Raw genomic sequence first — 57671 nt, forward strand, 5'->3', positions numbered from 1 at the left:
AACTTCTTGCGCACTTGGCTACAGGCCTCACACCGCCTGGGCTGCAGAGGATTTACCCCCTAAAATATTACGACCAACTGTGCAACTTCTTGCGCAGTATGGCAATAGGCCACGCCAAGCGATTTGTGATTTTATGACGGTTGAAATGGGAAGTAGAAATGGCTGCTGTCTGTCACCGACAGCTCTGGGCGACAGCGGCCTCCTATGAGCCACTGTCATTGGCCGAAGGCGGTCATCGGTGAATGGCAGCTGTCGGCCAGAAGCGGACGCATCCGGCCATCTACGGGCAAAATGGTTCGGGGAAAAGCGGTTTTGCTCGTCCGCTCAAACAGCTTTGTGGATCTCGTTCACGGGACGAATGCCTACATTTAATCGTTGCACCACCAACTGAATCAATGTGACTCGATTTGTGGCGGAGGAGTTGATTTTCAGCGCAAGGCTCCCAGTTGATTCGGTATATGCTATTTCAGTTGTCGCGACGGCCGTAGAGCGCCGTCGAGACATGAGTGATCAATTGCGAATGAACGCCAATATGTCAGCGTTGATCTGGTCCGCGTTGGTCGTCGGCATTCCGTGAGGAAAACCCGGGTACGTCTTGAGCGTAGAATGTTTCAGCAGTTTGGCGGATAGCGGTGCAGAATCGGCGATGGGCACAATCTGGTCATCTTCTCCATGTAAGACCAGCGTAGGTATCTGAATGGCCTTGAGGTCTTCGGTGAAGTCGGTTTCAGAAAATGCCTTGATGCAATCGTAATGCGCTTTTGCACCGCCCATCATGCCTTGACGCCACCAGTTATCGATTACACCCTGTGAGACCTTAGCCCCGGACCGATTGAATCCAAAAAATGGCCCTGCGGGCACGTCCATGTAAAACTGTGCACGGTTGGCAGCTAGCGCCGTTCGGAACCCGTCGAACATTTCCAGCGGCAACCCACCGGGATTCTTCTCAGACTTGACCATAATGGGTGGAACTGCACTGACCAGCACAGCCTTGGCCACACGTCCTGGTTTGGCCCGAGCGGTATAGCGTGCCACCTCACCACCGCCGGTCGAGTGCCTGATAGTTCAGTAACGATGAATGCCATTGTCCCATGAGCCGCCCAATCTGTTGAGACAGAAGGTTGCCTTCCTGCTTAGCCCACGGCCCGCGCGGTTTGTTCAATGGAGATAAATGGCAGCATTTGGCCCAAAGAAACTAAACATCAGTGTTTTTATATTAGGAGTTTTGGGATAACTCTGCGGTTATAAAATCTAATGATCGCGTTTTAATTTCTAATGGCCACCGAAGGAGAGCTTTCAGATTACCGAGTATGGCTGGATCGTATTATTATCGAATGGGCGGGCTCATTAAACAAAGACCGGATTAGACCATGCCCTCAATTACACAAGCATGAAGGGGGCTTCCGCCGACAAAAACTTTCATCGCTTGGTGCACTTTTTTAACCACCAGACTCACCACCGTGGACAAGTGACTACCTTACTTGCACAAGCGGGTGTCGATGTAGGTGATACGGATCTGGTCGCTCTCATACCATCTGGATCCGGTAAATAGTAAAAAAGCCAAGAATGAACCTAGGCTTTCACTTTGCCTGAATTCTAGGAGAGTGGCATGCACTTGCCCTCCATTTGCATTCGACCTCAACAGCTACTTGCATGGAAACGACCGCACTCGACGGTCACGACCAGCAGAGAACGACCCAAGGGGGAAGCTCGATCCAGAAGACTGAATGCTTAATGACTGCTACGCAGCGATAGTCGACGTGCAGAAAGCTAGACTTGGCCCGTATAGCGCCCAGTCACGGACATTCAAAGCTTACTGTGGCAAACTTGTTACACTAATGCGCAAAGGCCATCACGAATTGAAGCGCGTGTCCCACTGCGCCGCAGAGATTGTGTTGTACGCCATCAACCATGGAGAGGAGACAGTGTGGCAATACACATCGTAGACGTCGAAGAGGTGCTACGTCAGCAGCCGCATCCTCTGTCGCTTATGAGCCTGGAAGCTCTGAATCCAGCACGCGAACCCTACAGGGCAATCTTGCTTCAGCCTACGGGCATCGTCGAAGCAAACGATGTCCGGGTGGGCCACGCAGACGCCGAAGTGGGTCACGCCTTATGCAGCGGATTTCTTTCATTCGCCGCACAAAGCCATTCTGACCTGGCTGTAGCACCGGAATATTGCGTCCCTTGGTCGGTCGTAAAAGAAATCGTGGCAGGGCACTATCGCCCCCCACAAGGCGCTATCTGGGTGCTTGGGTGTGAAAGCATTTCTCCGGCTGATTTCCAGGCGTTGGCACAACAGTACAACGCGGGTGGTGATTGCGTGTTTCACCACGAACCACTCGACGCGCGGCAAGCTGCGCAACGGCGATACGTCGATCCACTGCTCTACGTTTTCTGGGCCCGGAACCAGGACGGGCAGCCTGTGTTATTCCTTCTCGCGCAACTCAAGACCGTGGCCTGCCGAGATTACCGGGACGTAGAGCAAACCTCACTGTGCCTCGGCAAGACGGTGTACGCCTTCAATCGTGGCGTCAACTCCATGAGCCTCGTCTCAATTATTTGCTCCGATGCCTTTGACTTCTCTGAGCACATCACCGCAATCCATACCAACTGCCTGCTCATTCATATTCAACTTAACCCGAAGCCGGCGCATGCAGACTATGCGGCCTACCGTACCAGGCTCTGTTCAGTGGGTACCAACAGCCACGTCGAACTTCTGTGTCTGAACTGGGCCAAGAACATCAAAGAGCTCAAGGGCCCAGGCAAGTATGCGGACTGGAACAATGTCGCCGGTTCGGCATGGTATGCACCGCCCGCAAAATTCAGTGCTGACGATGGCCTAATCGATTTACTCCATCGCAGCGGTCTTTACTACTGCTTGCTGGCCCAAAGATGGCATTCGTTCTTCCTGAACTATGAAGGCCAGATTATTCAGTTGCAAAAGCAGAAGCTGCTTTTCCCCGGCGAACAAGCGCTGGCCCCAAAGAATTTCGTTGCGGTGGAGGAGCGCTGGTCCTGGAAAGAAGAGAGCAACAGTTGGGAATCTGGTGCGATTGCTAATGACGGGTTTTCCGACGCGCTTGCGGGTTACCAGGCGATTGCCGATCACCTTCAGTTGGCTTCGCAGGTAAGCCCGCTCGCAGTCGAACGCGCGATCGAGATTCTTATGGGGCCCCACGGAAGTCCGGCATCTTGGTAGACGGTCAAAGAGCTCGACGCGCTCCATCTGGACAAGGATGAGGAGTCGATTCGCCGTGTGACGGTCAACCAAGACACTGAGCTTGCTCGACCAGGGTCGTCCTACCGCCTGCAAAGATTGCAGCGCGCACACGATGCGATCGGACTTGCCCAAAGCGATGTACCGTGGCCGCCGTCGGTGCAGGACTTGGCGAACGGCTTCAAGTTCTCATGGAAACGGAATTCCCCGCACCACAATATTGAGCCAAACGCTGGCAATCGCGGACCTGCAGCACTCGTTTACCTCTCGGACCAAGCGAACAACTCTGCGGTAGAAAGCATGTACCAGAAGCTCAGCAAGGCCATCGCGAGCCATGCGCTCAACGAGGCTTTTGAAGCAGGTATGAGCGGTGAGGAACTGAGTGACGCCATCGTGCGCGCTCAAGACCGGATTTGCGTTGTGTTCCGACGCGACAACCGTTTTGGTGCACGCGGCCCAACAGGCACCAATCTCATCGACGTTCCGGCCAGTGCGTCACCAGTGGATCTCTCAGAGGACAGATCATGATCAATGCGCAACGCGTTGAAGCGATGCTCAAGGACAGATACCCCGATCTTGAAAGCGTTGGGCGAGGTGTATTTCGAGGCATTGACCGCTTTGGCCCTCGTGACTATGCGATTCGCTACTTCGACCTGAACGATCAGCTTGCATCGACTGCTGATTCGTTGAAAAGCTACCAGGAAGAAGTTCTCTCACCGATGTACTTCTCGAACGACGTCGCGACCGATTTGCGCTGGAACCATTACTTGTATTTCGTCACCAGCGATGAAGAAGCTCAAAGCGGCGAGTTCGGTCGCCTCAAAGCCAAGGTGGAGGCGGATAGGGAGTACGCCCGTAAGCAGGTTGTACGAGAACGGGACATCGCCGGCTTGCTTGCCAATGCGCAGCCCCCCGAGCCTCCCAAAGCCCTGCCGGTCGACCTTGCGACTACATGGTCAAACACCCTCGAAAAGCACGGGCTCGCCTTCATTCTGGATAGCGACATCACCGTTCCTGACGCCGTTCGGCGAATTGTTGCGGGAACGAAGGATGGAGTGTCGCGCCCAATTGCGCATGTGTCTCTGCTCGCTGCCGAACAGGCAGCTGCAAGTGGCTTCATCGAGCGTTTGACCATCAAGGGCTTTCGTACACACCCCGAGGAAAAGGAACACCCGCTAGGTCGAGTGAATTTGATTGTCGGCAGCAACGGGGTCGGTAAGACCTCACTGCTTGAGGCAATTGAATTCGCCTACTGCGGAAGAAATCGCAGATCCTCCCCAGTGCTAAACGGCACATCAATTACTGTGGACCTTCTCGGAGTTGGGCACAAACTGTCTTCCACCACTGATGCCACTCGACTTCGTGCTCGTCACTCGAACTGGTATGCCAAAGCCGAACTGAGGACGGTAACCATACAAGACAGTTTCGGGAAATTTAACTTTCTCGATACCGATGCTGCGGTGGATCTCAGCGTATCAGCAAGCTCAGATCAAATTGGAACGGATGTCACCCGTTTGGTGTTAGGCGCGACGGCGGAGAATCTCGGAGATAGGCTGCGCCGCGTTCTCAAGCAGTTGCAGGATGAGTTGAAGGACCTACGGCGCGACAGGCTAGTCAGCCAACAAATGAAGTTGGCAGCCCAGACTCGTCTCGATGCCATCAAAGCGTCCCCTAAGTTATCCGACAGCTTGTTCCTCGAGCTTCTTGCGGCTCTAAGGGGGCAGGGATGGTGTCAAATCCCAGACGATAAGGTTCAGCTCGAGGTATTGCGAGAGCGCCTCCAAGAAGCCACTTCTGCCATCGCACTGGTCCGGCATGCGTCGAAAAACATGCTTCACGTTGAACCCGATTCCGCGGCTCGGCTACTGGCGAGCCTGAACGACGAAGCCAGCAAGGCGGAAGCCTTGGATCAGCGAGCCAAAGGCGCCCGGTTGGCACAGGCCAATGCACGCCGCGAGGCGCAGTCAGCAGCAGCACTGAGCGCTGCTGCGGAGGCACTTCATCCCTACGCACGCACCAACTTCCTGAAAACTATAAAACAAGCATCGGACTGCCGGGAACGGGTTCGCGGGCGCAGTGCTAGGCTGAACCTTGTCGCGGATGTCGGCAACTCAATTACGATCCGACAGTTCATGGAAAACGCTATCGCAGACGCCATCGACTCAGTCGACACAGAGATCGGCTCGTATCAGCGGCGGCTCGAAACGGCGCAAGGTTCTCTCCAGGCTCTGGAAAAGACACAGAGCACGATGACGGTTCTTAGGCAGCGCCTACTGGGTACCGCCCAGGACATATTGCAGCGGTCGGCCAATCCTGACCACTGCCCTTTGTGCAGAACTGAGTTTGACGAAGGTCAACTCGTTGCGCGGATGATGGCCGATGTCGACGCCGGTACGTCCGAGCATGCCAGCCTGCTGCAGGCAGATATCTCGGCTGCCCGCGAAGCGATATCGAACGCCCGGGCCAGGTTGGCCCTGCTGCATCCCTTGCGTGCGTTTACCGGCGATAGTGATCTGGCCGTCACGGTCTCCCAAGCGATCAAACAGATCGACCAGGAACGAACTGCGCTCGAGCGTGATCAACAGGAGCTGGACACGATTCAATCGCAGGCTCAGCAACTGCATTCCGATGGGCTATCTTCCGAAGACCTTTCCAGCAAGTTGCTGGCAGCGGGGATGGTCGAGCTGCCCTCGCTTGAGGAACTGCAACAAATTCAGTCGAATCACAAAGAGACGCTGGAAACATTGCGAAGCGCTGAAAAGAACGCCCTTCGGGAAGCGGAAGTTGTGAGGAAGGAATGCGATGCGATAGCCGAGCGCCTTTCGATAGAGGTACTCGGAGACACAGACAACCTCGCAAAATCGGTCAAAGAACTGATATCAGATGTGGAAGCAGCATTTGGGGCTCGTCAGATTCTCGCGTCAATTTTGAAGATCAGCACTGAGACGACCGCGGAAGAAGTTGTACTGAACTTCGCCACTACGCAGCAATTGCTTGCCCAAGTCGCCACGGCCGTGGCGCAGGAAGGTGCCAATGATAAGGCGCTCAACGACGAGGCCAAGAATGTTGAAGGTCTCGTCAAGAAAATCGAAGGCAGCGACACGAAAATCAAGCGCGCAATCGAGGCGGAGGGGGTGCTAGATACGCTAGCCGAACAAAGTTCAGGCGGCGAGTTGGCCAGCGAGATTCTGACCGAGAACGCAGCAGAGATTGCTCGCACCTTTGCCAAGCGGCAGACGATGCCAGGCTCATGCCACCGGCTAAAGCAATTGCGGCCAGGCCGAGACTGGTTTTGTTCGACATTGGTTTACGGTACATAGTGCTTCTCCAGATGCTTTGCGCGGCGAGGCCGCGGTTCATGCCACAGGGCGGATAGACCCTCAAGGAAGCTCAAGGCAAAGGGCGCAAGCGTCTTCCACTTCGACAGAGCGACCTTATTCGGGCAGGCCTATTTAGCGGGAGTCATGTATCGGCGATGTATCGGCGAGAGGAGCATATGTAAGCCACCCGGGAGGGTGACTTTCAGCTTGCTCGCCGCAATCCCCATCGCGCCGATAAAACAGGCCGACCAACCTGCGGCGAACAACTGCTCTGGGTTGGTAGAGCGCATTGACCAGTTGGTAGAGTCCGCTGGATTGAAACTCAAGCGGATGAAGTGCGTAGCCATGGAGGGTTTGGTTGAGGAGAGCAAAGAGCTGATAGATGAAATCGAGAAGGGGGCGGTGCTCGATGCGGCGCTCATCGGGGCATGCCAGAAGGTTGAGCATTATGAGATCGCCAGCTACGGCACCCTAATTGCGATGGCCAAGCACCTCGGTATGGAAGAGGCGGCCTCGCTGTTGGCCGACACGCTTGCAGAAGAAAAAGCTGCAGACGAGAAACTGTCAGCGATTGCCGAAGAAGGCGGCAACCAGGCCGCCACCCTCGAGAAGTAACGGGTCGGGCCCAGCCAAGGACGTGCTGGGCCTTCTAGGAATTTGTCATTTCCGCGATTTCTTTCTCGCAACGCGCGTCTTCTTATACAAAAAAAAATTCTTGTGGAGCATTTTGACCCGCCGGTCCGGTATCTCATCGGCGCGGTGGAAATCGGTCGCTATTCGGAGGTGATGCGCCCATGGTGGATAAATCCTTCAGCATAGACCTAGCGTCGTAAGAGAACGACATGCGCATTCGCGGTAAGGCTTTTTTGGGCATGGGCTGACCCCACGCTCCACCACCAGATCCATGATGAATCCCTCGCCGATGGTACAACCATTGACGTGCAAAGCAGGCTCTCTCGAGCTGGAGGAACTCAACTGTTCATCGGCGTGTACGCGCCAAGCGGCCTGGTTCTTGATGAACAATGTTTCGATTCACGACCGGGCCAGTCGATGACAACGGCTCTTTCCTGGGGCGTAGATATGGCCCTCCAGAGGGCGCGCGAGGCTTCATCTTCACTTTCTCAAACGGCTGACGTGTCGGATCGGTCTAAGGAGAGAGTGGAAGACTATGTCCGTATCCAGTGAGTCAGAAATTCAAGTTCAGCAAGCGCTGCTGCCAGTGTTTTCCGCAGCCGAGCAACTGAGGCTAGACCCTGAGGTCCTACGGCTCATGGCGATTGGTGGATTGACGCAGGACTCCCCTCCGGAATGGGTAACTCCGATTCTTTAACCAGAGGTCATTGAGTGGTTCCGCCGGCAAGCGAGATTTGCTGATCGGGACTGGCTCGAAGCTGCGCCTCGATGCCCTTGAGTTTTTGCATTTGCTGTTTCAGCTTTTCGACTTTAGTGCTGAGTAGCCACGACGCGGCATTACGACAGGCACTCATCGCGCCTGTTCCTCGATGGAGGACCGCCTGTTACTGCATACTGGTTTTCAGGATGCCGGAGTTGCTCCATGCAGAAGCAGTGTAAGACCGATAAAGAGCGGCGACTCAAGCGCTGCGAGCATGAAGCAGTAGGCGAGAGGGGCAAATCCGATTGGAGCAAGATCCGGAGATGATGAAGGTTCGCCTGGTGGAGCACACCTTTGGAACGAACAGATTCTGGAAGGGAAGCAACCAGTTCGTGACCAAAACCCTGCCGAGGTTAAGCACCGAAATGAGCCTTCACGTGCTCGCCTCCACAAACGCATGGTGAGCATTTTCGGCATCGCAGAGCTACTTGAGGCGATCAGGGCGTAACCCCGCCGTTTGCTGGCCCGTAAACAGCTACATGGGCCGCTGACGCGGCCCGTGTAGCACTAAAAATGTCTATTTTTCTGGGTGAGTGTATTTACGCTCTCGCCTGATGATTCCGCAGGTAATCTGCTCGGTTCTCAGTTATCGATGCGATTCCTGCGTTTTTCCACAGCCTGGATCGATAGCGGTCAGTCGTTAAGGGCTGCCAGCAGCCAGAAATGATCACACTGAGTCCTCTACCGAGCTTCCCGTACTCAGTTAACCCTCGTAATCGCTCTTCTGTCAGTTCTCCTGCGGCAACCGCTTCGGCTTCAAGCTGCACTCCATCGGTATCAGTGGCTTTGAAGCGAGAGGGGTTAACCACGGGAGTCAGCTGGATACAAGCCCTGACCACCGGTCACCAAACAGGGCGATTGCCAAGCCTCCGAGCATCACGATTACCCCGGCCAACTTGAAACCAGATACCGGCCTCTCGACTGCCCCGAGCAGTCCCAAGTGATCGATAACTAGGGACGAAATGATCTGCCCGGCGATGGCGAGGCCAAGCAGCGCTGAAAGGCCTATTTTTGGCGCGAGTACGACGTAGCTGAGCAACGCGCCGGCACCTAGCAGACCACCTAGAAGGCTCCACAAAGGCTGGGCAGGGATAGCCGCGATTGAAGCCACTATCCCGCCACGCATCAACGAAAAGATGCCCAGGCATAGCGCACCGGCAGTAAAAGAAAACAGTGCCGCCGCTACGGAATCTCCACCCACACCTTTAGCGAGTTGGCCATTCAGCGTGGTCTGCAGGGTGATACCAAGCCCCGCGCAGATAGCCAGTAGGTAGTAGGCTGCATTCATTTAACGCCTTCTTACTTGGCTGACTCAAGCGGCAACAATGCCTCGGCAAACATATCCGGCTGATAGCCAGCAGCAGCAAACAGATGCTCACGGGACTCGTCGATCGCCGCGCGCAGCTTTTCGCTATTCACACCCAGAACCTTGCCGCCCTGCTTGACGATACGCCCGCCGATCATGACAGTGTCGACATTGCTGCGCTCTGCCGCATGTACCACGGTGCCGAAGGCATTACCTGACGGATAAAGGTTGATGTCCTGCGCGTTGATAAGGATCATGTCAGCCTGTTTGCCGGGAACCAGGCTGCCGATTTTGTCATGCAAGCCAGCGCAGGTGGCGCCGTCGACAGTCGCGGCTTTGAGCAGAACATGGGCGGGCAGGGTCACCACCGGATGATGGTCTTCGCTGCAGCAGCGCTGCTGATGCATGCCCAGGACGCGCTGCAGATAAAACGCTACCCGCATCTCCATGAACATGTCGCCGCTGTAGGACGTTTCGTTATCAACGCTCAGCCCAGGGCTGATGCCATGACGCTGAGCCGCCTGCATGGCGAACATTCCATCTTCAATGCCGTAGTGGGCATCTGAACGCGGGCATACGTTGACCCGCACGCCAGCCTCGCGAAGGATCTTCCACCCGGCGTCCGGCAGCGCGGTGCAGTGGTTGAAGATGTTGTCAGAGCGCAGCAGCCCCTCGCGATGCAAGCCTTCCAATTCAGCTGCCATGTCCCCACCAAAAAACTCGGTGATGATCGGTAATCCCAGGCGCCTGGCCTCAGCCCACAGCTCAGGTTCCAGCTGCGCCATCACTGCCAGTGAGAGCAGCGGGTTGTCACCGTTCTTGATGTATTTGTCCTGCAGACGCTCGAGGTTGCCCGGCCAGTGGGCTTTGTCCCACTCACCCGCCACCGGCGCTCCCGAAGCATGTACGGCGCGTATGCCTGCATCGAGCAGCGCCTCTACTGCGGCATCGGAGTGCGCACCGGTGCGGCTGTTATGCGAGTTGTCGACAAGGGTCGTGATACCAGCATCGATACAGCCCAATGCACTCAGCAGGTTGCCGATATACATGTCCGCCGGACGATAATATTTGGCGAACGAAAAGTGGGTGGCGTTGCAGTAATCCTCCAGGGTTGCGGCGTTCGGATTAATTCGCCGTAGTTGCCCCTCCCAGGAGTGACGGTGGGTATCGACCATGCCCGGCATGGCGATCATGCCGGATGCCTCAATCACAACAGCGTCGCCGGCTTCGAGATTTTCATCGATGGCCGAGATGGTGCTGCCTTCTATGAGGATATCGCCACGCGCCAGATTGCCGATGTCGCCGTCCATGCTCAGCACAGTTGCGCCGCGGATAAGTGTGCGTCCGGCCGGAGCGGCTGGAGCCTGCACTATGCTGCGGTTGTATTCACCCATTTCAGTACCCCTCTTCGAATTTCGTTGGAAGCAATGTACGCAATGCGATACTGCGGGAAAAAGATGGTAGAACTGTTTTTATTATTCAATTTATGCGAATAATAATGCCTCCTTTCATTGCTCCAAGGCTGTTACCCGTCATGGACCGTATTCAAGCAATGCAGGTTTTCGTCCGTGTGGCTGAGGCAGGAAGCTTTAGCCAGGCGGCGCAGACGCTCTCTCTACCGGCCTCAACGGTGACCAGCAGCGTTAAAAACCTTGAGAAGTACCTGCAGGTGCGCCTGCTGAACAGAACAACGCGGCGGGTTAGCCTGACGCCTGAAGGCGCCCAATATCTGGGGCAATGCAGGGAAATATTGGGACTGATCGAACGCACGGAGACCAGCCTGACGGATTCCGTGAAACGGCCGCAGGGACGTTTGCGCGTCGATATGCCGGGCGGCATTGCCCACTTCATCGTCATTCCAAACCTGCAAGACTTTTACCGGCGCTACCCGGATATTTACCTGATGATAGGCGTCAACGATCGGCAGGTTGACCTGCTTCAGGAGGGGGTCGACTGCGTCATTCGTACAGGCGAGCTTGATGACTCAACGCTCGTTGCGCGACCACTAGGCCGTTTTCGCTGGGTGACCTGTGCATCTGCTGCCTATCTCGAAGAGAACGGTACTCCGCAGACTCCGCGAGATTTGTCTCGTCACCGGGCCATCCATTACTTCTCGGGCCGTGCAAGGCAAGCAGGTGAGATGCGCTTCGCCCGGGGCGACGAGAAAATCTCAGTACCGGTCAAGGGCACAGCAGCCGTCAACGAGACTGGGCTCTACATCAAAATGTGCCTTGAAGGCTTTGGGCTCGTGCAACTCGCCGAGAATGTTGTTTCCGAACATCTACGATGGGGGCGGCTGGTCGAAGTGCTTGCTGACTGGCAGCCTGACCGGGTTCCTGTACACTTGTTATATCCACATCAGCGCTTTCTATCACCAGCTGTGCAGGCGTTCGCTGACTGGATCGCTGGGCTAGTTCACGACGGCGGTTCGCCTGCTGGCTGATCAGGAGATGAAAGCTTCTCCGGACTAAAATGCCAATCACTATTGGCGTTTATGGGATGGTTGAATGGTGCGCCTGGCTTGGCCCAGCAGTAGTGGACCATGGCTGCAATTAAAAAAACGACGCATTCCGCTGCTCCTGAAAATGAGCCGTGTCGTCAGCTTCATTTGCACGCAAACCGATGAACGTCAGGCCGAGCATTAAGCTGGCGCCCGAGCCGAAGCGCAGGGAGGAGGCCCTCAACATGGCGTAGCCTGGCGCGTAAATGATCCTAATGAGGAGTTAGGTAATTTTGCCCGTCCATTTCGGCTCGGAAGCGGCTCATTCTATGACCGGGCCATGCGGGCGCGTATACCCTTGCCGTGCTGCGCAGACTGCGCGTAGCGCAGCCCGGCCAGCAATACCCGCCGACGTATGCTGCTAGCCCCTTTATGACTTGGCCTCCGTGACTACCCCTGATCTGCAATAGCCTTATCTGCGCAAGGTTTCAAATAGAAATGCCCTGAACCATTGATTGCCGGCATCAGCGTCGTAGGCACCATGCCAATGAACGGTAGACTCGACCCCCGGCATCTCCACTGGCAGCGGGTAAATCACGAAATCATTCGAATGATTCAGCGCATGTGCGACGCCTTCAGGTAGGGTGACCATCCACCCTGTATGCCTGAGTATCTGCGGCACAACTGTAAAGTGGGGTACCCTCAAAGCGATGTGTCGATTCAGGCCACGTGAGGCCAGAGTGTCCTCGATGGCTAAGTGGCTGCTGTCAGTGGAGGTGACACTGACATGGGAGAGGGCAAGAAAATCCTCCACGCTGATTTTCCCGGCCGGAAGTCCGTCACGCTTGCGAGTCATGCAGGCGTATTGCTCTCGGAACAGGGATTGGTACCGGGTGGTTGTTTTCAGTGTGGGCAGGTTACCAATTGCGAAGTCCAGTTGCCCCATACGCATCCGCTCGACCACCATGGCGACGGGTACCAGCTCTGATGAGAGCTTAATGGCCGGCGCAAGCGTTTGAAGCCGTTCACAAAGCGACGGCAGGAACACCTGTTCGCCGATGTCTGACATACACAAACGGAACTCCCGGTCGCTAGTACCAGGATCGAAGGGTTCGGTTTCATTCAGAGCATCGCGTATTGCCGTGAGTGCCCGTCCGATCGGTAGGGCGATCCGCTCGGCGGTCTGGGTCGGCATCATGCCTACCGGCGTGCGTACGAATAGCGCATCATCAAAAAGCTTGCGAAGTCGACCCAAGGCGTAACTTACAGCAGGTTGTGTAATCGCCAGGCGTCCAGCCGCGAGTGTCAAGCTGCGTTCCTCCATTATGGCTTGAAAAACCCTAAGCAGATTTAGATCGACATCATTCAAGTTGCGCATTCGTATAAATACCGTTTATCAATTGTATAATTGCCATGAATTTGACTTATAGGGTACAGGTTCATAGACTTCGGAACAACAGCGAGGCGATACAACAATCTGAGGCTTTGAGTGATGGACACAGGTTTTTGCAAACAACAAGCAGTTGGCGGGGCATTAACACTTCCGGTGCTGCTGTTGAAACGTATTGAACGCAGCCCTGAAACGGCGCTTTTTTCCGACCGAAGCTGCACTTGGACTGCTGCGCAACTTGTCGACGTGATAGGACGGCGTGCCACAACACTCGCGGAATATGGGATAAAGCGTGGAGATCGGGTTGGATTGATGTGCGCCAACCGCGCCGAGTTCCTTGAAGTGCTGTTGGCATGTGGTTGGCTGGGCGCGGTTGCGGTGCCTATTAATACCGCCTGTCGGGGCATGCAGTTGAATCATGTGCTGGCTAATAGTGGGGCGCGCTTGTTGGTCAGTGAAGAGGTCAATCTGGATGTGCTCGCGGCACTTGATTACTCTGCGCTTGCTGTCGAAGCCCTGTGGGTCCTTTCGCCGCAAGGCGATGTCAACGCGGTTTGGCAGGAGCGGTTGAGGGTGCGGTCGATGCCCCCTCGCAGTGCGTCCATGGCCCCACCTGCAGTGCTCGAGGATGGCGACCCGCTGGTTATCCTTTACACCTCCGGGACTTCCGGGTTGTCCAAGGGCGTGATCTGCCCGCACGCCCAATTCTTTTGGTGGGGGCTGAATACCGGTGGCGACCTACAGGTGCGCCCCGGGGATGTGCTGTATACATGCCTGCCGTTGTTCCATACCAATGCATTGAACGCCTTTTTCCAGGCCTTGCTGCACGACGCACAGCTGGTGGTAGACAAACGTTTTTCCGCTAGCGGCTTCTACCAGGCGCTTGCGGAAACCGGGGCCACAGTGACGTATCTGCTGGGAGCCATGGTGCCTATCCTTCTCAGCCGTCCGCACAATGAGCTCGAGCGCGCGCATAACGTGCGTGTCGCGCTAGCCCCAGGCGTCCCTGAACAGTTCCACGCCCCGTTTATTCAACGCACAGGCATAGGCCTCATCGATGGTTATGGGGCTACCGAAACCAATGCCGTGATTGGAGGGACTCTGGAGAATCAGCGGCCTGGTTTTATGGGCCGATTGGCCAAAGGCTTCAGTGCCCGGGTGGTAGACAGCCAGGATCAGCCGGTAGCGGATGGCGAACCAGGAGAGCTTGTATTGCGCGCTGAGCAGCCCTTCGCTTTCGCCTTCGGCTACTTTGGTATGCCGGAAAAGACTGTCGAAGCCTGGCGCAACCTGTGGTATCACACCGGCGACCGGGTTGTGCGCGATAGCGACGGCTATTTCCGCTTTGTTGACCGCTTGAAGGACACAATCCGTCGCCGTGGAGAGAACATCTCGTCTTTTGAGGTGGAGCAGGTTCTGTCGAGCCACCCCGCGGTGGAGCTCGTGGCGGTATATGCGGTGAAATCCGAACTGGCGGAAGATGAAGTCATGGCATCTATCGTCATCAAGGAGGGGACTAAGCTCGATCCATTGGAGCTGACGCAATATTGTGAGTCACGGTTGGCGTATTTCGCCGTGCCGCGTTACTTAGATTTTGTTATCGAGTTGCCGAAAACCGAAAACGGCAAAGTTCAGAAATATAAATTGAGAGAACTCGGCGTTACCGCCAGTACATGGGACCTAGAGTGCTCCGGCTACAGGCTTAAACGCGCCTAATCATTTAGCTTTGACTGCCGTGCAATAACAAAAGATGCAACAACAATAAAAATAGCGTTCATAAATATTCAGTCATTGACGGAGACGGCCATGACGGGCACGCATTCGCTTGAACTATCAGATAACCAGTCGGAGCACAGTCATGTTTCCGCTGCAGTTGATAACCGAGTACCGATCGACAGTAAGACCTTTCGCAAGATCGTCTTGGCTTCTGTCACTGGCACGGCGTTGGAGTGGTACGACTTCTTTCTCTACAGCACAGCGGCGGCGCTCATATTCGGGGAATTGTTTTTCCCCAAGGGCACCGATCCACTGGTGGGTACGATCGCGGCACTGGCCGGGTTTGCATTGGGTTTTCTCGCGCGGCCTTTCGGTGGGGTGATATTCGGCCATATCGGGGACAAGTACGGTCGCAAAAAAGCCTTGGTATGGACGCTCTCTATCATGGGCGGGGCAACTTTCTTGATCGGATTGTTGCCCACCTACGCTCAAGCGGGCATGTGGGCGCCCGCGTTGCTACTGCTGTTACGTATCTTGCAGGGCATCGCAGCAGGAGGCGAGTGGGGCGGTGGCGTGCTGATGATCAGCGAGTCGGCGCCACCTGAGCGCCGCGGCTTCTACGCTTCGATTAGTCAGATCGGAGTGGGCGGTGGGTTCGTCTTGTCCGCAGCGGTGTTCTATCTAGTCCAGTTGTTGCCGGAGCGGGATTTCCACAGCTGGGGTTGGCGCATTCCGTTCCTTATCTCGATCGTCATATTCGTCCTGGGCGTCTACATTCGCCGGACATTGCCAGAGAGTCAGGATTTCCAGCGAGCTGAGGCAACGGGCAAGACGGCGCATATGCCCGTGCTGGATGTGTTGCGCAGATATCCGCGGGAAGTGCTGATGGCCATGGGGTTGCGAGTGGCTGAAAACGGCGGCTCCTACATCATGCTGGCGTTCGCTCTTGTCTACGGCAAGTTTCTTGGCGTGCCCAATAGTGTGATGCTGGCGGGAGTCACGTTCTCCACGTGCGTGGAGTTGGTGGCCATGCTGTTCTGGGGGCGTTTGTCGGACCGCATAGGTCGCAAGCCGGTATATATGGTGGGTGCCTTAGGGATGGTGCTAATGGCATTCCCATTCTTCTGGTTACTCGAGACCCGAGAGCCTGCCTGGATCTGGCTCGCCTTCCTCATTGGCAATGCCATCTGCCACGGGGCCATGATCGGTACGCAGCCTAGTCTTATGGGCGAACTGTTCAGCACTGAGGTCCGCTATTCCGGAATGGCTCTCGGGCACGAAGTCGCCTCGGTATTCTCCGGTGGCCTGACGCCGATGATCGCTACCGCCTTGCTGGCGCATTACCAGGCTAGTTGGCCAGTTTCTCTGATGATGATGGCGCTGGGGCTGATCACAGTCATCTCTCTTTGTTTCACCAAGGAGACCCGCGTGCGGGCCAAAGGAGGGCGGTCATGAACCGGTCAGCAAGCAATGACGCCGTGGCGCTGATCGCCGGGGCCCTGGAAGTACCTTACAACCGGCGCGGCACGGGTGAGTCGACGTCGCAACTGCTCGGCAGGGCGGTGCAGCAATTGCTGCGCCAGGCAGGCGTGGCAGCGCATGAGGTCGACGGCCTGGGCGTGGCATCCTTCACCCACCGGCCGGACAACGCCATCGATCTGGCGTGGCGCCTCGGGCTGACCCTGACCTGGTGCATGGATGACCGCAATGGCGGGGCTAGCGCGATCAATATGCTGCAGCATGCCGTGCGTGCCATCCAGCACGGTGATGCCAACGTGATCGTACTGGTGGCCGGTGATACGTTCACCCCGGAGGATTTCAAGACTCTGGTCGACCATTACAACCGGACCACCGAGGAGTACCTCAAGCCGCTTCAGCACGGCGGGCCCAATGGGGTGTTCGCGATGCTCACCCAGCGTCATGCGCAACGCACCGGCCTTGGCCGCGAAGACTATGCAGAGCTGTGCATTGCCCAGCGAGCCTGGGCGCAGCGCAACCCGCTGGCGGTCTACCGCGAGCCGCTGACCATCGAGCAGTACCTTGAGGCGCCCATGGTGGCCGACCCGCTGTGCCGGTTTGACTGCGTACCGGTAGTCAATGGCGCCAACGCCATCCTGCTGACCCGCGCCGACCTCGCCCGCAACACGGTCAACGTGGCGGTGCGTGCAGTAAAGGCGCTGCACAACGATGACCACCAGGCTGGCGATGGCCTGCAGACGCCGCTGGCAAAGATTGCCGACACGCTGTGGGACCGCGCCAATACCGGGCCTGATGCCATGGACCTGGCGTGCGTGTATGACGACTATCCGGTCATGGCCCTGATCCAGCTCGCCGACCTGGGCTTCGTCCCCGACGACGATTACCGGCGAGCGCTGCGGCGGATAGGCCGTTTCGAACTGCCGGTGAATACCTCGGGCGGGCAGCTCTCGGCCGGCCAGGCGGGCGCGGCGGGGGGGATGCATGGGTTGGTCGAAGCTATTACCCAGCTGCTTGGCGATGCCGGTCAACGCCAGGTCAGCAATGCGCGCCTGGCGGTGGTGACCGGCTATGGCATGGTCCAGTATCGCTACGGCATGTGCGCCAACGCGGTGGTGCTCGAACGGTGGCAAGGGGGTGTGGCATGGCGTTCATGATCCAGCAATGTGTCGGTTGCGGCCAGGCCAGTTTCCCGCCGCGTTACAGCTGCCCGCGCTGCGGTGAGGCGCAGTGGCAGGAAGTCTCTGCCGGGGCCGCCCGGATTGCTCAGGCTACCGTGGTGCGCGCGCGGATCGGGATCGCTACCGCAGAGCTCCTGCACCTGGCTAGTGTCGAGCTGAGCGATGGGCCAGTGGTAATTGCCCAGACTGCAGAGCCTTTGCCTCCAGGCACCTTGGTAGAGCTCGCCATAGATGAATATCGGCGAATCGTAGCCCACCCGGCCGACCGCGACTTGTAATCAACAACTGTTCGAGCCGACCTCGATCGCCGAAGCGTGCGTCGTCGGCCGACCCCCAGCTAGTCATTCCCTGACCATGCATGGCCTCAAGGCCTTGCGCGTGGTGCACGTGAGTACCCAGGAGTGTGGTTATGCCTGCAGTGATCGATTACCGACTAGTGTCTGGCTTAGGGCTGGCGCTGGCTTGCCAACAGGCCTTGGCAGATGAACTATGGGCCGATGCTTCAACATATTTTCAGCAGGGAAGCTTGTCCGGTTTAACCCGGAACTTTTATCTCAACCGCGACTTCCGCAACGGTGGTGCCAACCGCCGATCAGGCACCGTTAACGGTTATCGCGCGGAGTGGGACCAAGGCTTAACTCTGGACTACATCTCCCCGTTCACGACTGGTGTTGTCGGCTTGGGATTCGACGCGCATCTGTATGCGGGATTGAAGCTTGACAGCGGTCGTGGCAAGACCGGCACCAACCTGCTTCACGTCAACAACGACGGTGATGTGGCGAATGAGTACAGCGTGGGCGGCGGTGCGCTCAAGCTCAAGTACCGTGAAACGGTGCTCAAATACGGCTCCATGGAATTGCGCACCTCTCCGGTGTTCCTCACCGATGGTGGCTCCGGGCGCCTGTTGCCGCAAACGGTGACAGCATGGCAGCTCATCAGTCGCGATCTGCAGCCGCTAACCTTCGATGCCGCCCACATCACCGCCGGCAAGGCGCCTTCGGAGAACCGCAACGACAGCACGCTACGTTCCCTGTATGGCGCTACGGAGACGGATACGGTCGATTATCTCAGCCTGAATTATGAGCAGGGCGCAGTCAAAGGCTACCTCAGCACTCAACGTGCCGAAGATCTTTGGCGCCAGGATTACCTGGGGTTTCGCTACTTGCCTGCCCTCGTCGAGGGGCTGACCCCAACCTTGAATTTCAGCATGTACCGAACGGTCGACATCGGTGCCGCCCATGGCGGGCCCATCGACAACTTAACCTGGTCCTTTGCTCCGGGCGTCAAGTTCGGTGCCCATTCCCTCATGCTTGCATACCAGAAGGTGCAGGGCGACACGCCCTTCGATTATATGGCGTTCCGAGACGGGCAAACCACCGTGGCACAGCTGGCTAACAATGTGCAGCTCAGTGACTTCAACGCGCCCAACGATCGGTCCTGGCAGGTTCGTTACGACTATGACTTCAGTGCGCGTGGCGTGCCTGGCCTGAGGTTCATGATTCGCTACATGCAGGGACAGGGTGGCAAAGGCTCCGATATCGAACCGTACAGTTCCTACTATCCCCTCGGATTTCGAGATGGGGGGCGCCACTGGGAACGCAATATCGAGATGCAATATGTCGTGCAAGACGGGCCGGCGAAAAACCTCAGCTTGAGAGCGCGGTACGGCGTGCACCGCGGTAATTCGGCTGAGCCACGCGGTGACATGGATGAGATTCGCCTGATCACCGAATTCCCTTTCAAGCTGCTGATGGCGCCGTTGGCAATGCTTCATCAAAGCTGCTTCGCCAAGAATTCATGTAGAGCAATGTCTGTCCGCTTACCGTAGAAGGAGTAATGAGATGAGCAAATACATCGATATTCAGGCACGAGACCAGGCTGGAAGTTTCAAGGGATATCTGGCGCTGCCGCCTGAAGGCAAGGGGCCAGGCATCGTGTTGGGCCAAGAAATATTTGGCGTGAACGCCAACATGCGCGAGGTGGCGCAGATGTATGCCGAGGAAGGTTATGTGGTTCTGGTGCCCGACTTGTTCTGGCGTCTACAGCCGGGTATCGACCTGGGCTATACCCCCGCAGATTTCGATAAGGCTTTGAGCCTCTACACCGCACTGGACCTGGACAAGGCCGTAGACGACATCGCCGCCGCCTTCGACACGCTGCGGGATCTGGCCGAGGTCACCGAGCCCGCCCTGGGCTTCGTGGGCTATTGCCTGGGAGGCAAACTGGCCTACCTCACCGCCACCCGTACTGATGTCGCGGTTGCGGTGGGCTACTACGGCATGGGTATTGAGCAATACCTGGATGAAGCCGATGGCCTGAGCGGTGGGCTGGTGCTGCATCACGGCGAACTGGACGGGCTGTGTGACACCACGACCCGTGCGCGTATCGCCGAGGTGCTGCGTGGCCGCCCAGGCGTAGAGCTGTATACCTACGAGGGTGCTGACCATGCCTTTGCCCGCCTGGGCAGCGATCACTTTCACAAACCCTCGGCCCTCATGGCTCATGGGCGCACCATTGGCGCATTGAAGAAGTACATCGGGCCGGCCTACAACCTTTCAGACCTGTGGGACGAGCACATCCACCATGAGTTCGTTACCCGAGACGTGCCGGCCACCCTGAAGACCATGGTCGCCGAGCCTTACGTGAACCACATTCCGACGCTGACCGGCGGGGTGGGCAGCAAGCAACTCGGACGCTTCTATCAGCATCACTTTGTCCACGCCAACCCCGAGGACACCAAGATGATTCCGGTTTCTCGCACGGTCGGCGCCTACCAGGTCGTCGATGAATTCATCATGTCTTTCACCCACACCTGCGAAATGGACTACATGCTGCCTGGGATAGCACCTACCGGCAAATACGTGGAAGTACCCATGGTGGCGGTGGTCAACTTCCGCGGCAACAAGCTATACCACGAGCATATCTACTGGGACCAGGCCTCTGTGCTGGTACAGATCGGCCTGCTCGATCCAGAAGGGCTACCGGTGGCGGGCATCGAAACGGCCAAGAAATTGCTCGATGAATCGCTGCCTTCGAACACGCTGATGGCCCGCTGGGCCAAAAGTGAGCACCTGTGAGCGCCATCACGACTGTGGGCAAGGAGGTCCTGATCACCGGCGCCAACGGAGGGTTGGGCCTTGCCTTGATCGAAGCGTTTTTGGCTGCGGGGGCAAGTCGTGTCTACGCCGCTTGCCGTAACCCTGAGCGTCTGCTGTTCGATCATCCGCTGGTGGAGGCGGTGGATCTGGACGTCACCGACCAGCAGCAAGTCGCGCAGGTGGCGAGCAGGGTACGGGTCGATATCCTGGTGAACAATGCTGGCCTCAATAGGCAGCAGCGGTTGCTGGGCACCGAGGACTCCGAAGCCGCTGCCCAGGAAATGGCCGTCAACTACTTCGCCACGCTCGCGATGATGCGTGCCTTTGCGCCGACGCTTGTCGAGCGCACTGGCGCTATCGTCAACGTGCTGTCGATTCTGGCGCGGGTGGCGTTGCCAGCCATGGGGTCGTTGTGTGCGTCCAAGGCGGCCGCGTTGCGCCTGACCGAGGCCGCTCGGGCCGAGCTGGCCGGCCAGGTGCAGGTGATGGCGGTGCTCCCCGGTGCGATCGATACCGCGATGAGCCGTGACGTTGCGGGTGCCAAGGCCAGTCCTCGGGACGTGGCCGATGCGATCGTAGCGGGGTTGGCCAGCGGTGCCACGGAGGTCTATCCCGACCCCATGGCACTGGACGTTGCGCACAAGCTCGCCGCCAACCGGGCAAGTACGCAGGCCTACTTCGCCCGGCACCTTTAAAAGGGCCGCATCGGGAGTGCTGCTCAAGTGTGCAGCACCACCGCAAGCGATGCTGCACGCTCGGGCTGACTGCAACGCGCTGGCCTACTGGCTGAGATGAAAAGTCGCGGCGGCTTGAGCATTACCTGCAGGCTTACAAGCAAAACCCGAAGTTGTTTGGGTGGCGCAATTAAGTTGCGGGCATCGTTAACATGAAAGTTGCAGTGAATTACTAAAGCGCACTCACATCCATAGCTTTGCCTGAAATTCATGTATTCCGAGTTCTGATACCCGAAGACGATATTTCTATTATTAATTTATATATGACGTCCCTAAACTCATTGTAAACATCCTGCTCAGGAGGGCGCTGTGTCCAAACATTTGCTACGTCACTATATCGCTGGGACTTTCGTCGAGAGCAGCCGCAGGTTCGACAACATCTCTCCTGTCAATGGGAGCCTATTGGGCCAGGTATGTGAGGCTGGTGAAGATGAAGTGAATGCTGCCGTCGAAGCGGCGGCAGGCGCTCAATTGGGGCCGTGGGCTGGATTCAGTACTGCCCAGCGGGCTGATCTGCTAGAGCGGATCGCCGATGGCATCGAGCGTCGATTTGAAGACTTCGTGGATGCCGAAGTCGCTGATACTGGTCGGCCCGTGCATCAGGCGCGCAGCCTGGATGTTGCACGGGGCGTGCAGAACTTCCGTACCTTCGCTGATTTAGTGCGACACGGCGGTAGCGAGCTTTTTGAAATGCGCACCGGCGATGGTACGGATGTGTTCAGTTATACCGTGCGTAAGCCGCATGGCGTGGTGGCCATCATCTCGCCGTGGAACCTACCGCTGTTGCTGCTTACCTGGAAAGTCGCGCCAGCGTTGGCCTGTGGTAATTCTGTGGTTGTCAAACCGTCGGAAGATACGCCTTCCAGTGCCACCCTGTTGGCCGAGGTCATGCACGAGGCCGGTGTGCCCGCCGGTGTATTCAATCTTGTGCATGGCTTTGGCCCTGATTCTGCCGGTGAGTTTCTCACTCGCCACCCTGGCGTCAATGCCATCACCTTTACCGGTGAGTCGCGCACCGGCTCGACCATCATGCGCGCTGCTGCCGAGGGCGTACGTGAGGTGTCTTTCGAACTGGGTGGCAAGAATGCCGCAGTCGTTTTTGCCGATTGCGATTTTGATGCGGCAGTTGCCGGTGTGCTGCGTTCCAGTTTCACCAATTCTGGCCAGGTCTGCCTATGCACGGAGCGGGTCTACGTCGAGCGGTCGATCTACGAGCGCTTTGTCGCGGCGCTCAAAGCAGGCGCCGAGAAGCTGAAGATCGGCTATCCCGACGAAGACGGCGTGAACATGGGGTCGCTGATTTCCCATAAACACCGCGACAAGGTGTTGGGCTACTTCCAGTTGGCTGTGACAGAGGGCGCGACAGTGGTCAGTGGCGGCGGTGTGCCGACATTTGGCGACGAGCGCGACCAGGGCGCTTTTATCCAGCCGACTATCTGGACCGGCCTTACCGATGACGCTCGCTGCATTCGCGAAGAAGTGTTCGGTCCGGTCTGTCATATCGCGCCCTTCGATAGCGACGAGGAAGTGCTGCAACGCGTTAATGATTCGGCCTACGGCCTGGCTGCTTCTCTGTGGACTCGCGATCTGAAGCGGGCCCACCGTCTCTCTCGACGTATCCATGTCGGCATGGTGTGGGTCAATACCTGGTTCCTGCGCGATCTGCGTACGCCTTTTGGTGGCGCACGCTTGTCTGGGCTTGGCCGCGAAGGAGGGCGCCACTCGCTGGATTTCTATTCCGAGCTCACCACCATTTGTGTCAATCCGTAAGGACAGGAGAACTCCATGCATCCAGCAATCGCTGAAGCAGCAGCGTGTTTGCGCCAGGCTCGTGAACAGGGCAGGCCCTGTGCGCCAGTACGCGAACTCATCGAGCGTGCGGCTGTCGAGCAAGATGAATCCGCGCTAAAGCAGGCTTACGCCGTGCAACAGTACAACAACGCCGCCGACATTGCCGCAGGCTGGAACCCGGTAGGTCACAAGATCGGTTTGACCTCAAGTGTTGTCCAGCGCCAGTTGGGGGTTGACCAACCGGACTTTGGTCGGCTGTTTGCCCAGATGGCCCGAGGTGACGGCCAGTCTATCAGCTGGAGTGAATGCCAGCAGCCCAAGGTAGAAGCAGAGATCGCCCTGGTTCTGGAGCGCGATCTGTGCAATGAGCGCCAGACCCTGGCCGACATTATCCGTGCCACTGCTTTCGCCCTGCCGGCCATCGAAATCGTCGGCAGTCGAATCGCCAACTGGGACATCAGTTTGCTCGACACAGTCGCAGACAATGCTTCGTCCGGGCTGTTTGTCCTGGGCAGTCAGCCGGTATCCCTGGGGCAATTGGACCTGGTCAATTGTGGCATGCGCCTGAGTCTACGCGGCGAACCGGTATCGGTCGGAGCCGGCGCAGCCTGCCTGGAAAACCCACTGAATGCGGCGGTGTGGCTGGCCAATACCATGGTCCGTCTCGGCGAGCCATTGCGTGCCGGTGACGTGGTGTTGACCGGTGCCTTGGGACCTATGGTGCCGGTGAGCCCGGGAGATGTGTTTACCGCTGAGATCCAGGGCTTGGGCCGCGTCACTGCGTCCTTTGCTCAAGCCGAGTAAGGGGGCCCTAAATGAGCCAGAAACGCAAAGTAGCCATCATCGGTTCCGGCAACATCGGCACCGACCTGATGATCAAGATCCTGCGCAACGCCAAGCACCTAGAGATGGCAGCGATGGTCGGCATCGACCCGGCCTCCGACGGCCTGGCCCGCGCCGCCCGCCTGGGCGTGACCACCACCCACGAAGGCGTGCAGGGCCTGACCCGCCTGCCGGTGTTCAGGGACATCGATTTCGTCTTCGACGCCACCAGCGCTGGTGCCCATGTGAAGAACGACGCCTTCCTGCGCCAGCACAAGGCCGACCTGCGCATCATCGACCTGACCCCAGCGGCCATCGGCCCGTACTGCGTGCCGGTGGTAAACCTCGAGCAGCACCTGCAGGCGACCAACGTCAACATGGTCACCTGCGGTGGCCAGGCGACCATCCCAATGGTCGCGGCGGTATCGCGGGTGGCCAAGGTGCACTACGCCGAGATCGTTGCCTCGATTGCCAGCAAGTCCGCCGGCCCCGGCACCCGCGCCAATATCGACGAATTCACCGAGACCACCAGCAAGGCCATCGAAGTGATAGGCGGCGCGACCAAGGGCAAGGCGATCATCATCATGAACCCCGCGGAACCGCCGCTGATGATGCGCGACACGGTGTACGTGCTGAGCGAGACCGCCGACCAACAGTACATCGCGGCGAGCATCGAGGAAATGGCTCGCGCAGTGCAGGTCTACGTGCCGGGCTACCGCCTCAAACAGCAGGTGCAGTTCGAACCCGTGTGCGGCCTGAGGTTGCCTGGGCAGGGCACCTTCACCGGTCTCAAGACGTCGGTGTTCCTTGAAGTGGAAGGCGCCGCCCATTACCTGCCGGCTTACGCCGGCAATCTCGACATTATGACCTCCGCCGCGCTGGCCACCGCCGAGCGCATGGCACAAGCAATGGGGGCGTCGGCATGAACGGCAAGAAGCTCTATATCAGTGACGTAACCCTGCGCGACGGCATGCACGCCATCCGTCACCAGTATTCGCTGGATGACGTGCGTGCCATCGCCACGGCGCTGGATCGCGCCAAGGTCGACTCCATCGAAGTCGCCCATGGCGATGGCCTACAGGGTTCCAGCTTCAACTACGGTTTCGGTGCCCACACCGACCTCGAATGGATCGAAGCAGCGGCCGACGCGGTCAACCACGCCAAGATCGCCACGCTGCTGCTGCCAGGGATTGGCACCCTCCATGACCTGAAGAGCGCCTATGACGCCGGTGCTCGCATTGTTCGCGTGGCCACCCACTGCACCGAGGCAGATGTTTCGCGCCAGCACATCGAATATGCCCGTGAACTGGGCATGGACACCGTTGGCTTCCTGATGATGAGCCATATGCACACACCTGAAGGGCTCGCGCAGCAGGCCAAATTAATGGAGGGCTACGGCGCCACTTGCATCTATGTGGTGGATTCGGGCGGGGCGATGAACATGGACGACATCCGTGCGCGCTTCCGTGCGGTCAAGGCTGTGCTCGACCCAGCGACGTCGACCGGTATCCATGCCCACCACAACCTCAGTCTGGGCGTGGCCAACTCCATCGCCGCCGTGGAGGAGGGCTGCGACCGCATCGACGCCAGCCTCGCCGGCATGGGCGCCGGCGCCGGCAACGCCCCGCTGGAAGTGTTCATCGCCGCTGCCGACAAGCTTGGCTGGCAGCACGGTACCGACGTGTACGCGCTGATGGATGCCGCCGACGACCTGGTGCGCCCGCTACAGGACCGCCCGGTACGGGTGGACCGTGAAACGCTGGCCCTGGGTTACGCCGGGGTCTATTCGAGCTTCCTGCGCCACGCCGAAGTGGCCGCTGCCCGGTATGGCATCAAGGCCGTGGACATCCTCGTCGAGCTGGGCAAGCGGCGGATGGTCGGTGGCCAGGAAGACATGATCGTTGACGTCGCACTCGACCTATTGAAGCCATCGCTGGAGAAGCGTGCATGAATACCGATATTGCTCGTATCGCCGAAGCCCTTGACCGAGCGGCGCGAAGCGCCGAACCACTGGCACAGTTCAGTGGCAGCACCGCCTTTTCCCTGGATGACGCCTACCGGATCCAGCGCGCCTCCATGCAGCGTCGTTATGCCGATGGTGAGCACAGCATCGGCATCAAGCTGGGCTTCACCAGCCGCGCGAAGATGGTGCAAATGGGGGTGGATAGCCTGATCTGGGGGTGGCTCAGCAACACCATGGTGGAAGAGGACGGCGGCCTGATCGACTTGGCGCGCTACATTCATCCGCGAGTCGAGCCGGAGGTTTGCTTTCTAACGCGCCGTGCGATTGATCGCCCGCTGACCCTGCTGGAAGTAGGCAATTATGTCGAGGCCGTGGCGCCGGCGCTGGAGATCATCGATTCACGCTACCAGGCGTTCAAGTTCAGCCTGGAGGATGTGGTGGCGGACAACTGCTCCTCGGCCGGCCTCACCATTGGAGCTTGGTCGCGCAACTTCTCAGGGCTGGACAACGCCGGCGTAGTGATGCGCCTGGATGGGCGTGTGGCTCAGGCCGGCTCCACGGCTGCAATCCTCGGCAATCCGCTGCGCAGTCTAGTGCAAGCCTCACGCCTGCTGCACGGCGCCGAACTCGAATTGCCCGCGGGTAGCCTCGTGATGGCAGGCGCCGCCTGCGCTGCGGTGGCGTTGTACCCAGGCGTGCATGTCAGTGTCGATGTCCATGGCGTTGGGCAGAGCAGCTTCAGCGTCCGCGGTGACCACGGAGGCGTCAGCCATGAGTGACCTCAACGCCACTATCGTTGCTGGCAAGGCCACACCGCGTGGGCGCTTTCCGCATATCAAGCGTGCGGGTGACTTCCTGTTCGTCTCCGGTACCAGCTCACGGCGCCCGGACAACAGTTTTGTCGGCGTCGAGGTGGATGCCATGGGCACCACCCAGCTAGACATTCGGGCGCAGACTCGCGCAGTGATTGAGAACATGCGCGACATCCTCGCCTCTGCAGGTGCAAGCCTTGCAGACGTGGTGGAGATCAGCAGCTTCCTCGTCGATATGAACGACTTCGGCGGATACAACGACGTCTACGCCGAGTACTTTGACGAAAGCGGCCCGACCCGCACCACCGTAGCCGTACACCAATTGCCGCACCCCCATCTACGTATCGAGATCAAGGCCATAGCGTACGCGCCGCGTCGTCGCTGAACCGTTGGGAGAAAACAACCATGGACAAGCATCACTTCAGCGCCCCTTTCAACTTCAACCGCTGGATAGACGAGCACGCGCACCTGCTCAAGCCGCCGGTTAACAATCAGCAGATATGGCAGGACAGCGATTACATGGTTACCGTGGTGGGTGGGCCTAATCAGCGCACCGACTTCCATGACGATCCGGTGGAGGAGTTTTTCTACCAGTTCAAGGGCAATGCCTACTTGAACGTCTGGGACCGAGGTCGCTACGAGCGCGTCGACCTCAAGGAAGGCGACATCTACCTGATGGCCCCCCACGTTATCCATTCGCCGCAGCGTCCTGAGCCCGGCAGTCTGTGTCTGGTGGTGGAGCATCGCCGCCCGGAAGGGCAGTCCGACGCCTTGCAGTGGTCCTGTGCGCACTGCGGCACCGTGGTCCGGCGCTATGAGTTGAGGCTCAAGAGCATCGTTGCCGATCTTCCACCGATATACGACCAATTCTATACCACCACCGATGAAGAGCGTCGTTGCCCTGGTTGCGGCGAAATCCACCCAGGCCGCGATTGGCAGACCTGGCACAACACGCTGCGTGAGGTCCACGGCTTATGAAAATCGATATCCATTCGCACTTTCTTCCCCGCATTACTCAAGCCGAGGCCGCCCGCCTGAGTCCTCAGCGTGGCCCTTGGCTGCATACCGAGGGGCGTCAGGGGCAGATCATGCTGGGAGATAAGCCGTTCCGTCCGGTACATGATGTGCTGTGGGATCCGCAGCGCCGCATCGAACACCTGGATGAGCAGGGCTTGGACGTGCAAGTGATGTGCGCAACGCCGGTGATGTTCGCCTACGACCAACCTATCGCGCAGGCGCTGCCGTGGGCACAGATGATGAACGATCGGGCCCTGGAGATGACGGCCCAGGTACCCGATCGCCTCAAGGTGCTGGCCCAGGTACCCCTGCAAGATATCGAGGCGGCCTGCCTTGAGGCCAGCCGGGCCAAGGCCTGTGGCCATGTCGGGGTGCAAATCGGCAATCACGTGGGCAACCACGATCTGGACGAAGCGGGCCTGATCACCTTCCTGCACCACTGTGCGGTGGAAAATATCCCGTTGCTGGTGCACCCGTGGGACATGATGGGCGGCGAGCGCATGAAGAAATGGATGTTGCCTTGGCTTGTCGCGATGCCGGCGGAAACACAGCTGGGTATCCTGTCGCTGATCCTGTCTGGCGCTTTCGAACACTTGCCGGCGTCCCTGCGCATCTGTTTCGCCCATGGCGGCGGCGGCTTCGCCTTCCTCCTGGGACGGGTAGATAACGCCTGGCGCCATAGAGATATTGTCCGAGAGGATTGCCCGGAACTGCCGTCAAGCTATGTCAAACGTTTCTTCGTCGACTCGGCGGTCTTCGACCCTCGTGCACTGCGTTTGCTGGTGGACGTGATGGGGGCAGACCGCGTCATGCTCGGCTCCGACTCTCCCTTCCCGCTAGGCGAACAGGCCATTGGTGCTGGTGTACTGGAGCATCCGCAGTTGAGCGAGCAGGACAAGTCGCGTATCTGCGCCGAGAACGCCCGGGGATTCTTCGGCATTTGATTGGCCATCGCGAACGAGCGGCAACCTGATCGGAAAAAAGTCGTGGTTGCCGAGGAACGTCATGAAATCAAGCGTACTTACGGTTTCGCGCAAGCTGAAGTTCTACCAACTGGTGGTATTCGACCAGGTCGTGCAGAGCGGCTCACTAGTGCGTGCAGCTCAGATATTGAACATGACTCAACCTGCCGTCACCAAGGTTATCCATGAGATAGAGTCGTACTTCTCCGCGCCGTTGCTGGTACGTAGCAATCGCGGCGTGCGCCTGACGGAGCTGGGCGAGGTAGTGCTGCGCAGAGCCCGTGCAATGCTGGCAGAGCTTAGGGCGCTAACTGATGAAGTGCAGGCTCATCACGAGGGGGGGGCAGGCCATGTGGTTGTAGGCACGCTAATTTCAGCTTCGGCATCGTTGTTGCCGCTCGCGCTACGGCTGCTCAAGGAGCGCGCCCCGCAGGTGCTGGTGTCGGTGCGGATCGGGCAATTCGATCAACTCTTCCCCGCCTTGATAGTGGGTGAGGTGGACCTGGTGATCGGGAGGATCCCTGACGACTGGCGGGGGCGGGAGGAGAGCCGGACGTTGGGCGTTGACTCGCTTTACGTGGAGTCTTTGTCGATCGTTGCCGGAAGCCGACACCCGCTACACGATCAGGCCGTGTCGAGCTTGGCCGATTTGCAGGCCTATCCGTGGATTTTGCCGCCACCCGGCTCGTCACTACGTCGTACCGTCAATGGGCTTTTTGCCGAGGCTGATTTACCGCTGCCAGCCAATGTAATCGAGTCGCTGTCGGTGCTTACCAACGTAGCGTTGATGCAGGACCAGAAGACTGTGGGTTTGCTGCCGATGGAGACGGCTCGGCAATTGTCTGGTCAGGGCGGGATTCGAAGCTTCACCTTCGGCACGCCCTTACGTTTCGGCGGGATCGGCTGTTTTTATCCCCATAACCGTGACCCCGGGCCTGCCGCCAAGCTTTTTAGGGAATGCACCCGACTTGCCTGCGAGCGGCATGTCATCAGCGACTGACAGTCGCCCCCCGGTAGAACCAGTGATGGTTATTCCGCCAAAAGGCGAGAGCGGCCAGTCAGGGCTGACCGCTATCGGTTCAACGCCAGCGCGGGATATTCAAACGCATCAAGACGTGGGCCGCGAGCCGGATCCAGCTTTAGCTCGTTCGTCGCTGGCGCCTCGGGCCATGCTGGAAAAAACACCGTCTCTTAGTACCCAGGCATGCATCAATGCGGCGCCCAGATGTCCCAGGATGATCGCGAACAGCAGCCACGCCAGAGCGCCATGTGCCAGCCGAAGCCATGCGTAGAGCACCGGGTTTTCCGGAACCAGCGCAGGCAAGCTCCAGTCGCCCAGAAGGATGACGGGCCAGTTGCCTGCCGAACGCACCGCCCAGCCGAGCACTGGCAACCCCACCATCAATAGGTAGAGCAAGCCGTGCAACAGGTGGGCGGCTACGGCTTGCCAGCGGGGAATACTTGCGGGCAGTGCCGGCACAGGCCGGCAGAAGCGATTGGCCAGGCGCACCAGTGCGAGGCAAAGGATGGCGATGCCCAACGGCTGATGCACGTCGATCAACACGGGACGGAGGGCTAATGAGCTCATCATGGCTACCCCGATGAACAGCATGGCCATGATGGCGATCGCCATTGCCCAGTGCAGTAGCCTGGCGGTTAGGTTGAAGTGCCGGGGACTGCGCGTACGGGTAGTTGGTACGTCTTGCATCACTTGTGCTCCTGCTGGCCAATGGCGTCGGTTGCCCTGCCGAACGCGATTTCGCGCAGACGTGCATTGTAAGAGTGCGAGTAAATACCCGCGCGCGCTGCTAGCACAGGATCGTTCGAAAGCGCGATACCGGATGGCACCAAGGTGGGGTCGAAGTTGATATCGCGACAGCCCCCTTCGCGCTGATCGCGAACGCTGGTCACTTCCAGCGTGCCGGCGACCACTTGCTGTCGCTCGGCGGCCCAGGGTTGTGACGGATCATCGACCGGATCTCCCGCCTGCGCCAATTGCAGTACCAGATCCCAGCGAACGGGCGCTTGTGCCACCCGCTTCTTGATATCGTTGAACAGGAAATCACGGCTGGATCGCGCCCGCTCTTCCGGGGAGAGGCCATGGAAGGGAGCGTGGGGCCGCATGAACCAGCGCACGGGCTGGCGTGTGCCATCTGCCGCAAGCAGGATAAATGCGTTGATGACGTTGTACTGGGCCTGCGCAAAGCTGCTCGGCCAAGGCGCAGTCGCCTTGTACTCCACCGCCTTGCGAGCCTCTGGGTACTTTTCGAAGAACGTCCCGACTCGCGCGGGGTCAGGCTGTCCGGTGGTCGGGTCAGGCTCGAATGCGTGCCTTTGTGCCAGGAACCCCTCGGCATCACGCGTAGGGAAGTAGGGGGCATTGTTCAGCTTCATCCGCCATTGAGATCTGTCGTCTGCACTCAACAACAAGGCCATGCTCACCGTGGCGGTAGAGGCGTCCGGCGCATGGGGGTCGGCGGACCCGATCGAGAAACGTCCGATTGCCGGGACTTCATCCTGGGCGAACACTCGAGCGGTCGAGAGCGACGCCGCTGCATTGCTGCTGCGAAAAACTCCTGCGAAACAGATGCCCTTACCATGCGCTCGACGATAGCCCGGTTCGAAGTGCTGCAGCGAGTCACCGAGAAACGTTCGAGTGGTGGTTCGGCCCCCGACCAGCCCGGCGGCCCAGGCGAATGACAGTGCCAGTGCGCCGACGATGGCTGCGATGACCAGCACGGGCATCCAGCGTTTATTGAATGTGGGACGTTGCAAAGCGCTCACCCTGACCTTGACCGATGATTGGCACGCACTATAAGTTTGCTACCCCACCCTAAGGAAGTACGCACCTTTTGGTTAGTACCATGACTGACTCTCGCTTGGACACCGGCAACCCCCAAGACTCATCCGCGCTTGACGAGCACACGCTGACCGCCAAGCTCAGGCGCGGCGACCTATTCACGGGCAAATGCAAGGCCAGGGAAGTGCTGTCTCACGTCACGAGTCTGTGGGGAATGCTATGCCTGATTGCGCTAATTGACGGCACGCTGCGTTACAGTGAGCTGCGTCGCAAAGTGAACGGCGTCAGCGAAAAGATGTTGTCGCAGACCCTTCAGCGGCTGGAAGGCGATGGTTTCGTGCGCCGGACCTCATATCCCATTGTCCCTCCGTGGGTCGAATATGATCTGACCCCTTTTGGTCAGGAAGCCGCCGCGCATGTTGCGGCACTTGGCGACTGGTTGGAGATGAATCTCCATAAAGTCCCTAAAGCCTAGCGGGGTCATGACGACTCATAGCTTCCATTGCCGGATTTATACAACGGCCACTGTGTAAAAACTAGTTTTTGATAGCTTCGGCCCCTCGGATTCGCGAGCGGAGTGTTAGCGCAAAGAAGAGAAGTACTGGGTAGGTGACTTACCTACGGCTTTCTTGAACATCGTAATGAAGGCATTAACGGAGTCATATCCAAGAATGCCCGCCACACGTTGCACGGATACCCCCTCTGCCAAATGGCTGAGTGCGATCATCAAATGCAGCTGCTGGCGCCACCGCCCGAAGCTGAGCCCGGTCTTGCTTTCAACTAGCCTGGCCAGCGTTCGTTCACTAGTCGCAAGCCGAGTGGCCCATTCGCGCAGGGTGGTGCGGTCGCCGGGAGTAGCAAAGAGCGTATCCGCGATGTGTTTGATCTTCGGATGGTCTGATATTGGCAAGTGCAGCTCTTTCACCGACGCATCGGAAAGCTGCTCGAGTAGCACTGCAACCAACCGCGCGGCCTTGCCCTCTGAAAGACAAGAGCGGTCCTGCTCAACAAGGTGCAGGATCAACTCCCGGACAAGCGGCGTAATAGCAAGTGTACAGCACCCATCAGGCATGACAGCTGCGCTGGGCTCGACGAACAGAAAGCAGGTACTGGCATTCGCGGTTACACGACAACAGTGTGGCGTGCCGCCGGGGATCCATACCGCGTGCTGGGGTGGCACCAGCCAGATTGCGTTCTGCACCTCACAGCTCACCGCCCCCCGCAAAGACAAGATCAGTTGGCCTTTACGATGATCATGTGTGCCGGTGCCGGAATGATTAGGTTCCGGCACAACCTTGAGTGCAATCGCCGCCTGGAAAAAAAGGTCTGAATCGAAATCTTCTGGTGAGGAAACGACATTTTTTGAGAATGGCATGATTTAGGTATCATATGGCTTGATATCTATATTCTATAACTCTCAAGCTCTCTACAGTTGCCTTTTTTTTAGAGGACAGCTAGAGAATATGTCAGATACAAAAAACAAGTGGCAGGCCACCATGCTCGTCGCGGGCATCCTGCTTATTGCCGTTAATCTGCGCGCTCCCTTCACGGGCATCGCGCCCATTCTGCCGCTAATCCAGAAGGATTTTGGCTTGAGTGCATCAGCACTGGGCCTGCTCACTTCACTGCCACTCCTTGCTTTTGCGGGGTTCTCCCCGCTCAGCGCTGCGGTCGCACGAAGGTCCGGTACTGAGCGCACCCTTTTCGGTGCTCTGTTGGTGATTTCAGTGGGCATCCTACTCCGCTCCGCAGGTAGCGCGTGGGCGTTATACGCTGGTTCGATACTGATAGGCACCGGAATCGCCCTTGGCAATGTGTTGCTTCCCAGCTTGATTAAACGCGACTTCTCATCGAAAATGGCGTCTATGATCGGCGCTTACTCCATCACGATGGGCGCAGCAGGTGCTGTTGCGTCAGCCGCTATCGTTCCTCTGACCCAATCATGGGGATGGTCGATAGCCCTGAGTTTGGTGGTGGCAGCCCCGCTGTTGGCGATGTTGGTGTGGCTACCGCAGTTGAAAGTTAAAGAACACCTGAGCCTGCCCAGCCCGAACCAAGCGGCATCTGTGGCGGTATGGCGTTCGCCGCTTGCCTGGCAAGTCACCCTGTTCATGGGGCTCAACGCGATGCCTTTTTATGTCACAGTGAGCTGGCTTCCTACTATTCTGATGAACCATGGGATATCCCCCGAACAAGCAGGAACAATACACGGCACGCTTCAACTGACTACAGCGATTCCCGGCTTGATCCTGGCGGCGACGCTTCGCCGTCTCACAGACCAAAGACTGGCGGCCGCTACCGTCAGTCTGCTAACAGCCTTATCACTTATCGGACTTATTTATGCGCCAGGCCACGCTATGTGGTGGGCCGCATTCCTAGGCTTTGGTTCTGGCGCCAGCATGATGCTCGGCCTGACGTTCATCGGTTTGCGCACAAAGAACTCCGTTGACGCGGCTGCACTTTCAGGAATGGCGCAATGTGTAGGCTATTTGATGGCAGCAGCAGGCCCGATATTGCTGGGGCAACTGCACGACTCAACCGGTGGTTGGACGGCACCGCTGCTGACCACCGCCGCCATCTCTATCGCAGGTGCATTCACCGGCATTTTGGCAGGACGCAACGTCCAACTCGAACCCTCTTCTCGCTGCGCAGAATTTACTGGTTCTGAGTAAGGGGAGGCAGTGCTTGCCAGATCGGCTTGCGGCTGAGTTAATGTCCCGAAGCCCGCTGCCATCCGATCGACAGCATTGGTAGCTTAAGGCACGGTAATACATGCGCACATCCCAGGCTCTAGGATCAGGGCCTACATTAGTCACTGCTTGGGAGAATATGGCATGCGTCTGCTGGTGAGTTTCGCCACCCAGCCTGCGACTCAAGACCAACCTTGATCAATCAATCGAAGGCCCGAGCGTCGAAGAACTGAATGGTAGTGTTTAAGGCTTCTAGATTGGTTTTATGAGTGATCGTACTATCTTGCTCGCAGATGAAGCTGTGACCAACATCGGGATACACAGTAAGTTGGTGCGGAACGTTAGCTGCAGCTAACGCATGCGCTAATTGAATACTTTGTAAGTAAGGGACTTTTTCATCTTTTCTCCCTACCAAAATCAAGGTGGGCGCTGTTTCGTTGCTAACTTCTAACGCCGGACTGGCCCCTTTAGGAACATCCGAGGAGTCGGGTAAGTAACGCAGTGATTGCGACTCTGGAGCGAGCTCGTGCTGCGGAAGAGACAACCCGAGGAGTTGGGCTTGATAAGGTAGGGTTTGGAAGCAGAACACGCCGTACCATACCGCTACGGCTTGAATTGTGACAGCACGGCCTCCAGGTTCGGCCGCGGGAGAGTTACCATCGGTCCACGGGTTGCCCAAACTTGCAGCGATCTGCGCGCCAGCGGATACTCCCCAGACGTAGGTATTGGTAGTGTCAATTTGAAGATCTTCAGCGATTCCTGCCAGATAATTCAGGGCGGCTTTGGCATCCTCGAGCTGTCCAGGCCACCTCACTTCCGCGCTCAGTCGGTAGTTGATCGACGCCACGGCATATCCGCGGGCGGCTATCTCTGCCAGCAGCCGCGGGAAATCGCTGAACACTCCTGACCGATGACTGTCGCCTCGTCGCCATCCGCCGCCATGTATATAAATCAGCAACGGGGAAGGAGAGGACCGACGCGGGCTGGGCGGTAGGTAAAGGTCCAGTGTCAGAGGACGATATCCCTCGATCCGTGCGTAGGGCATTGCTCCATTAAGGGTTACGCCATTGTCAAACTCAACAATCCAGGGCGGCATTGCGTCTTTGTACACCATCGAAGCGCTGGTCTTTGCGTCTATCCAACTGTCCATTCTATTGGGATGCTCTATTGCTGATTCGCGAACGATCTGAAGAACCGAACTTGCCAAAAATTTGATTGATGGCACTAACGATTACCCTGTAACTGTTTGTTTTCACAGATCGGGACCAGTGAAGCCCATCAGATTATATGAGGCCTCGTCTCCAGTATCGACCTCAACGGGGTGCGCTGACGTCGGTTTGCCCGCTGGCAAGTAATGCACCCCGGATGAAGCCCTCGGCCAATCGTCGTTCGACGAAGTCTCTAACATAGGCTGCTCCAGCATCACGGCCTCGTGGCACTGCGACTGCTTGGCGGATAGCGGTGAAGGCTCCCTGCATCACCCGATAATTCTGATTCTTGGCTGCGATTTGTTCCAGCGGTTGTCTGACCCCGGCGGCAGCATCCAGGTCTTGGTCAATGAATAGGTCTACTGCACCTGCAGACGTTTCAGCTCGGTGTAGCTCTGCATGCTGCAACGTACGTGACAGGTACAGGTCGTAAGCAGCGCCGTTGCCTACCGCAAGCCGAAGTCCAGGTTGATCCAGGTCCTCGGTTTTGGAATAGGGCGACTCGGCCTTTACCAGATAGGTCCCTTCGATAAGTACGTAGGGTTCACTGAAGCTGATCTGGGCGGCGCGGACAGGCTCGATAGCCAGGAAGGCCAACGTCCACGCGTTTTCTTCAAATGCAGCGAATACCTTCCCGGCCGCGTCGTATGTGCGCAATTCGAGAACTACGCCCAGCTCTTCGGCCAGCGATTTAGCAAGTGCAACAGAAACACCATGCGGTTCTCCGTCAGCGCCTGGCTGAGCCAGCACTGGGTTACCGAAGTTGATCGCCGCATGCAGAATGCCGTTGGGCGCCAGGTCCTTGAGGACCTGCTGGGCAATAGGGCTCATACTTTCTCCAGGGTTAGAATATTGGGAATGTGTAGGACACGATCAGGCGGTTTTCATCCGCGCCACGTGCAAAGCTCGATCGATAGCTCGCGTTACGCCACCGGACCGATACGTTCCTCAGGGCACCGGATTGCACCACGTACTGCAGTTCGGTGTTGCGCTCCCATTCATGGCCCTCACCGGTGATAGTCGCTGCGTCGGCCTGATCGCCTAGCAGGTAGCGGGTCATGAAGGTCAAGCCAGGAATGCCGAGAGCCGCGAAGTTGTAGTCGTAGCGCAGCTGCCAAGAACGTTCACCGGGCTCGGCGAAGTCGTTGAGCTGGACGAAGTTGACCAGGTAAGGATCGGTTCCATCGAGATAGGGCATGGAGGTGGAACCGTTCATCTTTTGCAGTCCCAGACCCAGCGCATGTCCGCCCAAGCTGTAGGTGAACATGCCGGAAATTGCTCTGCTATCGATACGTCCCCCCAAAGCGCGACCGTCATCGTCGCTTTCCATGTAGCGAAGATCAGCTTTGATCTTCCCGCGGCCCACTGGAATCGAATAGTTCGCCCCCACGAAGTGCTGGTGGTAGGCGTGTTCCAGCTCTGCATATTGATAGATCAGCAGCAGGTCTTTTGTGAGCTGGTAATCCAAGCCGCCCAGCCAGAAGGCGTCACCTTCGGCATTGCCTGTGAAACGACGGTTTTTGTTGTTTAGTGTGATCGGTACGCGGTCTGTCGAGTCGCGATCGGTTTGGCGCTCGAAGCGGGCACCGATGAAGGACAGCGAATCGAATTCTTTGCTGGTGAGCAGGCCGCCCTCAAAGGTCTGGGGGAGGAGGCGGCCAGTGTTGGCCTGAACCGTGGGCAGCTTGGGGATCAGAGTGCCGTATTTAAGCTCTGTCTCGGACAGGCGCATCTTGCCAGTCAGGCCCAGGCGGCTGAACTCGTCGGCTGCGCGACCATCATCATGGGTCGGCAGCAGGCCGGTACCGGTTCGATCGGGACTTGAGTCCAGCTTCAGGCCGAGCATGCCCAGAGCATCGACCCCAAAACCCACTGGCCCTGGTGTGTATCCGGACTTCGCATCGAGAATGAAACCATGGGCCCATTCTTCGCGCTTTGACTGGCCGGCGCCGTCACGGAAATCGCGGTTGATGTAGAAGTTCGTCGTTTGCAAGGTGACCTTGCTGTCGTCTATAAAGCCATCCCCATAAGCCGTCGCTGCGGCCAGGCAAAGAGTTACGGCAAGAAGCTTGCAACCAGTTTTGTTTTTGTTATGCATTTGCTGCTCCATCAATTGGAACGTGGGGTGTAGGCGTGCCTCCCGGCACGCCAGGATCAGGAAAAAAAGAGGTTCAGGCGGTGCGGAAAATCATGCAGACCGGGCTGCCGGTCTGGATCTGATGCTCCAGCAAAGCCAGTTCGCCTTTCGGGCTAATGGAGAATGTCTTGATGTTGTCGCTGTCTTCGTTAGCGACGAACAAGAAGCGACCGTTAGGGGACGCAGTCATGAACCGAGGCTTCTTGCCCTGGCTAGGTACGTTGCCGATCGGGTTGATCTTCCCGGTAGGCTGATCCACCGAATAAATGGTCACGCTGTCATGCCCGCGATTGGAGGAGAACAAATGTACTCCATCCGGTGCCATGACCAGCGCTGCTGCACGGCTGTCCCCTACAAAGTCCTGAGGGAGGGCTGGGGCCACCTGGAATGGAACCAGGGAGCCGTCATTCTGGTTGTAGCGGTAGCTGGTGATCGTGCTGTCCAGTTCGTTCACAACGTAAGCAAATGACCCGGTCGGAGAGAACACCACATGTCGAGGCCCGGCCCCCTCGCGTGTCTTGATTTCATGCGCCAGTTCAGGCTTCAGTGCGGTCCCGTTCTGCTTCAAATCAAACACAAAGACTTTATCCAGTCCTTTGTCCGGGACCACCAGGAAGCGGCCCGATGGATCGCGTGGGATCATGTGCGGGTGGGAGCTCGCCTGCTCGATCTTGTGCGGGCCAGGGTTGCCCGGAAGGTCGTATTTGCTGATGACGGCTTGCAGGTGGCCGGTCTTATCGAACGACAGAATGACAATGCTGCCGGTGGCATAGTTGGCCACAGCGAGGAATTTGTTGCTCTTGTCCACGGTAAGGTGGACGGGGTTGTTCCCTTCGCAACTAACCGAGCTTACCTTGGTGAGCGTTCCGCTGGCTGGCTCAATTTGGAATGAGCTGACAGTGGACTGGTCGCCATGTACGCAGAACAGCAGGCTCTGGGTTTGGTCGAGGCACAGGAAGGATGGATTGGTCAGATCGCCGACGGTTTGAACCAATTCGGATCGACCTGTTTGCGTGTCATGTCGATAAACCGTGATGCCTGCACCGCGGGCTTTTCGCTCGCGAGTGGTTCTGGAGCCCACATAGACAATTTGGGTTTTGTTCGAGTTGGCAGGCTGCATAGCGTTCTTCTCAGGTCCTGATTTGGCATCTGCCGCTCCCGCGCCGAGGCCCAGAAGGGTTGCCGCAGCGACGATGGAAGTAGAAGAGAGCAGCGTGCGTCGGGTAATGGCGGGTGGAAACGGTGATGGGCGCATAGCAAAATCTCATCGTTGTTTTTGTTGTGATGAGTACCGCCGACCTTCGAAGGTCGGCGGCAGCTGAGCAATCAGTACTTCGAAGGTACGAGCACCCAGCCTTCCATCAGGCGACGTGCGCTTCGGCTCATGACGGCCTTGTCCACAATCCAGTTGCCATCAACTTGGGTGGTCTGCGCGCCTACGGCAACGGTGCCGGCGGTGTGGCCCATGTTGACTTGGCGTTCACCGATATCGCCGACGATACGGTTGACCAGCGTGCCTTCCAGGGCGGCAGCCACGGCAACTGCTACAGCGCCAGTGCCAGTGATGGCGTGGTGCAATTTGCCCATGGAGAGGATGCGAGCGATCACATCGATCTCGGCCGCTTCGACCGTCTTGCCACCGGCAGCACCGTAGGTTTGCGGTGGGGCCACCAGGCAAAGCTTGGGCGTGTGAGGGCGAAGACGCGTTGCTTCCTCGGCGGTAGCCGCCAAGCCCATGGCCACTGTGCAGTGTGCACGGATGGTTTCCAGCGACTGCAGCAGCTCGGCGTTGCCGTTGACTTGGTCTTGGGTCTCGGTCCCAGTCAGGCCAATGCGCTGGGCGTCAACGAAGATTGTTGGGTTGCCAGCGTTGAGCAGCGTTGCTGGCAAGCCCGGGAAACCAGGGATATTCAGTTCATCCACTACATTACCGGTTGGCAGAATGCTGCCGCCCGAACCGCCAGGCTGAAGGAATTCCACGACGATTTCGGCAGCAGGGAAGGCGACGCCATCCAGCACGAAATCACCTTCCTCAACGACCTCTCCATCCTTCATCGGGACATGGGCGATGATGCGTTTCTGAATATTGGCCTGCCAGATGCGGATGGTGGCGATGCCGTCGCGAGGAGCATCGACGAGCCCTTGGCGAATGGCGAAAGGACCGACGGCTGCGCTCAGGTTGCCGCAGTTACCGGACCAGTCGACAACCGGGTTTTCGATTGCCGGGGCGCCGAACAGGTAGTCAACATCGCAATCGGTACGACCCGATTTACCGATGATGACGACCTTGCTGGAGCTGGAGGTGGCAGCACCCATGCCGTCGATCTGCTTGCCATAAGGATCCGGGCTGCCAATGACGCGAAGCATCAGTGCATCGCGCTCTGGGCCTGCAGCCGGAACATCTTGCTCAAGGAAAAAGACGCCCTTACCTGCGGGGCGCTGGGTCATGCTGGTGCCTTCGCCGGTTTTATCGGCCGATGCCAGTTGGTAGCCTTGGGGCAATGGCTCAACAGCAAAATATCCACATGCCAAACGAGTTTGAGATTCAGATCGTCCAAGGAAGACTCACCATCATCCGCAGAAGCACCGGCGCAGAGGTTTAGCTCAATCATATGAGCACAGGTCAGCGTGCAGCGTTCGCCCTGTCGCTGTTCCTGTCAATGAATGGCCGCCTTCGGTCAGGTCCCCCATTACTGCTGTTTGACGATCCCGTTGCTCACATCGACGACGTCAACATGCTGTCCTTCCTCGATCATCTTCGCCAGATAGCCATCGGCGGATCGAGGCAGATCTTCTTTGCCACGGCAGACACTAAGCTTGCTGGGCTTTTCCGCCACAAGTTCCGATTCTTGGGCGATGAATTCAAGGAGTTGCGTTTGTCGCGAGCTTCGTAAGCGGGTAATTGCACAGAGGCCCACTCATTTGCATCGGACTTGACCATCACAATGCGTGGACATGACCGGCAGAGAACGACCGATACTATTGAAAAAGTCGGTCCTCCCAGACTACCCAGCTATTGACTGCTGAAAACGCCTTTGATGCGCAGAGCTACGCGAAATCTGAACCCGGAATATTCTGCTCAAAAGGTTAAGATTCAGCTTATCGAACGCGTACTTTTCTGCCGTGGAAACTATGGCCGACTGTTTCAACAGAATTGGCCAGAAACAGCCGCTCACTCAGAGGGTACCTAAGAAACTAGATGCGACTCATTGCAACCGAAAGGAAGTAAGATTGAACTGATTCGCACCTGGAGGCTGAGGCCACTTATGTCGTTCGAATCCATCAAGCAACGAATCATCAAGCGACTGATCGGCGAGATCGGTGCCTTGGATGAAAAGAAACTAGAGCTCTTGGGGCACGGGCTAGTCGAGCTCTTGGAGAAAAGACGGCTTGTCCATCACGGTATCAACAAGGACTACAAGTTCGTTGGGTACACCGTCGACTCGTTCTCGGATGATTCAACGATCATCGCTCAGTACAGCACCGAAAAGGGATATTTCCAGAACCTAGGCGACGCTGAAGTTCCGATCTTTAGTAAGATCGAGAAGGATATCAAGAGCGCCAAGGCGCACCGTGCGCCAACCGGTGCGACCAAGATCTACCTCATGTCCACTGAGGAGGAGCCGCCTTCTTTCCGGGCCCTATTCAATCGCACGGCTGTCGCCAACGATTTGACGGGCGAGTTGGTCGTTCTTGATGCTCGTGAGCTCGCCAAGATCATCTATGACCTCTCCATTGAGCGGCCCGACGCGGCCACATTTTTCAGGCAGTTCCTGCCAGAGTTCGATGAGGCCCTTGACCACTACGAGTACTTCGGCCGCCTACCGGCTCAGTGTGCGAACCACCAATCTAATGAAGCAGCTCTAAGGGTCTTGCGTGAGCATTTTGCGAGCGGCGAAACCGTTGCTGTCCTTCACGGACTCAGCGGCTCAGGCAAGACCCAGGTCGCTATCGACTTCGTTCACAAAGAAGCAGCCAATTACGACAATTATGTCTGGCTCGCGGGCGGAGACTGGCACCCTGATACTCCACTTTCTGCGGTCTCCCGCAAACGTGGAGGGCGGCCGCTCAACGTCGTGGGTAACTTCAATGCAGTCAAAACCATCTTGGTTGTGGACCGCATCGACCAGGCCATCAATCCCGCCGTATTCGCGGCACTTAAGCCGGGGTTCGACAAGGGTGGTGTTGTTATCGTGACCTCACAGGTCGCCTCGCCAGGTGCGCGCTCGCATGTGCCTATTCCGAAAGTGTCGCGGGATGTTGCACTTCGTATTCTGGGGGAGGATCCGACGCGTCCCACAGATGCGAGTGGACGTTTCGTTGCCGCGTGCAGTTTTCTGCCCGTTATTTTGGCTACGGCCCGTAGCGTCATTGAATCAGAGTTCGTCCCCCGCCACGAGTTCTATGAAGAGGTACTTGCAACACCCGTCGTGCTGAGCGGCGATGACGGCGTCTCGATATTGAGTCGCATCCTGGGCAGGCTGTCGGAGGCTCCGCGCAAGGCTTTGCAGCAGATCGCCAACACCGGACTTGCGATGCACGACGCAGAGTTCATAGCACACCTTGTCGGTTATTTGCCAAAACAGGAACTCCAAAAGCTTGCAGTTCTGTCACCCGCGGGCGCCCCCGGTGTCCTGCTCGTCCATGAGCTTGTCGTCCGTGCTGCGCGGACACGTGACGGGGTAGTGGACCTCGCCCGTGAGCTCGAGCGCTACCTGGATAGACTCGAAGGGGAAATGACCCCATCGGCGTTGCGGCAGATTCACCTCTCTCGTAAGGCGCTGCTGGACGAGCACGCTAGGCGCGGATGCGGGGAACCCGACTGGCTCTCCTACGCGCTGCTACAACTCGAGGGAGTCAAGCGCGATGTATTTGGTGCGTATGCACAACGCCCGATAGTTTCCAACGGTAGTCTCGCGGCGCTTATGTCCTGTATCGATGCACGTGAGCAATATGCCTTCAACTTGCCGCAGGGGGAGCGATCGGCCTACTACTCAGTCTGCGTAGATGAGTACCGCGCAGCCTTAGTCGGCGCCGAAGGCAGAATCAAGGCAGAACTTCTGCATCATCTGGGCAAGGCCTACCGCCGCTGCGGGGACATTGATAAGGCGTTGGCAACGTTCCAGAAACTGCTCGAAATCGAACCCAATTGGCACGCGACGCTCGGCCAAATTGTCCACTTGGGCACCCAGTACGGTGCCAATGATACGGCGAAGCAGGAGGGGGAGAGAGCGCTGCATCAGCTGCTTGACTCGATGATCGAGAGCCCCGCATCCGTGCCGCTTCGCGTGGCAATGGCTGTTCTGAGCAACCTGCGCTCATATCCTAACGTCGTGGCCCAACTCAACAGTGACGAACTAAGCGTCAAGTCCCTTAGCAGAATCATCAGCCAAGCAGCACTCGAAGGCCTGGACCAGTTTTACGACGCGTTTTACGCCTTCACCTCAAAATTCGGGTACGAGCACCCAGACGTTAGCTTCAAGCTGGTCAGCGCGGCGGGAGACATGTTCGAAATCTCCCCCAAATCGATAGGTAAGAGTCACCTACTCAACGTCGGCGAAACTCTCGCGAACGTGTCACAAAACGCGCTGCGCTCTGGTGACGAAGGGCTTGCAAGGAGGTTGTCTGGCTTGAGCCTTGTGTACGCCGAATCGCTTCTGGCAGACGGCGATCCAGATGGTTTTACCCGCCGAGGCATCGCAAAAATTTTCACCGTTGCTGGGCATTCAAGTCGAGCGCTGGAGGTCATCAATATGGTGCCTGCGGATAAGCTCGATCACTGGCTACTGTACCGGCGTGCAGAGGCTGAGTTGGCGCAGGGAATGCCCGAAGCTCTTGCGACTGCGAAGGACGCCCTCGCAAGGGCACAAGCCGATCCGCGCGCGAAGAAAAACCTCGCCGCGTATTTTGACATGATGAGCCGATGTCTAAGCGCTGCCGGGGACACGAATGGCGCTGTTGACCAGATGGAGCGGGCACTCGCGCATTGCAGTGGCGGCAGGTTTCAGAAAGAGCTGACGGAACGTCTCGCATTGCTGGAGGCCGAGGCCCGCGGCTAGCGGGCTACTCTCAACGCTGGCTGGACGCGATGCTAAATCCCGCTCAAATTAGGCTTCAACTCTTTGATTCCCTATGGATCTCATCAAAGGTCAACAATGTCGCAGAAAAAATTTTACCGTCGTCGGGCGCTGGCTGCACGGCTCACTAAGCTGATAACGCAAGTGGCAGTGGGCAGTGCTGCTGCGTCAGGTGTCTTCCTGACAGCGCCACGCCGAACCGGAAAGTCCACTTTCGCCCGCGAAGATTTGAGGCCAGCCTTGGAAGAGGCGGGAGCCATTGTGTTGTATGCCGATCTTTGGAAGGACCTGACGACAGAGCCAGGAGCTGTCATAGCCGAGACTCTCCGAGAAGCTATTGGACGTGACAAAGAACTCATGAGCCGATTGGCGATAGCTCCCAGGCTGGAAGCGGTAAGTGTCGGTCGCGTGAGTTTCAACGTGAACAAAATTGGGCTCGGGAATGAAATCGGTCTCACTAAGGCATTTGAAGCGCTGTCCGATGAGGCGAAAAAACTCATTGTGCTGATAATCGACGAAACTCAGCATGCGATCACGACAGACGAAGGCGTCGCAGCACTTTTCGCGCTAAAGGCGGCCAGGGACGAACTTAACAGCTCCCAACATTATGGTCTTCGCATCGTTTGCATCGGATCAAACCAAAACAAGCTTGCCATGCTTCGCAATAGCAGCGATGAGGCGTTCTTTGGGGCCTCAATGCTGCAGCTCCCAATGTTGGATGAAGACTTCGTTGACTGGTATTGCAAGGCGCTTGACCTTCCAAATAATCTCGACCCTTCAGATGTATTCCAGTTGTTTCAAGAGAGTGGTTATCGCCCTGAAATTCTCAGCGCAGCCGCAGACGGTATCCGTTTTGATCTCACCGTCGGCCCTAAAGCCATCCTGATGCGTTTTGCCGAGCTTGTCCGAGCGCAAGCGGAAGCGCTCAATGCGAATCTTAAGATGGTGATTCATAGCCTCACACCGATCCAGTCTGCCGTCATTTGTGTGATGGGTGCAGAGGGTGAGGGTTTCGCCCCCTTCGAATCTTCGACTATGGACTTGTATGCCAAAGCGATAGCGAACGCTGGCATAGCCACAAGCGAGCAGAGGGTCGAAGTGCCAGAGGTGCATCTAGCGCTCATGACACTGCAGGAAAAGAAACTGGTCTGGAAAACTTCTCGCGGTGTCTATACGATTGAGGAACAGGTGATAGTTGACCTTCTACGCGAAGATGGTCTGTTGGATGACCTAGTGTGATCCTCATCAATAGTGGTTCCTGCGTTGCAGCACGGTAGGTGAGTGCACCCGTGCGTGGCGTTTTATTTCTCGTTATCAAGACAGCTAAATCGTTGTGGTCGTGGAATTGGTGAGTTGCCACGTAGAGCTGCTTTGACAAATTCCGCCACTAGCTCAAGGCTTTCACGATCTGCTGCGTACACCGCCTCAACAAGCCTGTCTCTTGCTCGACTCTTGATCATCAATATTTCGTCAGAGCTCGCTACTCCTGAACGTTCGCTGCGATTACTCATGTGATGACTCACTTGCTGGTTAACTGAAAGCTCAGCTGATTGGATGTCTGAGGCCCTCCAGCCTGAAAGGGATAGCAGGTCGTTCTCTCCTGGACTTCGCTGGCCGTACACGAGATTCCGGTGGTTCCATTTGTTTTGGTGTTGAAGTACTTTGAAGGGCGCACCTAGATCCCGCAAAGACGTTCACTTCAATCGTAATACCGTAGTTTCGTGTACGGCCGTTTGACCTATCAAAGTATATCCGCGCAGGAGGTCTGAATGATGACTGATAAGCCCGTCGAATTTCGACCCTATAGCCGGTTTGAAGATGGGTACGAGGATCTTCCACTCGATTCAAACGAGGTCGAGGTGCGCCTGGCTATCGCTGACTATGTGATTCGCCGAGTTGCTGGCACACCCACGGGTGAAAGCATTTTCAAAGGGTTGGTCAGGAATTTTGAGAACCGCTATCCACACCATAAATTGCTCGCTCTTTATTTGACTAACCCTGAATCTTCGGTACCGGAAGACGGGGAAGGTGAGTCAGAAGCGGAGGTTGAGGATAGCGAGGCCTGCATTTCATTGAATAAGCTGGATATCAAATTGTGTGAAAGCCTGCTCCATTGTCATCCGGATCAAGAACCGTGTGGCCCACTCGCAGGATTAAGCTTTGATTTCACTGGACGAGAATCCCGTCGCCGAAAAAAGTGAGGGGCTTTGAGTGTTAGGGGGTAAAACCAGCCTAAATCCTCGAGACGCGTATCTAAACCGCGGACAAGGTCTCCGTCAGGTTTTTTTACGTATCGGTGCTTTAAAAGGGTGCAAAGAATGAGCGCTGAAGTTGATAGCGATATCGCAGCTAATGCCCGGGCCAAGCTTGAGCGTCTGCAAAAGTCGTCCAAGTATCGTACTTTTTTTAACGTCGATGCTATTGATGCTTTTAGTAAGGTGGAAGGCTCCGCTTTCGCCGGTGTGCCCTTGAAGCGTACGAAGGTTTTTGACGGTCCATCGTCGCGTGGCTGATTGCCGATGATATGAAAAATCGAGCGGTGCTTGGTTTATGTGATGACTCTTTTGAGGCACCACAGCTTCCTACAAGATCTTGAGTCGTAAAAACCACATCTGAGTGCGTCAGAAGTGAAAGGGTACGGTAGGCCCCACGACTGAGGCAGAGACCTTTTTGCTGGAAAATCAGTCATGCCCGTCCGCCTTGTGGGTGAACAATACCTTGACGTTCGCTAGGTCTATCTCGGTGCTGATTTCCAATTGCGAATACGACCGGCCAGCAACTGTCAAAATCGGTATTCTCTGCCCATCTTGATTGATCACTTCGCTTGCTTCAAGAAGCGGCTCCATGCACCACTGACCAGTTTTGTTGACGAAACCAGGGGTGACATAGTGGATAGATCGAATTCGAAAGGAGTCATGCTGCTGCTCAAGGATATCTTTCAGTGAGTCAAACGAAGAGACCATGAGCATCTCACCCACGAACTCCTTGCCTTCACGAACCTCTGCGTGCAGATAAAACCATGGACACATTATCGTCTGTCGAACGAAGGGGCGTGCAAGAAAATCATCGTTGAATAGGCTGGAAAATATCATCGATCGTCCATGCTCCTGGTTCATGGCAGGCCTCTCCGTATCACAAATGACCAATATATGTTGTAGTCATATATTGCGCAATGAAGCCTTATCGTTCCTTTTGTGAGACAGCAAAATGGAACTGAGAAAAGCATTTGGGGCTACGCTGAGGCAGGTTCGCCTTCAGAAAAACCTTACGCAGGAGGATTTTGCGCTCGTCAGTAGCCGGACCAATGTCAGCTTGCTCGAGCGAGGTGGCACCAGCCCAACGCTTGATAAGCTCGAAGAACTCTGCAGCGCTCTCGGCATCCATCCCGTCACCTTAATGGCAGCATGTTATATGCGAAAAGAAAGCACCGGCGATATCAGAAGATTTCTATCTCGCTTGGAGGAGGACCTGCAACTCATTGGAATGTCAACAATAAGGGAAGACGAAGGCAGGCGTAACGTCTAATCCTCATGACCGTAGAGCTTGGAATTATTTCAATTAGATAGTTCATTGTTGAGCTGATTTCTGAGGCTCACGGATACTTGGAAGTGGGGCCATCAGCCTCTCTCTTGAAAGGCCCGAGAGGGTCGCGTTGTAGATCAGCCTGTTTGCCATCTCAGCCATTCTGGATAGTTCAGCCTTGAGAGCATCGTTCTCAGCCTGCAACCGAATGATCTTTTTCATCGCATCCTGAGTACTACGGGGCTTTGGTATCCCCTCAAGCTTCTGTTTCTCAATCTTCAATTGCTCTTTCTTGGACTTGTAGGCGACCTTTATCACTATTTTTTTGTCGAGCGCTTGGCGTGTTGGTGGGCTCTCCCATCCCAGTATGCCTTGCGCACCAATGCAGACTGCGTTCCAGCTCAACGCATGGCCCGGTGGCCAATTGCGAATCATCTGCGCGATAGTTCTTTCGTGCTTCTGAGCAATTGTTTTAGGCATCTTCGGGACCCCAAAGTAGCTCTAGGCAAGCGAGCAAGTCATCGCCGTAAGTAATGCCCAGTTTACTCCTGTCCAACAGATTCACACCTGCCGCTTTGGCCTTCTCGGACACGATTACCTTTTCATGGCTGAAGTCTTCACCGGCCATTTCAATAGGGCTGCCGTCAGGGATAGCAGGGTTGTGCAAGATGGCAATCAGTTGGTCGAGTCGCTCAATCTGTGGACCGGCCTTTTCAGTCCAGAGTGATGCAGCCCGTTCGCCATTCGCTATTGCATTTTGGGCTGCTGTGTATGTCTGCACGAGATTATCCCGATCCAGTTTGATGATCTCGGCGGCGATCTTGTCACCCTTGCACATGAGCAACTCCGAGCAATTGAGGCAGTCGGCGAATTTGTTGCATGGTCCAGCTCGCCAGCTACGGCGGCAAATGCCGTATCGGCTGCGATGAAATGGTCCTTGGCTATAGAGCGCAGATTCTTCGCTGGTGATCGGCTCTTTGGGTATTTGCTCCTTGTTTGTCCCGAGCACGATTGCTCCTCTGGCGGCAGCTTTAGCAGGGTCGTCGTGCAAGTAAGTACGAGTCTGCTTTGTGGTGGCGCGACTGCTCCATTCGGTGAGCATGTCCACGGAGATATTGCTGATGCGCCCAAGCCTAGTGAGTAGATGGCGGAAGCTGTGGGATTTAAGCTTGTTGATTTCGTAGCCATTCTTGGCGAAGAAATTCATGCGCTCTGATCCTTCACTGCCAATGCGTAAGCGACCTCCATAAAAATCACTATTGAAGGGGGCTAGCAGCACGGGGCTTGTGTGGATATGCCTACTCAGTTGGTGGCGGCGAAAGCATAGTAGGGATTCGGACATTTTGAGCGGTGGTTGTGATGAGCTGTCGAGCGCTTCCTGGTATGGGAAATGCGGGTTGAGCTTACGATGCTCTGTCAGCACTATTTGCCACAGGGTGTCCAGCGTAAAGCCTTTCAGTGCATACTTGCCCGTAGCTTCCTTAAGGTAGTTTTGACAGGATTGTCTGCTGTGAAAACCCAGCGCATTTACCACCTGATCGCTCGTCAACTCCTGGTCGTCAGGAACATTTGGGCAGTTCGCATGGCGGTAAAACTTTGCTGGAATGGTCTCCATGTATCGAGCTAGGCGACGACTCTCCTCGGTGATTGCGGTCAGCCGGCTGATCGCTTCTATCGTGACTTCGACCATCGTGCTGGGGACGGCCTTGCGGGTGAATTGCCGGGTCTTCGGCACCCAGTACGCTAGGTAGTATTGGCGTGTCCCATTCTTGTCGCGGTCATCACGCAGACAGTCGGTGCGAAAACGAAGGGTCTCTCCAAAGCGCATGGGTGCGCTCATTAGAAGTGCAGTGATGCTGGTCACCATGACATCAGTGTCCTCCAACATTTCATTGGCGCCTCGTGAGAACACTTCGGCAACGACCAGCAACGCGTCCTGATTTGGTGTTTTCTTCGACTTAGCTTCATCTGTTGCCCTTGCGCCATTTGCAACGTCGTAGCTGTGTGGGCCGACGTAGGGATTCTTCCAGTAGCTCGGATCGACACTGAGGATAAAAAGGTCCGACAGTATCATCAGGATTCGGCGCATGGTGCCGGCAGTTTTTTGGCGGCTAGCCACAGGCTCAAGGGCGCTTACGGCGCTGTCCCAGTGTCTCTGTTGAAACTTGGTGATATCGGGCACTGCCATGTCCTGCCGCAAGGCTAATTCTATCGCCCGCAGTGCACTTAGCTCGTCCGATATTCGCTTGCTTGAATGCAATGTATGCTTGTAGCGAAGGTAGGCCTTTGCAACCTCGATAAAAGCTGGGTGCATCAATTGATGTGGTTCGGGGGACTTGGTGGAGTGCAGATTTCTATATTCAAAGTTGGTGAAGCGAACGGTCCTGTGTGTCGTTGGCCATATGTCAGCGTTCCAGGAAAAACCTTCGATGGTTGACCATAGCGTCAGATCGTCGCGGGCCAGGGCAATGAACTCGTTGAGATTTTGCTTGTACGACAATTCGCGCTTGGGGATGAACTCGATAATCTGGTTCATGAAGTAAACTCCCGTTCGGCTTTGCGGGCGCTGCAGCGCGCGATGCAATTTTTGACGGCGCGAATGTCAGCCGAGAGGTCGATGGGTATCAGCAGGTTTCGCGGGCCGCCAATTTTCAGAACGTGATCCTCGGCAATTTGCCTCCCGACCAACGCCTCTAACACCTCATAATGCGGGGCATCGACTAAGGGTTCGAAATGCTTGCAGCGGTAGCACGGAATGGGTACAGAGGTAGTGGCGCAGAAACTGTGCTTGCCACAACGACCAACGGTATTGAGTACACCTGCGCTTGCGAACTCGAGTCGGCTGGTTGGGTCGCTTGCCCTCAATGCTTGATCCTCCGAGTCGATTAGTGTTCCGGCGAAAGCCATTGCAAGCGGAGCCAATACTGGGGCCATTGCTTCATCGAGTTGCCGTGCCAGTTCGGCGGGGTCGTTGTAGTAGGCAGTCAGTGAGCGTTCAACCGTATGGCCCAGCCAGTGCGAAAGCACGTCTTGGGGTACGCCTTTTCGGGCGAGCTGGCGCGCCCGCGTATGGCGTATCCGCGTTGCATTAACAACCATTTCCTGGTTGGTGCGGTAGCTGATCGGCGGCTTGGGTAGCAACGCACCGTAGTTGCAAGTTGGGGTGTTCTCCGCCCAGCGAAGAACCTGGGATACCTGGAGTGTCCGCAGGTGAAAAAGCCGGCTGTCCAAACTCTCACAAAGGTTGTATTGATGGTGCCTTTCGATGGTTTGCCGGGCTTGTTTGATGCTTTTTTCCATGCAAAAGAGCGGTAGTTTATTCAGTTGATCGTCCGTGAGTGCGAAGCCCAGATTATATTCGTACAGCGCTTTGACTTCGTTGCGTTGGACATGGCATAAATCCCACAAGTGATCGGCCAGCGGATGAGGCTCGAACTTGCTGTCACGAAAATCGTTTTCGGCTGAAAAGTCTTTTACGCCCGGAAAGTCAATGATGGGCCCAATAAGGCCCTGACTATCTGATCCATCGCTGTCACGAACATCCCCAAGTTTAAGGTGTGCGATCTGTATGGGCCGTCGCGCATATTGCATCGAAAGTAACCTCATGAGCGTCACCTGGATGCCAGAGACGCCGCTGTCGTAGTTTTCCCATACGGCGCTCAGCAGGTCTTCATACTCTTCATCGGTAAGCCAGCTTTTCTTCGGATCGTCCGATAGTACATTCCGCGGACCTCGGCGGTACGCAGCAGTATCCTTCAACAAGCGCAGGGCATCCTGACTAATGATGTCGCTGTCATGCTCCTGCCAGTACAGGAAAAAACGGAGGATTGGTCTCTTATTAACTTGGAATACGGGCCGGGTCTGCGCCTGAGCTATCCAGTTGCGATCAAAGATGCTTGTGGGGTAATCATTGAGCGCCATGCGTATCGCTTGGAAAAGACCCTCGTAGGTCCTGGGCGCATAGTCGCCATGCTTCGTGAATGAGATGAGATTTAGTTTGAATGACGCCTTGAGAGAGGGACTTAGCGGTGACAGGCCTTTGGCCATATTTATCCGATTCAGGCCTGCACTAATAAGAACGTCGTCGTCCCAATAAAATGACACGTCGTACTGGCCGGGGCGTTGAGTCCGATTGAGATCGAGTTCAAGCAACATGGGCGTCGAGGCGGTCTTATTGTTCACTTCGTATCCCTCTTCGTGTCAGAAGCGGTTTTTTAGCCGGTTTGATGTGATTTTTCTTCGATATGGCGTAAGTGGTATAGCCTTGATATATACGGGCGGGCATCTAGCCCATCAGTCACTCATTAGCAGCCATCTGATGGTAGTAATGATGATGTCGACGGTTTCCTGCGCTTCACTAGCGTTTCGTTAGAGCACCTCGGCAAAGTCGCCGGTAGTGCGTCCTAGCCTGGTATCTCTATCGCCCTGACATCTTTTCGTGCTTGCCGACGTAAGGAGTGGTTTGATGGTGAGGATGCGAAGGTCTGCTAATATTTTGCCTGGTTCATTGGTCCATCTCCCGTTCAGTTCTACGAGCATTGCAGCGTTCAATGCAGTTTTCGACGGCACGAATGTCAGATGAGAGGTCAATGGGTGCAAGTAGGTTTCGCGGACCGCCGATTTTCACCATCTGTTCCTCGGCCGTCTGTCGTTCCAAGAGTGCCTCTAGTACCTCATGATGCGGCGCATCGACTAGAGGCTCGAAATGCTTGCAGCGGTAGCACGGAATAGGTACGGATGTTGTGGTGCAGAAGCTGTGTTTTCCGCAGATACCGACATTCTTGAGCGTGCCTGCACGGGCAAACTCCAGCCGGCTGGTCGGATCACTTGCTTTTGTGGACTGCCGTTCGGAGTCGATCAACGCTCCTGTAAAAGCCATTGCCAGCGGTGCCAATGCTGGGGCCATTGCTTCATCGAGTTGGCGCGCTTGCTCGGCGGGGTCATTGTAGTACGCCTCCACCGACTTTTCAGAAATGTGGCCCAGCCAATGAGAGAGCATGTGTTTGGGCACTCCTTTTCTAGCTAACTGGCGTGCTCTCGTATGGCGCATCCGTGTCGCGGTGACAACCATTATCTGGCCAGTGCGGACGGTGATCGGAGGTTTAGGTCGCAATGATCGCTTATGGGGCTTTAAACCATAATTGCAATTCGGGGTGTTGTTCTTCCATGTGAGTATATCAATCATAACTATTTTTTTTAGGTGAAATAGCTCACTGTCTAGATTTTCAAAAATATTCAGGTGGTACTGATTTTCGATAATTTGCCGGGCCTCTTTTATACGTGCTTCGCTGCAGAATAATGGTAATTTACTTAATTGAAGATCACACAGCGAATGACTCAAGGTCTGCTCATAAAGGTCCTTGGCTTCATGGCGCTGTAAACAACATAGATTCCACAGGTGATCAGGTACTTGGTGTAGTTCAAATTTGCTGTCACGAAAATCGTTTTCAGCAGTGATATCCTTGATGCCCGGAAAGGCGATGAAGCGCCCTTTGAGGCCTTGGCCAACCAAGTCTTCGCATTCACGTATATCACCGATTTTGAGAAGTGCAATCTGTCTTGGTCTTCGGGCATATTGCATTGATAGTAACTTAATCAGCGTCACCTGAGTGCTAGAGACGCCGTTGTCGTAGTTACTCCAAACTGCGCTAAGTAGGCCCTCATATTCCTCATTGGTTAGCCAACTTTTCTCTGGGTCGTCCGAAAGAACATTGCGCGGCCCCGTGCGGATGGCGCTAGCGTCATGCAGTAAGCGCAAGGATTCCGGACTAATGGCTGTGCTATCGAGCTCTTGCCAATGGAGGAAGAATCGTTTGATTCCGCTCTTGTATCGGTGGAAGGAAGAGCATCTCAACGCCTGTGATACCCAGTTGGTGTCAAAAGTACTGGTGGGGAATGCCTTCAGCGCTCCCATTATCGATTCGCAGAGAGATGTGAAGCTATTGGGCGAATAATCACCTTGACTTGAGAAGGAGATAAGGTTTTGTTTGAAAGACGCTTTGAGACTGGGGCTCAGCTGCGAAAGCGCTCTCGACCATCTGAGTCGTCGTTGACCGATGCGGATTAAATCATCTTCTTCCCAATAGTAAATCCCATTTACCTGCCTAGCGCGTTCAGTCCGCTGGAGATCCAGATCAAACAAAATTGGCATGCTTAGCGTAGAGGTTTCATTGTTCATACTGTAGCCCTAGCTGTGTCAGAGGCGATTTTTCTTCCAACTTCAAGTGACTTTTCTTCAATGTGGCGGAGATTGTAGACACGTGACATTGGTGAGCCAGGCACCCAGCCCATCTGTTGCTCCCTCAAAGTGCGTTCCTCCTCATAAGGGATACCCAGGCTATCTGCCAGCTTAGAATAGCGATAATTCCAATCATGTCTCAATAAATGAGGGTGTACGGACGTTAAGGGGCGAAAGAATTTCTTGAGATTAGCAAGCGCTGAACTAAACGCAGTTTTGGGGAGTGCTTTGCCTTGGCTACGACCTCCACGGTGGACTACAAAAATGAAGGCGTTATCCGAGAATCCGACCCCCGGTACTTCTGCCCGCCAATCATTTCGATATTCCATTAACTGCTCTTCGAGACTTTCCGATATTGGTAACCTGCGCCCCGTGGTTTTAGCAACAGGCTGATTTAGTCGGCTGTCGACCTTATCATTGTGATTCCGCTCAATATCCAAGTAGGCACTGTCGCCGCCACCAGATTCGATGAAGTGTTTGAGTTTTAAACTAAGTAACTCGCCCAATCGCATGCCCGTTTCGTAAAGAACGCGCAGCATCACGACATTACGCATCCTGGGTCCAAAGTCTTGCGGTTGCTGGAGGTCCTCAAAAGGTTTATCGAATAGGTCTAGAAGTTGGTTACGGGCTTCCGCGGGCAATTTCGCAGTCGCAGTCCTTTGCTCGCGTGCCGACTTTGACCCAGCCTTTCGTCTCTTTTTACTGAGCATCGATTTGTGTTGCGCCTCAACTGCATCCCTGATGTCACGGGTGTTGGAATCGGTGATGACCTCTTGCGCCAACCAGCGAAGATAACCAGCAGCATAAACAACGTATGTGTTGTACTTTGGGCTACTTATGACGTCTCCTTTGTGACCCAGCTTGCTGGCGCGCAGATAGTTCGCCAAGTCATCAATCTGCACAGCACTGAGAAATTTGAAGGCTTGGAAATTCCTAGCTAGATCGACATTTCTGCTGGACTCCCACTCACAGATTCGCTTTATCACAGCGAGGTGGACCTTTTGCGTTTCGTGGGTAGCGGAGGGGCGCACAGCGCGGAGGATATACGCAGTTGGGTAAAATAAAGGGAAACCAGGTTCATCAGCTTCGTGAAGCTGAGAGAAGCGTTCACCGTTATTCGCAATGAAGGTCTTGGTTGTATAGATCATGTTTACACTCTGGCGTACTTTGATGGAATGATATGGAGTGTTTACATCTCGTCATTGCTCCTTGCGATGATTCTCTCTCGATATGTTAAGATTTAGGGCGTATTTATAGGCAGGCAGCGATGACGGTTTACAAAAATACACCTAACAGGATGGTAGTACTCGATACCGAAACCACCGGCATGCCGGTGACCGATGGTCACCGGATCATTGAAATCGGTTGCGTCGAACTGATCGGTCGGCGCCTGACGGGCCGGCATTTTCACGTTTATCTGCAACCGGATCGCGAGAGCGACGAGGGTGCGATCGGTGTGCACGGTATTACCAACGAATTCCTCGTTGGCAAGCCGCGCTTTGCCGAAGTCGCCGACGAGTTCTTCGAGTTCATCCAGGGCGCACAGCTGATCATTCACAACGCGGCGTTCGACGTTGGCTTCATCAACAACGAATTCGCCTTGATGGGCCAGCACGATCGCGCCGATATCACCCAGCATTGCACCATCCTCGATACCCTGATGATGGCCCGGGAACGTCACCCGGGGCAGCGCAACAGCCTCGACGCGTTGTGCAAACGTTACGGCGTCGACAACTCCGGCCGTGAACTGCACGGCGCCTTGCTCGACTCGGAGATTCTCGCCGACGTCTACCTGACCATGACCGGCGGCCAGACCAGCCTGTCGCTGGCTGGCAACGCGTCCGACGGCAATGGCACGGGCGAGGGCGCCGACAACTCGGCTACCGAAATCCGCCGCCTGCCGGTCGATCGTCAGCCAGCACGCATCATCCGGGCGACCGAAGAAGAACTGGCGGCGCATCTGGTGCGGCTGGAAATCATCGCCAAATCGGCGGGGGCGCCGGCGTTGTGGACGCAGATTGCCGAGGCTGATGCGCAGGTCTGAAAGGTCTAAAGATCAAGATCAAAAGATCGCAGCCTTCGGCAGTTCCTATGGGGATTGCATTCCATAGTAGGGACCAGGAAGGCAGCGATTTTTTGCGTTTGGCGACATGGAGCCAAGTGGCCACTCTCGCCACATTCGTCGCAACCCTCTACCCTGAGTGCACTGGTCAGGCGCAAATCTGCCGCCTCAGGACACTGAGCCCCATGTACAAAGAGTTGAAATTTGCGCTGGCAATCATCCATCGCGACAGCAAGGTCGACACTGTCGGCTGCGTCAAGGAATGAGGACTTTTCCCAGTATGCAACCGGTCATGAATCCGAAATACCCAGGGTTGTCGGTGCGGGTCGCCGACGAAGGTTTTGCGCCGTATATCTGGGGCAGCGACTTCAGTTTCGAAGTCGCCGCCTATGGCGCCGCCGTGATCGGCAAGCCGGTCGAGCAGTGGCCGGTGACGCCAATCGTGCCGTACCGCAAGTGCTACGGCATCGATCCGGAAGAGTTCAGCGCCTTTCACAACGCGCCCGACAGTGCGATTTTCATGGCGTACCTGGACGACGAGCCGGTCGGTCACCTGGTGATCAGCACCAACTGGAACGGCTTTGCCCACATCGATGAACTGGCGGTGCATGCCCCGGCCCGTCGCCACGGCGTGGCCAAGGCGTTGCTCGATGTCGCGCAGTTCTGGAGTCGCAAGAAGAAGCTGCCGGGCATCATGCTCGAAACCCAGAACAACAACCTCGGCGCCTGTCGGCTGTATGAGCGCTGCGGTTATGTGATCGGCGGCATCGACCAGTTGCGCTATCGCGGCATCGATCCGCACACCGCCGAAGTCGCATTGTTCTGGTATCGCCTGTTCGATAATCCGCTGGAAAAACCACTCAGCTCGACAACATCGCCTCGGCTTGTTCCGTGACGATGGCCAGCAGTGTCTGAATCGCCGCCGACGGCGTGGCATGTTTGAAGGTCAGTGCGTAGAGGTTGATCGGCACAGCCGGTGAGAGCGGGCAGACGTCAAGCCCACCGGCGCGGGCGCCCAACGCGGTGAAGGGGTCGACGATCGCCAGGCCTTCGCCGGCCTCGACCATGCTGCGCATCATCTGATGGGTCTGCACGCGGGTCTGAATGCTTGGCGCCGGGCGCAAGGCCTGGAGTTTGTTTTCCAGTGCCGGGCTCAGCGGATCATGCCCTTCGAGACCGACCATGGCCTGACCGGCCAGATCTGCAAGGGATATGTATTTCTGTTTCGGTTGCAGCCAGCCGTGCGGAGCGAGCAATTGCAGCTTGCCCTGGGCCAACGGCTGGCAATGGATATCGGGGTGTTCGGGATCGTGCAGGCTCAGGCCCAGATCGCTTTCGCGCAGTAACAGGCTGCGAACGATGTCGCGAGTCGGCGCGCTGAGCAGGCTGCACGGTGCGTCCGGCAAGCGCCGACGCAGAGTCGCAAGGCTTTGTGGCAGCAATTGCTGGGCCAGCGGCGGGGTGCCGATGATGCGCAAGGGCGGGGCGAGGTATTGCTTGAGGCTGCTGGCCAGACGCTGCACCGGTTCCAGCGCCTCATAGATGTGCGCGATTTCCACTTGCAAGGCGCGCGCTTCAGGGGTCGATTGCAAACGCCCGCGAACGCTGGCAAACAGCATGAACCCCAGCTGACTCTCGGCTTCGCGCAAACGCTCTTCGACCTCGGTCACCGGCAGTTGCAGCCATTCGGCGGCGGTGCCCAGGTGACCGGTCTGCAAGAGCGCCTGAATCACTTCGATGTGGCGTAAACGCATGCGTGAAGTCCATGTTCAGCAGGTGGGGTCAGACGCTGAATCCTACCCCAAGTCCGCTCGCATGACTTCTGCTCATAACGCTGGGTTATTGAGCGACGGTTGGCTCAGGTTCGCGAATCAGGGTAATGCCTGATTGAACCAGGAGAAACTCGCTGTCACTGACCTTGTTGACCCGATCGCCAATGGCCAGTCTGTAAATGGGCTCCGAGCCAGTGGATCCGTCTGCAGACGGGTTCGATTCCTGGAATTCATGCACGGAATAAACACGGCCTTCCGCATCTCTTGCATGAAACTGACCGACGAGTACTGCTGCCATCTGCTTAGAACCTCTGGAGATAAAACGCTTGATTTGCGGCTTTGTAGACCGTCACCAAGCTCGGTAAGTTTTCCTACAGGAAAAAAATATTCGCCGCGCAGGAAAAACCAATGACCACTGGTGAAAGCGTCACTGGATCATCTATAACTAGCGACTCTTCCCACGGACCATCGAGAGTCATCCATGAGCAATGTCTACAACGTCGCTGTAGTGGTCGGTAGCCTGC

53 protein-coding genes and 4 pseudogenes (1 of these 57 running past the window's edge) are annotated in these 57671 nt (G+C 56.6%); 36 read left to right on the forward strand and 21 right to left on the reverse strand.

Annotated features, from left to right (window positions below):
- Window positions 1-510: 510 nt before the first annotated feature.
- Window positions 511-1062: pseudogene (locus tag V8J63_RS24230) on the reverse strand (alpha/beta fold hydrolase); the annotation flags it as partial.
- 228 nt (window positions 1063-1290) lie between these two features.
- Between V8J63_RS24230 and V8J63_RS24235 the strand changes: the two are divergent.
- From V8J63_RS24235 to V8J63_RS24260, 6 genes and pseudogenes are all read left to right on the forward strand, one after another.
- Window positions 1291-1552, forward strand: a pseudogene (locus tag V8J63_RS24235) (DinB family protein); the annotation flags it as partial.
- A gap of 375 nt (window positions 1553-1927) precedes the next feature.
- Window positions 1928-3202, forward strand: coding sequence for a hypothetical protein (locus V8J63_RS24240; protein WP_336464731.1), 1275 nt, complete (start codon window positions 1928-1930; stop codon window positions 3200-3202).
- Window positions 3203-3259: 57 nt separating this feature from the next.
- On the forward strand, window positions 3260-3748 hold the full coding sequence (locus V8J63_RS24245; RefSeq protein WP_336464732.1) for a hypothetical protein: 489 nt from the start codon (window positions 3260-3262) through the stop codon (window positions 3746-3748).
- A complete protein-coding gene (locus V8J63_RS24250; protein WP_336464733.1) occupies window positions 3745-6540 on the forward strand; it encodes an AAA family ATPase in 2796 nt (931 codons plus the stop codon). The genes V8J63_RS24245 and V8J63_RS24250 overlap by 4 nt, the downstream gene beginning before the upstream one ends.
- Window positions 6541-6759: 219 nt before the next feature.
- The gene (locus V8J63_RS24255; protein ID WP_336464767.1) at window positions 6760-7155 is read left to right on the forward strand and encodes a YciE/YciF ferroxidase family protein; all 396 of its coding nucleotides are present in this window, start codon (window positions 6760-6762) and stop codon (window positions 7153-7155) included.
- Between the two features lie 227 nt (window positions 7156-7382).
- Window positions 7383-7725, forward strand: a pseudogene (locus V8J63_RS24260) (hypothetical protein).
- Between the two features lie 152 nt (window positions 7726-7877).
- On the opposite strand, the gene V8J63_RS24265 reads toward V8J63_RS24260, so the two are convergent.
- Entirely contained in the window at window positions 7878-8027 is a 150-nt protein-coding gene (locus V8J63_RS24265; protein ID WP_155738207.1) for a hypothetical protein, read from the reverse strand.
- 14 nt (window positions 8028-8041) lie between these two features.
- Here V8J63_RS24265 and V8J63_RS24270 point away from each other — a divergent pair.
- Window positions 8042-8381, forward strand: a pseudogene (locus tag V8J63_RS24270) (IS5/IS1182 family transposase); the annotation flags it as partial.
- 366 nt (window positions 8382-8747) lie between these two features.
- Here V8J63_RS24270 and V8J63_RS24275 read toward each other — a convergent pair.
- Together V8J63_RS24275 and V8J63_RS24280 are read right to left on the reverse strand one after the other, a co-directional pair.
- Window positions 8748-9221, reverse strand: a complete 474-nt coding sequence (locus tag V8J63_RS24275; protein WP_027915656.1) for a DMT family transporter — start codon at window positions 9219-9221, stop codon at window positions 8748-8750.
- Between the two features lie 11 nt (window positions 9222-9232).
- Window positions 9233-10633: an amidohydrolase family protein gene (locus V8J63_RS24280; protein ID WP_336464734.1), complete on the reverse strand. Its 1401-nt coding sequence runs from the start codon at window positions 10631-10633 to the stop codon at window positions 9233-9235.
- A 140-nt stretch (window positions 10634-10773) separates the two neighbouring features.
- On the opposite strand from V8J63_RS24280, the gene V8J63_RS24285 reads away from it, so the two are divergent.
- On the forward strand, window positions 10774-11682 hold the full coding sequence (locus V8J63_RS24285; protein WP_133323984.1) for a LysR family transcriptional regulator: 909 nt from the start codon (window positions 10774-10776) through the stop codon (window positions 11680-11682).
- Between the two features lie 469 nt (window positions 11683-12151).
- Here V8J63_RS24285 and V8J63_RS24290 read toward each other — a convergent pair whose 3' ends face one another.
- Entirely contained in the window at window positions 12152-13057 is a 906-nt protein-coding gene (locus V8J63_RS24290) for a LysR family transcriptional regulator (protein WP_336464735.1), read from the reverse strand.
- A gap of 114 nt (window positions 13058-13171) precedes the next feature.
- On the opposite strand from V8J63_RS24290, the gene V8J63_RS24295 reads away from it, so the two are divergent.
- The 16 genes from V8J63_RS24295 (at window position 13172) to V8J63_RS24370 (ending at window position 29641) form a co-directional block, all read left to right on the forward strand.
- On the forward strand, window positions 13172-14785 hold the full coding sequence (locus tag V8J63_RS24295; protein ID WP_336464736.1) for an ATP-dependent acyl-CoA ligase: 1614 nt from the start codon (window positions 13172-13174) through the stop codon (window positions 14783-14785).
- 90 nt (window positions 14786-14875) lie between these two features.
- The gene (locus V8J63_RS24300; RefSeq protein WP_025754668.1) at window positions 14876-16240 is read left to right on the forward strand and encodes an MFS transporter; all 1365 of its coding nucleotides are present in this window, start codon (window positions 14876-14878) and stop codon (window positions 16238-16240) included.
- The gene (locus V8J63_RS24305) at window positions 16237-17418 is read left to right on the forward strand and encodes a thiolase family protein (protein WP_027915661.1); all 1182 of its coding nucleotides are present in this window, start codon (window positions 16237-16239) and stop codon (window positions 17416-17418) included. Before V8J63_RS24300 ends, V8J63_RS24305 begins: the two co-directional genes overlap by 4 nt.
- Complete coding sequence (locus V8J63_RS24310; RefSeq protein ID WP_027915662.1) at window positions 17406-17720, forward strand: Zn-ribbon domain-containing OB-fold protein; 315 nt, start codon at window positions 17406-17408, stop codon at window positions 17718-17720. Before V8J63_RS24305 ends, V8J63_RS24310 begins: the two co-directional genes overlap by 13 nt.
- A 131-nt stretch (window positions 17721-17851) precedes the next feature.
- The gene (locus V8J63_RS24315) at window positions 17852-19270 is read left to right on the forward strand and encodes an OprD family outer membrane porin (RefSeq protein ID WP_336464737.1); all 1419 of its coding nucleotides are present in this window, start codon (window positions 17852-17854) and stop codon (window positions 19268-19270) included.
- A 13-nt stretch (window positions 19271-19283) separates the two neighbouring features.
- Window positions 19284-20519 carry a dienelactone hydrolase family protein gene (locus V8J63_RS24320; RefSeq protein ID WP_336464738.1) on the forward strand — a complete coding sequence of 412 codons (1236 nt, stop codon included), beginning with the start codon at window positions 19284-19286 and terminating at the stop codon, window positions 20517-20519.
- A complete protein-coding gene (locus tag V8J63_RS24325; RefSeq protein ID WP_196759860.1) occupies window positions 20516-21235 on the forward strand; it encodes an SDR family NAD(P)-dependent oxidoreductase in 720 nt (239 codons plus the stop codon). Before V8J63_RS24320 ends, V8J63_RS24325 begins: the two co-directional genes overlap by 4 nt.
- Window positions 21236-21583: 348 nt before the next feature.
- Window positions 21584-23044, forward strand: coding sequence for a 2-hydroxymuconic semialdehyde dehydrogenase (locus V8J63_RS24330; RefSeq protein WP_027915665.1), 1461 nt, complete (start codon window positions 21584-21586; stop codon window positions 23042-23044).
- Window positions 23045-23059: 15 nt separating this feature from the next.
- Window positions 23060-23869, forward strand: coding sequence for a 2-keto-4-pentenoate hydratase (locus tag V8J63_RS24335; RefSeq protein ID WP_027915666.1), 810 nt, complete (start codon window positions 23060-23062; stop codon window positions 23867-23869).
- An 11-nt stretch (window positions 23870-23880) separates the two neighbouring features.
- Window positions 23881-24813 carry an acetaldehyde dehydrogenase (acetylating) gene (locus tag V8J63_RS24340; protein WP_336464739.1) on the forward strand — a complete coding sequence of 311 codons (933 nt, stop codon included), beginning with the start codon at window positions 23881-23883 and terminating at the stop codon, window positions 24811-24813.
- Window positions 24810-25838 (forward strand): 4-hydroxy-2-oxovalerate aldolase, encoded by a 1029-nt coding sequence (mhpE, locus tag V8J63_RS24345; protein ID WP_027915668.1) that lies wholly within the window; start codon window positions 24810-24812, stop codon window positions 25836-25838. The genes V8J63_RS24340 and mhpE overlap by 4 nt, the downstream gene beginning before the upstream one ends.
- Window positions 25835-26629 carry a 2-keto-4-pentenoate hydratase gene (locus V8J63_RS24350; RefSeq protein WP_133323989.1) on the forward strand — a complete coding sequence of 265 codons (795 nt, stop codon included), beginning with the start codon at window positions 25835-25837 and terminating at the stop codon, window positions 26627-26629. The genes mhpE and V8J63_RS24350 overlap by 4 nt, the downstream gene beginning before the upstream one ends.
- Window positions 26622-27047, forward strand: a complete 426-nt coding sequence (locus V8J63_RS24355) for a RidA family protein (protein WP_336464740.1) — start codon at window positions 26622-26624, stop codon at window positions 27045-27047. The genes V8J63_RS24350 and V8J63_RS24355 overlap by 8 nt, the downstream gene beginning before the upstream one ends.
- A 20-nt stretch (window positions 27048-27067) precedes the next feature.
- A complete protein-coding gene (locus tag V8J63_RS24360) occupies window positions 27068-27640 on the forward strand; it encodes a 3-hydroxyanthranilate 3,4-dioxygenase (RefSeq protein ID WP_336464741.1) in 573 nt (190 codons plus the stop codon).
- A complete protein-coding gene (locus tag V8J63_RS24365) occupies window positions 27637-28623 on the forward strand; it encodes an amidohydrolase family protein (RefSeq protein ID WP_027915671.1) in 987 nt (328 codons plus the stop codon). The genes V8J63_RS24360 and V8J63_RS24365 overlap by 4 nt, the downstream gene beginning before the upstream one ends.
- Window positions 28624-28684: 61 nt before the next feature.
- On the forward strand, window positions 28685-29641 hold the full coding sequence (locus tag V8J63_RS24370) for a LysR family transcriptional regulator (protein ID WP_027915672.1): 957 nt from the start codon (window positions 28685-28687) through the stop codon (window positions 29639-29641).
- Window positions 29642-29749: 108 nt separating this feature from the next.
- Here V8J63_RS24370 and V8J63_RS24375 read toward each other — a convergent pair whose 3' ends face one another.
- Together V8J63_RS24375 and V8J63_RS24380 are read right to left on the reverse strand one after the other, a co-directional pair.
- The gene (locus V8J63_RS24375; protein WP_025754653.1) at window positions 29750-30349 is read right to left on the reverse strand and encodes a cytochrome b; all 600 of its coding nucleotides are present in this window, start codon (window positions 30347-30349) and stop codon (window positions 29750-29752) included.
- Entirely contained in the window at window positions 30349-31425 is a 1077-nt protein-coding gene (locus V8J63_RS24380) for a catalase family peroxidase (protein WP_442963539.1), read from the reverse strand. Before V8J63_RS24380 ends, V8J63_RS24375 begins: the two co-directional genes overlap by 1 nt.
- Before the next feature lie 80 nt (window positions 31426-31505).
- On the opposite strand from V8J63_RS24380, the gene V8J63_RS24385 reads away from it, so the two are divergent.
- Entirely contained in the window at window positions 31506-31916 is a 411-nt protein-coding gene (locus V8J63_RS24385) for a winged helix-turn-helix transcriptional regulator (protein ID WP_050437171.1), read from the forward strand.
- 105 nt (window positions 31917-32021) lie between these two features.
- Here the strand turns inward: V8J63_RS24385 and V8J63_RS24390 are convergent, their stop codons facing one another.
- Window positions 32022-32816 carry an AraC family transcriptional regulator gene (locus V8J63_RS24390; protein ID WP_027915674.1) on the reverse strand — a complete coding sequence of 265 codons (795 nt, stop codon included), beginning with the start codon at window positions 32814-32816 and terminating at the stop codon, window positions 32022-32024.
- Window positions 32817-32904: 88 nt separating this feature from the next.
- Between V8J63_RS24390 and V8J63_RS24395 the strand changes: the two genes are divergently transcribed.
- The gene (locus V8J63_RS24395; protein WP_133323990.1) at window positions 32905-34113 is read left to right on the forward strand and encodes an MFS transporter; all 1209 of its coding nucleotides are present in this window, start codon (window positions 32905-32907) and stop codon (window positions 34111-34113) included.
- A 220-nt stretch (window positions 34114-34333) separates the two neighbouring features.
- Here V8J63_RS24395 and V8J63_RS24400 read toward each other — a convergent pair whose 3' ends face one another.
- From V8J63_RS24400 to prpF, 5 genes are all read right to left on the reverse strand, one after another.
- Window positions 34334-35356 (reverse strand): alpha/beta hydrolase, encoded by a 1023-nt coding sequence (locus V8J63_RS24400; protein WP_336464743.1) that lies wholly within the window; start codon window positions 35354-35356, stop codon window positions 34334-34336.
- 88 nt (window positions 35357-35444) lie between these two features.
- The gene (locus V8J63_RS24405; RefSeq protein ID WP_336464744.1) at window positions 35445-36170 is read right to left on the reverse strand and encodes a transporter substrate-binding domain-containing protein; all 726 of its coding nucleotides are present in this window, start codon (window positions 36168-36170) and stop codon (window positions 35445-35447) included.
- Window positions 36171-36183: 13 nt separating this feature from the next.
- A complete protein-coding gene (locus tag V8J63_RS24410; protein WP_336464745.1) occupies window positions 36184-37437 on the reverse strand; it encodes an OprD family porin in 1254 nt (417 codons plus the stop codon).
- A 73-nt stretch (window positions 37438-37510) separates the two neighbouring features.
- Complete coding sequence (locus V8J63_RS24415) at window positions 37511-38731, reverse strand: lactonase family protein (protein ID WP_336464746.1); 1221 nt, start codon at window positions 38729-38731, stop codon at window positions 37511-37513.
- Between the two features lie 71 nt (window positions 38732-38802).
- On the reverse strand, window positions 38803-39924 hold the full coding sequence (prpF, locus tag V8J63_RS24420) for a 2-methylaconitate cis-trans isomerase PrpF (RefSeq protein WP_336464747.1): 1122 nt from the start codon (window positions 39922-39924) through the stop codon (window positions 38803-38805).
- A 164-nt stretch (window positions 39925-40088) separates the two neighbouring features.
- On the opposite strand from prpF, the gene V8J63_RS24425 reads away from it, so the two are divergent.
- From V8J63_RS24425 to V8J63_RS24445, 5 genes are all read left to right on the forward strand, one after another.
- A complete protein-coding gene (locus V8J63_RS24425; protein ID WP_336464748.1) occupies window positions 40089-40370 on the forward strand; it encodes a hypothetical protein in 282 nt (93 codons plus the stop codon).
- Between the two features lie 372 nt (window positions 40371-40742).
- On the forward strand, window positions 40743-43535 hold the full coding sequence (locus tag V8J63_RS24430) for a tetratricopeptide repeat protein (RefSeq protein ID WP_336464749.1): 2793 nt from the start codon (window positions 40743-40745) through the stop codon (window positions 43533-43535).
- 96 nt (window positions 43536-43631) lie between these two features.
- Entirely contained in the window at window positions 43632-44792 is a 1161-nt protein-coding gene (locus tag V8J63_RS24435) for an ATP-binding protein (protein WP_336464750.1), read from the forward strand.
- 530 nt (window positions 44793-45322) lie between these two features.
- On the forward strand, window positions 45323-45754 hold the full coding sequence (locus tag V8J63_RS24440; protein WP_336464751.1) for a hypothetical protein: 432 nt from the start codon (window positions 45323-45325) through the stop codon (window positions 45752-45754).
- 117 nt (window positions 45755-45871) lie between these two features.
- The gene (locus tag V8J63_RS24445; RefSeq protein ID WP_336464752.1) at window positions 45872-46066 is read left to right on the forward strand and encodes a hypothetical protein; all 195 of its coding nucleotides are present in this window, start codon (window positions 45872-45874) and stop codon (window positions 46064-46066) included.
- A gap of 168 nt (window positions 46067-46234) precedes the next feature.
- On the opposite strand, the gene V8J63_RS24450 is transcribed toward V8J63_RS24445, so the two are convergent.
- On the reverse strand, window positions 46235-46669 hold the full coding sequence (locus V8J63_RS24450; RefSeq protein ID WP_336464753.1) for a hypothetical protein: 435 nt from the start codon (window positions 46667-46669) through the stop codon (window positions 46235-46237).
- A 91-nt stretch (window positions 46670-46760) separates the two neighbouring features.
- Here V8J63_RS24450 and V8J63_RS24455 point away from each other — a divergent pair, with 91 nt between their 5' ends.
- Entirely contained in the window at window positions 46761-47078 is a 318-nt protein-coding gene (locus tag V8J63_RS24455; protein ID WP_336464754.1) for a helix-turn-helix domain-containing protein, read from the forward strand.
- 42 nt (window positions 47079-47120) lie between these two features.
- On the opposite strand, the gene V8J63_RS24460 is transcribed toward V8J63_RS24455, so the two are convergent.
- From V8J63_RS24460 to V8J63_RS24480, 5 genes are all read right to left on the reverse strand, one after another.
- Entirely contained in the window at window positions 47121-47555 is a 435-nt protein-coding gene (locus tag V8J63_RS24460; RefSeq protein ID WP_336464755.1) for a hypothetical protein, read from the reverse strand.
- Window positions 47548-49611: an integrase gene (locus tag V8J63_RS24465; protein ID WP_336464756.1), complete on the reverse strand. Its 2064-nt coding sequence runs from the start codon at window positions 49609-49611 to the stop codon at window positions 47548-47550. The genes V8J63_RS24460 and V8J63_RS24465 overlap by 8 nt, the downstream gene beginning before the upstream one ends.
- Window positions 49608-51257: a site-specific integrase gene (locus V8J63_RS24470; RefSeq protein ID WP_336464757.1), complete on the reverse strand. Its 1650-nt coding sequence runs from the start codon at window positions 51255-51257 to the stop codon at window positions 49608-49610. Before V8J63_RS24470 ends, V8J63_RS24465 begins: the two co-directional genes overlap by 4 nt.
- 322 nt (window positions 51258-51579) lie before the next feature.
- Entirely contained in the window at window positions 51580-53253 is a 1674-nt protein-coding gene (locus V8J63_RS24475; RefSeq protein ID WP_336464758.1) for a site-specific integrase, read from the reverse strand.
- Window positions 53250-54461 (reverse strand): site-specific integrase, encoded by a 1212-nt coding sequence (locus tag V8J63_RS24480; protein ID WP_336464759.1) that lies wholly within the window; start codon window positions 54459-54461, stop codon window positions 53250-53252. Before V8J63_RS24480 ends, V8J63_RS24475 begins: the two co-directional genes overlap by 4 nt.
- 119 nt (window positions 54462-54580) lie before the next feature.
- Here V8J63_RS24480 and dnaQ point away from each other — a divergent pair, with 119 nt between their 5' ends.
- The 3 genes from dnaQ to V8J63_RS24495 all read left to right on the forward strand — a co-directional run bounded on the left by dnaQ (window position 54581) and on the right by V8J63_RS24495 (window position 56270).
- Window positions 54581-55357, forward strand: a complete 777-nt coding sequence (gene dnaQ, locus V8J63_RS24485; protein WP_442963540.1) for a DNA polymerase III subunit epsilon — start codon at window positions 54581-54583, stop codon at window positions 55355-55357.
- A gap of 116 nt (window positions 55358-55473) precedes the next feature.
- Window positions 55474-55641 carry a hypothetical protein gene (locus tag V8J63_RS24490; protein WP_336464760.1) on the forward strand — a complete coding sequence of 56 codons (168 nt, stop codon included), beginning with the start codon at window positions 55474-55476 and terminating at the stop codon, window positions 55639-55641.
- Between the two features lie 14 nt (window positions 55642-55655).
- Window positions 55656-56270, forward strand: a complete 615-nt coding sequence (locus V8J63_RS24495) for a GNAT family N-acetyltransferase (RefSeq protein ID WP_016774208.1) — start codon at window positions 55656-55658, stop codon at window positions 56268-56270.
- On the opposite strand, the gene V8J63_RS24500 is transcribed toward V8J63_RS24495, so the two are convergent.
- Complete coding sequence (locus V8J63_RS24500) at window positions 56236-57129, reverse strand: LysR family transcriptional regulator (RefSeq protein ID WP_336464761.1); 894 nt, start codon at window positions 57127-57129, stop codon at window positions 56236-56238. The genes V8J63_RS24495 and V8J63_RS24500 overlap by 35 nt on opposite strands.
- An 85-nt stretch (window positions 57130-57214) precedes the next feature.
- Entirely contained in the window at window positions 57215-57445 is a 231-nt protein-coding gene (locus tag V8J63_RS24505) for a hypothetical protein (RefSeq protein ID WP_016774209.1), read from the reverse strand.
- A gap of 183 nt (window positions 57446-57628) precedes the next feature.
- On the opposite strand from V8J63_RS24505, the gene V8J63_RS24510 reads away from it, so the two are divergent.
- On the forward strand, window positions 57629-57671 hold the beginning of the coding sequence (locus V8J63_RS24510; protein WP_024012496.1) for an NADPH-dependent FMN reductase. The gene runs 515 nt beyond the window's last position; only the first 43 of its 558 coding nucleotides appear in the window; it begins with the start codon at window positions 57629-57631; its stop codon lies beyond the right edge, outside the window.

This window comes from Pseudomonas sp. CCNWLW23, assembly GCF_037095675.1.
Lineage (GTDB): Bacteria > Pseudomonadota > Gammaproteobacteria > Pseudomonadales > Pseudomonadaceae > Aquipseudomonas > Aquipseudomonas atacamensis.

Coding starts and splice junctions, on each gene's coding strand:
- V8J63_RS24250 (WP_336464733.1), top strand. CDS start 3,745: ATGATCAATGCGCAACGCGTTGAAGCGATGCTCAAGGACAGATACCCC.
- V8J63_RS24265 (WP_155738207.1), bottom strand. CDS start 8,027: ATGAGTGCCTGTCGTAATGCCGCGTCGTGGCTACTCAGCACTAAAGTC.
- V8J63_RS24275 (WP_027915656.1), bottom strand. CDS start 9,221: ATGAATGCAGCCTACTACCTACTGGCTATCTGCGCGGGGCTTGGTATC.
- V8J63_RS24280 (WP_336464734.1), bottom strand. CDS start 10,633: ATGGGTGAATACAACCGCAGCATAGTGCAGGCTCCAGCCGCTCCGGCC.
- V8J63_RS24285 (WP_133323984.1), top strand. CDS start 10,774: ATGGACCGTATTCAAGCAATGCAGGTTTTCGTCCGTGTGGCTGAGGCA.
- V8J63_RS24290 (WP_336464735.1), bottom strand. CDS start 13,057: ATGCGCAACTTGAATGATGTCGATCTAAATCTGCTTAGGGTTTTTCAA.
- V8J63_RS24295 (WP_336464736.1), top strand. CDS start 13,172: ATGGACACAGGTTTTTGCAAACAACAAGCAGTTGGCGGGGCATTAACA.
- V8J63_RS24300 (WP_025754668.1), top strand. CDS start 14,876: ATGACGGGCACGCATTCGCTTGAACTATCAGATAACCAGTCGGAGCAC.
- V8J63_RS24305 (WP_027915661.1), top strand. CDS start 16,237: ATGAACCGGTCAGCAAGCAATGACGCCGTGGCGCTGATCGCCGGGGCC.
- V8J63_RS24310 (WP_027915662.1), top strand. CDS start 17,406: ATGGCGTTCATGATCCAGCAATGTGTCGGTTGCGGCCAGGCCAGTTTC.
- V8J63_RS24315 (WP_336464737.1), top strand. CDS start 17,852: ATGCCTGCAGTGATCGATTACCGACTAGTGTCTGGCTTAGGGCTGGCG.
- V8J63_RS24320 (WP_336464738.1), top strand. CDS start 19,284: ATGAGCAAATACATCGATATTCAGGCACGAGACCAGGCTGGAAGTTTC.
- V8J63_RS24335 (WP_027915666.1), top strand. CDS start 23,060: ATGCATCCAGCAATCGCTGAAGCAGCAGCGTGTTTGCGCCAGGCTCGT.
- V8J63_RS24340 (WP_336464739.1), top strand. CDS start 23,881: ATGAGCCAGAAACGCAAAGTAGCCATCATCGGTTCCGGCAACATCGGC.
- mhpE (WP_027915668.1), top strand. CDS start 24,810: ATGAACGGCAAGAAGCTCTATATCAGTGACGTAACCCTGCGCGACGGC.
- V8J63_RS24350 (WP_133323989.1), top strand. CDS start 25,835: ATGAATACCGATATTGCTCGTATCGCCGAAGCCCTTGACCGAGCGGCG.
- V8J63_RS24355 (WP_336464740.1), top strand. CDS start 26,622: ATGAGTGACCTCAACGCCACTATCGTTGCTGGCAAGGCCACACCGCGT.
- V8J63_RS24360 (WP_336464741.1), top strand. CDS start 27,068: ATGGACAAGCATCACTTCAGCGCCCCTTTCAACTTCAACCGCTGGATA.
- V8J63_RS24365 (WP_027915671.1), top strand. CDS start 27,637: ATGAAAATCGATATCCATTCGCACTTTCTTCCCCGCATTACTCAAGCC.
- V8J63_RS24370 (WP_027915672.1), top strand. CDS start 28,685: ATGAAATCAAGCGTACTTACGGTTTCGCGCAAGCTGAAGTTCTACCAA.
- V8J63_RS24375 (WP_025754653.1), bottom strand. CDS start 30,349: ATGCAAGACGTACCAACTACCCGTACGCGCAGTCCCCGGCACTTCAAC.
- V8J63_RS24385 (WP_050437171.1), top strand. CDS start 31,506: ATGACTGACTCTCGCTTGGACACCGGCAACCCCCAAGACTCATCCGCG.
- V8J63_RS24390 (WP_027915674.1), bottom strand. CDS start 32,816: ATGCCATTCTCAAAAAATGTCGTTTCCTCACCAGAAGATTTCGATTCA.
- V8J63_RS24395 (WP_133323990.1), top strand. CDS start 32,905: ATGTCAGATACAAAAAACAAGTGGCAGGCCACCATGCTCGTCGCGGGC.
- V8J63_RS24405 (WP_336464744.1), bottom strand. CDS start 36,170: ATGAGCCCTATTGCCCAGCAGGTCCTCAAGGACCTGGCGCCCAACGGC.
- V8J63_RS24410 (WP_336464745.1), bottom strand. CDS start 37,437: ATGCATAACAAAAACAAAACTGGTTGCAAGCTTCTTGCCGTAACTCTT.
- V8J63_RS24415 (WP_336464746.1), bottom strand. CDS start 38,731: ATGCGCCCATCACCGTTTCCACCCGCCATTACCCGACGCACGCTGCTC.
- prpF (WP_336464747.1), bottom strand. CDS start 39,924: ATGACCCAGCGCCCCGCAGGTAAGGGCGTCTTTTTCCTTGAGCAAGAT.
- V8J63_RS24425 (WP_336464748.1), top strand. CDS start 40,089: ATGAGCACAGGTCAGCGTGCAGCGTTCGCCCTGTCGCTGTTCCTGTCA.
- V8J63_RS24430 (WP_336464749.1), top strand. CDS start 40,743: ATGTCGTTCGAATCCATCAAGCAACGAATCATCAAGCGACTGATCGGC.
- V8J63_RS24435 (WP_336464750.1), top strand. CDS start 43,632: ATGTCGCAGAAAAAATTTTACCGTCGTCGGGCGCTGGCTGCACGGCTC.
- V8J63_RS24440 (WP_336464751.1), top strand. CDS start 45,323: ATGATGACTGATAAGCCCGTCGAATTTCGACCCTATAGCCGGTTTGAA.
- V8J63_RS24445 (WP_336464752.1), top strand. CDS start 45,872: ATGAGCGCTGAAGTTGATAGCGATATCGCAGCTAATGCCCGGGCCAAG.
- V8J63_RS24450 (WP_336464753.1), bottom strand. CDS start 46,669: ATGAACCAGGAGCATGGACGATCGATGATATTTTCCAGCCTATTCAAC.
- V8J63_RS24455 (WP_336464754.1), top strand. CDS start 46,761: ATGGAACTGAGAAAAGCATTTGGGGCTACGCTGAGGCAGGTTCGCCTT.
- V8J63_RS24460 (WP_336464755.1), bottom strand. CDS start 47,555: ATGCCTAAAACAATTGCTCAGAAGCACGAAAGAACTATCGCGCAGATG.
- V8J63_RS24465 (WP_336464756.1), bottom strand. CDS start 49,611: ATGAACCAGATTATCGAGTTCATCCCCAAGCGCGAATTGTCGTACAAG.
- V8J63_RS24475 (WP_336464758.1), bottom strand. CDS start 53,253: ATGAACAATGAAACCTCTACGCTAAGCATGCCAATTTTGTTTGATCTG.
- V8J63_RS24480 (WP_336464759.1), bottom strand. CDS start 54,461: ATGATCTATACAACCAAGACCTTCATTGCGAATAACGGTGAACGCTTC.
- dnaQ (WP_442963540.1), top strand. CDS start 54,581: ATGACGGTTTACAAAAATACACCTAACAGGATGGTAGTACTCGATACC.
- V8J63_RS24495 (WP_016774208.1), top strand. CDS start 55,656: ATGCAACCGGTCATGAATCCGAAATACCCAGGGTTGTCGGTGCGGGTC.
- V8J63_RS24500 (WP_336464761.1), bottom strand. CDS start 57,129: ATGCGTTTACGCCACATCGAAGTGATTCAGGCGCTCTTGCAGACCGGT.
- V8J63_RS24505 (WP_016774209.1), bottom strand. CDS start 57,445: ATGGCAGCAGTACTCGTCGGTCAGTTTCATGCAAGAGATGCGGAAGGC.